Annotated in this window: 52 protein-coding genes (2 of these 52 cut by a window edge); 20 read left to right on the top strand and 32 right to left on the bottom strand. The window is 44.3% G+C overall.

All coding sequences use genetic code 11. From position 1 onward, the window contains the following. Both RTS10_RS08130 and RTS10_RS08135 read right to left on the bottom strand, forming a co-directional pair. On the bottom strand, positions 1-978 hold the 5' portion of the coding sequence (locus RTS10_RS08130; protein ID WP_312539914.1) for an HlyD family secretion protein. Its footprint begins 255 nt before the window's first position; 978 of the gene's 1,233 nt are visible here — the first part of the coding sequence; it begins with the start codon at positions 976-978; the stop codon falls past the left edge of the window. Between the two features lie 46 nt (positions 979-1,024). Continuing rightward, positions 1,025-2,998 carry a TolC family protein gene (locus tag RTS10_RS08135; protein WP_312539916.1) on the bottom strand — a complete coding sequence of 658 codons (1,974 nt, stop codon included), beginning with the start codon at positions 2,996-2,998 and terminating at the stop codon, positions 1,025-1,027. 650 nt (positions 2,999-3,648) lie between these two features. Between RTS10_RS08135 and RTS10_RS08140 the strand changes: the two genes are divergently transcribed. Together RTS10_RS08140 and RTS10_RS08145 are read left to right on the top strand one after the other, a co-directional pair. Further along, entirely contained in the window at positions 3,649-4,161 is a 513-nt protein-coding gene (locus RTS10_RS08140) for a hypothetical protein (protein WP_312539918.1), read from the top strand. 3 nt (positions 4,162-4,164) lie between these two features. Continuing rightward, the gene (locus RTS10_RS08145) at positions 4,165-5,448 is read left to right on the top strand and encodes a replication-associated recombination protein A (protein WP_312539920.1); all 1,284 of its coding nucleotides are present in this window, start codon (positions 4,165-4,167) and stop codon (positions 5,446-5,448) included. On the opposite strand, the gene RTS10_RS08150 is transcribed toward RTS10_RS08145, so the two are convergent. Next, on the bottom strand, positions 5,445-6,098 hold the full coding sequence (locus RTS10_RS08150) for a BLUF domain-containing protein (RefSeq protein WP_099833344.1): 654 nt from the start codon (positions 6,096-6,098) through the stop codon (positions 5,445-5,447). The two genes, RTS10_RS08145 and RTS10_RS08150, sit on opposite strands and share 4 nt — an antisense overlap. 458 nt (positions 6,099-6,556) lie before the next feature. Here RTS10_RS08150 and ribBA point away from each other — a divergent pair, with 458 nt between their 5' ends. Continuing rightward, entirely contained in the window at positions 6,557-7,669 is a 1,113-nt protein-coding gene (gene ribBA / locus RTS10_RS08155) for a bifunctional 3,4-dihydroxy-2-butanone-4-phosphate synthase/GTP cyclohydrolase II (RefSeq protein ID WP_312539921.1), read from the top strand. A gap of 86 nt (positions 7,670-7,755) precedes the next feature. Here ribBA and RTS10_RS08160 read toward each other — a convergent pair whose 3' ends face one another. Together RTS10_RS08160 and RTS10_RS08165 are read right to left on the bottom strand one after the other, a co-directional pair. Continuing rightward, the gene (locus RTS10_RS08160; RefSeq protein ID WP_312116146.1) at positions 7,756-8,229 is read right to left on the bottom strand and encodes an acyl-CoA thioesterase; all 474 of its coding nucleotides are present in this window, start codon (positions 8,227-8,229) and stop codon (positions 7,756-7,758) included. A 64-nt stretch (positions 8,230-8,293) separates the two neighbouring features. Next, on the bottom strand, positions 8,294-9,268 hold the full coding sequence (locus RTS10_RS08165; protein WP_312539922.1) for an acyl-CoA thioesterase: 975 nt from the start codon (positions 9,266-9,268) through the stop codon (positions 8,294-8,296). A 183-nt stretch (positions 9,269-9,451) separates the two neighbouring features. Between RTS10_RS08165 and plsB the strand changes: the two genes are divergently transcribed. Further along, positions 9,452-12,187 carry a glycerol-3-phosphate 1-O-acyltransferase PlsB gene (gene plsB, locus RTS10_RS08170; RefSeq protein WP_312539923.1) on the top strand — a complete coding sequence of 912 codons (2,736 nt, stop codon included), beginning with the start codon at positions 9,452-9,454 and terminating at the stop codon, positions 12,185-12,187. A gap of 61 nt (positions 12,188-12,248) precedes the next feature. On the opposite strand, the gene RTS10_RS08175 is transcribed toward plsB, so the two are convergent. Together RTS10_RS08175 and argS are read right to left on the bottom strand one after the other, a co-directional pair. Then, on the bottom strand, positions 12,249-12,971 hold the full coding sequence (locus RTS10_RS08175; RefSeq protein WP_203171307.1) for an SPOR domain-containing protein: 723 nt from the start codon (positions 12,969-12,971) through the stop codon (positions 12,249-12,251). Positions 12,972-13,033: 62 nt separating this feature from the next. Continuing rightward, positions 13,034-14,851 carry an arginine--tRNA ligase gene (argS, locus tag RTS10_RS08180; protein ID WP_312116155.1) on the bottom strand — a complete coding sequence of 606 codons (1,818 nt, stop codon included), beginning with the start codon at positions 14,849-14,851 and terminating at the stop codon, positions 13,034-13,036. Positions 14,852-15,117: 266 nt separating this feature from the next. On the opposite strand from argS, the gene RTS10_RS08185 reads away from it, so the two are divergent. Continuing rightward, a complete protein-coding gene (locus RTS10_RS08185; RefSeq protein ID WP_007117392.1) occupies positions 15,118-15,336 on the top strand; it encodes a DUF2788 domain-containing protein in 219 nt (72 codons plus the stop codon). Between the two features lie 80 nt (positions 15,337-15,416). Here the strand turns inward: RTS10_RS08185 and cmoB are convergent, their stop codons facing one another. Together cmoB and cmoA are read right to left on the bottom strand one after the other, a co-directional pair. Then, positions 15,417-16,469, bottom strand: coding sequence for a tRNA 5-methoxyuridine(34)/uridine 5-oxyacetic acid(34) synthase CmoB (gene cmoB, locus RTS10_RS08190; RefSeq protein ID WP_312539924.1), 1,053 nt, complete (start codon positions 16,467-16,469; stop codon positions 15,417-15,419). A gap of 48 nt (positions 16,470-16,517) precedes the next feature. Then, a complete protein-coding gene (gene cmoA / locus RTS10_RS08195) occupies positions 16,518-17,291 on the bottom strand; it encodes a carboxy-S-adenosyl-L-methionine synthase CmoA (RefSeq protein ID WP_312539925.1) in 774 nt (257 codons plus the stop codon). A 279-nt stretch (positions 17,292-17,570) separates the two neighbouring features. On the opposite strand from cmoA, the gene msrA reads away from it, so the two are divergent. Together msrA and RTS10_RS08205 are read left to right on the top strand one after the other, a co-directional pair. After that, the gene (gene msrA, locus RTS10_RS08200) at positions 17,571-18,101 is read left to right on the top strand and encodes a peptide-methionine (S)-S-oxide reductase MsrA (protein WP_050325183.1); all 531 of its coding nucleotides are present in this window, start codon (positions 17,571-17,573) and stop codon (positions 18,099-18,101) included. A gap of 255 nt (positions 18,102-18,356) precedes the next feature. Continuing rightward, positions 18,357-19,742 carry a lytic murein transglycosylase gene (locus RTS10_RS08205; protein WP_312539926.1) on the top strand — a complete coding sequence of 462 codons (1,386 nt, stop codon included), beginning with the start codon at positions 18,357-18,359 and terminating at the stop codon, positions 19,740-19,742. A gap of 161 nt (positions 19,743-19,903) precedes the next feature. On the opposite strand, the gene RTS10_RS08210 is transcribed toward RTS10_RS08205, so the two are convergent. The 4 genes from RTS10_RS08210 to RTS10_RS08225 all read right to left on the bottom strand — a co-directional run bounded on the left by RTS10_RS08210 (position 19,904) and on the right by RTS10_RS08225 (position 23,266). Then, positions 19,904-20,164, bottom strand: a complete 261-nt coding sequence (locus tag RTS10_RS08210) for a hypothetical protein (RefSeq protein ID WP_007115866.1) — start codon at positions 20,162-20,164, stop codon at positions 19,904-19,906. Between the two features lie 202 nt (positions 20,165-20,366). Next, positions 20,367-21,374, bottom strand: coding sequence for a DUF4062 domain-containing protein (locus tag RTS10_RS08215; protein WP_312539927.1), 1,008 nt, complete (start codon positions 21,372-21,374; stop codon positions 20,367-20,369). Positions 21,375-21,502: 128 nt separating this feature from the next. Further along, complete coding sequence (murI, locus tag RTS10_RS08220; RefSeq protein ID WP_312539928.1) at positions 21,503-22,372, bottom strand: glutamate racemase; 870 nt, start codon at positions 22,370-22,372, stop codon at positions 21,503-21,505. 186 nt (positions 22,373-22,558) lie between these two features. After that, positions 22,559-23,266: a DUF1285 domain-containing protein gene (locus RTS10_RS08225; protein ID WP_312539929.1), complete on the bottom strand. Its 708-nt coding sequence runs from the start codon at positions 23,264-23,266 to the stop codon at positions 22,559-22,561. A gap of 548 nt (positions 23,267-23,814) precedes the next feature. On the opposite strand from RTS10_RS08225, the gene RTS10_RS08230 reads away from it, so the two are divergent. Then, the gene (locus RTS10_RS08230; RefSeq protein ID WP_007115862.1) at positions 23,815-25,476 is read left to right on the top strand and encodes an electron transfer flavoprotein-ubiquinone oxidoreductase; all 1,662 of its coding nucleotides are present in this window, start codon (positions 23,815-23,817) and stop codon (positions 25,474-25,476) included. A gap of 61 nt (positions 25,477-25,537) precedes the next feature. Here RTS10_RS08230 and RTS10_RS08235 read toward each other — a convergent pair whose 3' ends face one another. The 3 genes from RTS10_RS08235 to recG form a co-directional block, all read right to left on the bottom strand. After that, the gene (locus RTS10_RS08235; protein ID WP_312539931.1) at positions 25,538-27,355 is read right to left on the bottom strand and encodes an alkaline phosphatase D family protein; all 1,818 of its coding nucleotides are present in this window, start codon (positions 27,353-27,355) and stop codon (positions 25,538-25,540) included. A gap of 265 nt (positions 27,356-27,620) precedes the next feature. Next, on the bottom strand, positions 27,621-27,800 hold the full coding sequence (locus tag RTS10_RS08240; RefSeq protein WP_101964595.1) for a hypothetical protein: 180 nt from the start codon (positions 27,798-27,800) through the stop codon (positions 27,621-27,623). Positions 27,801-28,020: 220 nt separating this feature from the next. Next, positions 28,021-30,174, bottom strand: coding sequence for an ATP-dependent DNA helicase RecG (gene recG / locus RTS10_RS08245; protein WP_312522201.1), 2,154 nt, complete (start codon positions 30,172-30,174; stop codon positions 28,021-28,023). Between the two features lie 97 nt (positions 30,175-30,271). Between recG and RTS10_RS08250 the strand changes: the two genes are divergently transcribed. Beyond that, positions 30,272-31,357: an NYN domain-containing protein gene (locus tag RTS10_RS08250; protein WP_312539932.1), complete on the top strand. Its 1,086-nt coding sequence runs from the start codon at positions 30,272-30,274 to the stop codon at positions 31,355-31,357. 7 nt (positions 31,358-31,364) lie between these two features. After that, the gene (locus RTS10_RS08255; protein WP_312539933.1) at positions 31,365-32,261 is read left to right on the top strand and encodes a patatin-like phospholipase family protein; all 897 of its coding nucleotides are present in this window, start codon (positions 31,365-31,367) and stop codon (positions 32,259-32,261) included. Between the two features lie 66 nt (positions 32,262-32,327). Here RTS10_RS08255 and RTS10_RS08260 read toward each other — a convergent pair whose 3' ends face one another. After that, a complete protein-coding gene (locus tag RTS10_RS08260) occupies positions 32,328-32,861 on the bottom strand; it encodes a hypothetical protein (RefSeq protein WP_312539934.1) in 534 nt (177 codons plus the stop codon). Between the two features lie 517 nt (positions 32,862-33,378). Here RTS10_RS08260 and argA point away from each other — a divergent pair. Next, complete coding sequence (gene argA, locus RTS10_RS08265) at positions 33,379-34,737, top strand: amino-acid N-acetyltransferase (RefSeq protein WP_309575910.1); 1,359 nt, start codon at positions 33,379-33,381, stop codon at positions 34,735-34,737. 114 nt (positions 34,738-34,851) lie between these two features. On the opposite strand, the gene RTS10_RS08270 is transcribed toward argA, so the two are convergent. From RTS10_RS08270 to RTS10_RS08295, 6 genes are all read right to left on the bottom strand, one after another. Further along, positions 34,852-35,646 carry a BamJ family beta-barrel-assembly machinery protein gene (locus RTS10_RS08270; RefSeq protein ID WP_312539936.1) on the bottom strand — a complete coding sequence of 265 codons (795 nt, stop codon included), beginning with the start codon at positions 35,644-35,646 and terminating at the stop codon, positions 34,852-34,854. Between the two features lie 101 nt (positions 35,647-35,747). After that, positions 35,748-36,593, bottom strand: a complete 846-nt coding sequence (locus tag RTS10_RS08275) for a BamJ family beta-barrel-assembly machinery protein (protein WP_312539937.1) — start codon at positions 36,591-36,593, stop codon at positions 35,748-35,750. Positions 36,594-36,955: 362 nt separating this feature from the next. Further along, positions 36,956-37,591, bottom strand: a complete 636-nt coding sequence (locus RTS10_RS08280; RefSeq protein ID WP_312539938.1) for a lysophospholipid acyltransferase family protein — start codon at positions 37,589-37,591, stop codon at positions 36,956-36,958. Between the two features lie 80 nt (positions 37,592-37,671). Next, positions 37,672-38,010 (bottom strand): YnfA family protein, encoded by a 339-nt coding sequence (locus tag RTS10_RS08285; protein ID WP_312539939.1) that lies wholly within the window; start codon positions 38,008-38,010, stop codon positions 37,672-37,674. A gap of 202 nt (positions 38,011-38,212) precedes the next feature. Beyond that, positions 38,213-40,102, bottom strand: coding sequence for a DNA topoisomerase IV subunit B (parE, locus tag RTS10_RS08290; RefSeq protein ID WP_312539941.1), 1,890 nt, complete (start codon positions 40,100-40,102; stop codon positions 38,213-38,215). Positions 40,103-40,222: 120 nt separating this feature from the next. Then, a complete protein-coding gene (locus tag RTS10_RS08295) occupies positions 40,223-40,852 on the bottom strand; it encodes a YqiA/YcfP family alpha/beta fold hydrolase (protein ID WP_312539942.1) in 630 nt (209 codons plus the stop codon). A gap of 261 nt (positions 40,853-41,113) precedes the next feature. On the opposite strand from RTS10_RS08295, the gene RTS10_RS08300 reads away from it, so the two are divergent. Further along, positions 41,114-41,398 (top strand): DUF1289 domain-containing protein, encoded by a 285-nt coding sequence (locus RTS10_RS08300; RefSeq protein ID WP_159373971.1) that lies wholly within the window; start codon positions 41,114-41,116, stop codon positions 41,396-41,398. A 47-nt stretch (positions 41,399-41,445) separates the two neighbouring features. Beyond that, the gene (locus RTS10_RS08305) at positions 41,446-42,432 is read left to right on the top strand and encodes a putative bifunctional lysylphosphatidylglycerol flippase/synthetase (RefSeq protein WP_312539943.1); all 987 of its coding nucleotides are present in this window, start codon (positions 41,446-41,448) and stop codon (positions 42,430-42,432) included. Positions 42,433-42,552: 120 nt separating this feature from the next. Here RTS10_RS08305 and RTS10_RS08310 read toward each other — a convergent pair whose 3' ends face one another. Continuing rightward, positions 42,553-42,708, bottom strand: a complete 156-nt coding sequence (locus RTS10_RS08310) for a DUF1328 domain-containing protein (protein WP_007115844.1) — start codon at positions 42,706-42,708, stop codon at positions 42,553-42,555. Positions 42,709-43,260: 552 nt separating this feature from the next. On the opposite strand from RTS10_RS08310, the gene RTS10_RS08315 reads away from it, so the two are divergent. Further along, entirely contained in the window at positions 43,261-43,614 is a 354-nt protein-coding gene (locus tag RTS10_RS08315; RefSeq protein WP_065253561.1) for a hypothetical protein, read from the top strand. Between the two features lie 282 nt (positions 43,615-43,896). On the opposite strand, the gene sstT is transcribed toward RTS10_RS08315, so the two are convergent. From sstT to RTS10_RS08330, 3 genes are all read right to left on the bottom strand, one after another. Beyond that, a complete protein-coding gene (sstT, locus tag RTS10_RS08320; protein ID WP_312539944.1) occupies positions 43,897-45,135 on the bottom strand; it encodes a serine/threonine transporter SstT in 1,239 nt (412 codons plus the stop codon). Positions 45,136-45,260: 125 nt separating this feature from the next. After that, positions 45,261-45,728, bottom strand: coding sequence for a DNA polymerase III subunit chi (locus RTS10_RS08325; RefSeq protein ID WP_062332918.1), 468 nt, complete (start codon positions 45,726-45,728; stop codon positions 45,261-45,263). Between the two features lie 21 nt (positions 45,729-45,749). Next, positions 45,750-47,264 (bottom strand): leucyl aminopeptidase, encoded by a 1,515-nt coding sequence (locus tag RTS10_RS08330; RefSeq protein ID WP_312539946.1) that lies wholly within the window; start codon positions 47,262-47,264, stop codon positions 45,750-45,752. 379 nt (positions 47,265-47,643) lie between these two features. Between RTS10_RS08330 and lptF the strand changes: the two genes are divergently transcribed. The 4 genes from lptF to RTS10_RS08350 all read left to right on the top strand — a co-directional run bounded on the left by lptF (position 47,644) and on the right by RTS10_RS08350 (position 51,511). Next, a complete protein-coding gene (lptF, locus tag RTS10_RS08335; protein ID WP_409455599.1) occupies positions 47,644-48,750 on the top strand; it encodes an LPS export ABC transporter permease LptF in 1,107 nt (368 codons plus the stop codon). Continuing rightward, on the top strand, positions 48,747-49,820 hold the full coding sequence (gene lptG, locus RTS10_RS08340) for an LPS export ABC transporter permease LptG (protein WP_312539949.1): 1,074 nt from the start codon (positions 48,747-48,749) through the stop codon (positions 49,818-49,820). The genes lptF and lptG overlap by 4 nt, the downstream gene beginning before the upstream one ends. A gap of 1 nt (position 49,821) precedes the next feature. Beyond that, on the top strand, positions 49,822-50,487 hold the full coding sequence (locus RTS10_RS08345) for a hypothetical protein (RefSeq protein WP_007115837.1): 666 nt from the start codon (positions 49,822-49,824) through the stop codon (positions 50,485-50,487). A 202-nt stretch (positions 50,488-50,689) separates the two neighbouring features. Beyond that, positions 50,690-51,511 (top strand): DUF305 domain-containing protein, encoded by an 822-nt coding sequence (locus RTS10_RS08350; protein ID WP_312522228.1) that lies wholly within the window; start codon positions 50,690-50,692, stop codon positions 51,509-51,511. A 101-nt stretch (positions 51,512-51,612) separates the two neighbouring features. On the opposite strand, the gene RTS10_RS08355 is transcribed toward RTS10_RS08350, so the two are convergent. Both RTS10_RS08355 and RTS10_RS08360 read right to left on the bottom strand, forming a co-directional pair. After that, complete coding sequence (locus tag RTS10_RS08355) at positions 51,613-51,939, bottom strand: chaperone modulator CbpM (RefSeq protein WP_312539950.1); 327 nt, start codon at positions 51,937-51,939, stop codon at positions 51,613-51,615. 112 nt (positions 51,940-52,051) lie between these two features. Continuing rightward, entirely contained in the window at positions 52,052-53,035 is a 984-nt protein-coding gene (locus RTS10_RS08360; protein WP_312539951.1) for a J domain-containing protein, read from the bottom strand. A gap of 175 nt (positions 53,036-53,210) precedes the next feature. Between RTS10_RS08360 and hisH the strand changes: the two genes are divergently transcribed. Continuing rightward, positions 53,211-53,846 (top strand): imidazole glycerol phosphate synthase subunit HisH, encoded by a 636-nt coding sequence (hisH, locus tag RTS10_RS08365; protein ID WP_282842148.1) that lies wholly within the window; start codon positions 53,211-53,213, stop codon positions 53,844-53,846. A 22-nt stretch (positions 53,847-53,868) separates the two neighbouring features. On the opposite strand, the gene RTS10_RS08370 is transcribed toward hisH, so the two are convergent. From RTS10_RS08370 to RTS10_RS08380, 3 genes are read right to left on the bottom strand one after another with little or no spacing between them, the layout of a single operon-like run. Next, positions 53,869-54,372 (bottom strand): hypothetical protein, encoded by a 504-nt coding sequence (locus tag RTS10_RS08370; RefSeq protein WP_282842149.1) that lies wholly within the window; start codon positions 54,370-54,372, stop codon positions 53,869-53,871. A gap of 6 nt (positions 54,373-54,378) precedes the next feature. Further along, positions 54,379-55,395 (bottom strand): AAA family ATPase, encoded by a 1,017-nt coding sequence (locus tag RTS10_RS08375; protein ID WP_203171275.1) that lies wholly within the window; start codon positions 55,393-55,395, stop codon positions 54,379-54,381. A 60-nt stretch (positions 55,396-55,455) separates the two neighbouring features. Further along, positions 55,456-56,790 carry a valine--pyruvate transaminase gene (locus tag RTS10_RS08380; protein ID WP_312539952.1) on the bottom strand — a complete coding sequence of 445 codons (1,335 nt, stop codon included), beginning with the start codon at positions 56,788-56,790 and terminating at the stop codon, positions 55,456-55,458. A 104-nt stretch (positions 56,791-56,894) separates the two neighbouring features. Here RTS10_RS08380 and RTS10_RS08385 point away from each other — a divergent pair, with 104 nt between their 5' ends. Further along, a protein-coding gene (locus RTS10_RS08385; RefSeq protein WP_312539953.1) for an ATP-binding protein crosses the window boundary here: on the top strand, positions 56,895-57,671 show its 5' portion. The gene runs 600 nt beyond the window's last position; the window shows 777 of its 1,377 coding nt (coding positions 1-777); its start codon is at positions 56,895-56,897; its stop codon lies beyond the right edge, outside the window.

Below are 57,671 nucleotides of genomic sequence, written 5' to 3' on the forward strand. Positions count from 1 at the left end.
TGCAAAATGGTTTAGGTTATTTTCGGTAACGTTAAGCACCACCCATTGGTCTTTGGGATCGACAATGGTCATCAGTGGTACGCCCTGTCCCACCACTTGACCTGGTTTGACAATCACGTTGTCCACGATACCGGCAATCGGGCTTTTAAGATTGGCTTCTTCTTTGGCCACCATTGCTTCTTTAAGCTTGGCTTCTACTTGGCTGACTTGCGCTTGGGCGGCGGTTTTATCTTCACTGCGCGCGCCTGTTTTGGCTAACTCATATTGGGCTTTGGCGATTTTGGCTTTATCGACACTGGCGACATAGTTGGTATAGGCTTCGTCACGTTTTTGCCGTGACATCAAGCCTTCTGCTGCGAGTCGGTTGATACGTTCGTAGGTGACTTTGGCAAGGTCAGCCGCGGATTGGGCAACATCGTACTGGTATTTTGCCATTTCAATCTCTTGCGGTCTTGCGCCATTGTTGGCTTTGTCCAGTTGACTTTGGGCTAACTCTTTGCCTGCTTGTGCTTGTTCGACCTTGGCATTGATTTCCGGGCTATCCATATCAATCAGGCGTGTGCCGACGCTAATTTCATCGCCTTCTTTGACATAAATATTGGCAATACGACCGGCAACTTTGGCAGCGACAGGCGTTTGCTCTACTTCCATATGCCCTTGGATGGTCACAGGCGCGCTGCGCGTTTCGCGCTTGTCTTTGATTAGTCCCCACGCGACCAGTCCAATCAGCCCAAGGATAATCAAAGCTATAATGATGGTGCGGATTTTACTGGGTTTTTTGGTAGGCGGCATGTAACGGCTATCCGTCGTAGCGGCTGCCAGGCTGTCCTCTGCGTGCGGCTCATCAGCAGCTTGGGCAGCTTGAGCGTTCATCGCTGCATTCGCATTATCCGCAGCGCTGTCCAAAGTGTTGTCTTTAGCGTTGTCTTTAGCGTTGTCCATCGCATTGTCTGGTGTTGGGTTTTGTGGATCAGCCATACGGTAAGCCTACTGGTGAAATAAAGACACGGGTTAAAATAATTGATTAGTTTTTACGATGTTCAAAATAAATCGCGGGTAGCTTGACGTCCGCTGCCTGCATATAACGGTTAAACTCTAGCGGCGTACCGCAGCTTTGCATCAAGTCTGCCATTGCCTGTACATAATCATTTGCCGCTTTGGCTTGCTCGGTTTTGGCTTTTTCCAAATTCGCTTCGGCTTGCATCACTTCTACGGCCGTGTTGACGCCTTCTTTAAAGCCGAGCTGACGAAAGCGTAGCATCTCACTGGCAAGTTCAATATTGGTATTTAAGGCAATAAAATTATCGCGTGCATTGTTGACTGTTTGCCAATTTTTTTCTACCAACAACATAATATTATCATTGACATCGACTTGGCTAAATTCGGCTTGGTGCAGCTTGGCAAGGCTAGATTGGGTACTAATGCGGCGATCTACCCCACCCCACAATTTCCAGTTGGCAGACACCCCAGCAATCCAATTTGGGTCAGCGTCGATTTCCGAGCGACCAAAGACGGTGACATTGGGTTTGTAGGCGGATTCACTAAATTCATGCAGCGCTTTGGCTTGGTTGTATTTGGCGGCAACCTTATCAAACCCTGGGTGATGCATTTTAGCCTGCTGCTGAAAATAACTCAGCGGCGGCAACGGCTTGGTGGATACAAATAAAGGCGATGTCGGTTTGATAAAATACGGCGTCCGCAGTAATCGCTGTAGCGCGGTCATGGCAAGCTCAGCATCGTTCAGCGCTTTGCTATTTTCGTATTCAGCATCGGCTAAGGCTTTTTTGGCTTCCAAACGCTCGACTTTTGAAATCAGCCCCACATCGAGTGCGCGCTGTGCGGCATGGTCGGTGGCACGAATCGCATTGAGTGCATCGGCGCGTAGATAAGCTGCCATGATGGCAAGCTGGGTTTGAAAATAGCGTTTGGTAAGCGTGGTGTATTGTTCATCCAGTGACAAATCAGCATCGGCACGGCTTTCATCGGTCATACCATTGAGCAAACTGGTCACTGCTTCGGTTTTGTGTCCGTTATAAGCAGACCATAGCACCGTAATATTGGCTGATGTGTTGTTCTTGCCGATATTGACAGGGATGCTATTGGGAATCGGGTCGGTGATTAAGCCACCGATATCTGCAGGCGTGGTAGGCAGTGGCAAGGTGATGGGCAAATTGCCACTATTGTTATTGACTGCATTGTCAATGGGATTGGCTAGGTTGTTTTTAATGCCCGTGGTATCTATATTGTCATCCACATGTACATGCGTGGCACTGGCACCCAGATACACAATCGGTTTGTTCAAGCCTTTGGTTGACTGAGCTCGCAGCTCATTACTCACGATTGCTGCATTGTCTGCCGCGACTTTGGGTGATACTTTGACTAGGTACTGCTGCGCTTGTGCCAGTGTCAAATTACTGGGCACATCTAGGCCATAACTTGGCGGATAAGGCACCCCATTATTGATAGTAGGATCGTAGCTGAGCCCAGCTGCTTTCCCCCCTTTGACTTCATTGGCGCGGGTCGCGGTTTTTTTCGATGACGTGTCGGCTGATGGTGCGTCCGTGGCAGGGCTAGCATTGAGCACAGGCTCAGGATTGGGCGGGGTATTGATTACCGGCGTAAACTCTGCGGTGTCGCCACTGGTACTGGGCTGCAATCTGCTAGTTGGTTTTGTGGTTGGCGCTACTGGCGTGGTTTTAGCCGATGTTTTAACAGAATTTTTAGCCGATGTTGTAGCTGATGTTTTAACAGGCGGCTTGTTAGCATTTTTGGTGGGGGTACTGGTCGTTTTGGTGGTGTTTGTTGTAGTTTTTGTCGGGGTGGTTTTGGTAGTGCTAGGTTTGGTGACCGTGGTCGCAGCCGTCGCATCCAAAGATAAGGACAAATTCAACGAAACCATTGCCACCGTAAACGCAGATAGGGTAAGCACGCGTGATAGTGGCTGCAGATGATGGCTTACTGGGTAAGTCGATGGCTTGATGGATTGATGTAATTTCATACGACTCGCTAATAACTTGCCTATGGCTTTGCCGCAACATAACAACCACGCAAGCCGTCAATTACCCTAGTAATTGATGCGGTCGCCGTTATGATGCCCGTATTACCAAAAAACTGTCTTATAAAAAACTGTCTTGTTAAAAAACTGTCTTATTAAATAATGCCTAATTAAATAATAATGAAATACCAAAGTGAGCACTAACTGTCAGTTTGAATATTAACTAAAGTATGAGATTGTAAAAAGAAAAAACTGACCCGTCAATCTAAACTTGTCATATTAACAATATTGTAGTTTTTTTAAAAATATGGCTCATTAAGCCTCACATCATTACTGTTTATTTTTATTTAACAAAGTAAAAATATTTCTCAATCCAAGTAGTCACACAAATCAAACAAGTTAGCTTACTGCCGTCGTCTAAGCATGCTAAAATTCTTAAAAAAAATCCTAGTTTGTACAAGGGATTTTAAACTTTGCCAAACCATATATAACAATCGCGTTGCGTTTTAACAAAAAAACACAACATCACTCCTTAACTCATTTAGCCGCCCACCTCCTTGTTTGCTACACTAGAATACTAGACGTTATTTAAAAAACTTGATTTAAAAACTTGATTTAAAAACTTGGTGCCATGCTAGATAAGGAAAGAAACAATGCTAAAAGCAACGATGCTAAAGTTTAGGCATTTATTGATGGTTGCCATGTTCGCCGTTACTTTATTAGCATGTTCAGTGCCTTCTATGCAGCAAAGTTCAAATCCAACTACTACATCTGAGTCAAAGCCTGCTGTTCCAACTTATACTACTACAAGCTATATTTTAGCCGAGCCTTTACCGAATAAAAAATTACGCATCTCGATTACAGCCAAAGAGAAAAGCTTGCGCATTAACAACTGTAATGAGTCTATTACGGTCGCTTTGTTTGAAAAAGATAAAAAAGATGTCGTTTGGGGTGGCGTGTCAGATGCTTGTCGTTCACTTGATATGATTATTCCACAGGGTGCAACGCTAAGTTTCATCACCAAAATTGACGATTCATCGCAGCCTTTGGATTTGAATAAAAATTATCAAGCCCAAATTTTTGGCTTAACCTATGATCCAAATATAACCACCAACCCTATAACATCTGCTGAAAACCTTAGCAACGAATTTAAGCTGATTCCTTAACCAATGAGCCAAACTAACCAAATCCCCCTTGCCCAACGTGTCCGCCCAAAGTCGCTTGACGAGGTAATCGGACAAACCCATTTGCTCGGTGCCAATGCACCGATTCGCCGTATTGTTGAGCAAGGTTACTTGCCATCGATTATTTTGCATGGCGAAGCAGGCATTGGCAAAACCACCTTAGCCATGCTCTTAGCCGATGCGGTGGGTCGTCCTTTTCGCCCGCTCTCGGCTATCAATGCAGGGGTCAAAGAGCTGCGTGAAGTACTGGCAAAAGATGACGGCTTGTTTGACGAGCCGCCGGTGGTATTTGTCGATGAGATTCATCGGTTTAACAAAGCCCAGCAAGACGCACTTCTCGGCGCGGTTGAGTCAGGGGATATTACTTTAATTGGTGCGACCACCGAAAACCCCTCGTTTAGTGTCAACAATGCGCTATTGTCTCGTTGCCAAGTATATCGGCTCAACCCCTTGAGCGAAGATGAAATTAGCCAAGTACTACAACGTGCCATTGACGATGATGCAGTTTTTAAACAATTTAAGATTGAAATACAATCAAGCCAAGCGATTTTTGCACTATCGCAAGGCGATGCGCGTAAGGCGTTAAATTTACTTGAACTCGCCATTCAATCGAGCCCCAATTTTAAGCAAGGCAGCCAGTTACCGATTGTGGTGACTGATGACAATGTCATCGCGGTCGCAGGTGCAAGCCTGGTACGCTACGACAAATCGGGTGATGGCCATTATGACCTAGTGTCAGCGATGATTAAATCAGTCCGCGGTAGCGACCCTGATGCGGCACTGTATTGGATGGCGCGGATGCTGACAGCGGGCGAAGACCCTGCCTTTATTGCGCGGCGGTTGGTGATTTTGGCAAGTGAGGATATCGGACTTGCCAATCCCAATGCGTTACTACTTGCCGATACCGCCCTGCGAAGTGTGCAGAGCATCGGTATGCCTGAAGCGCGGATTATTTTGGGGCAAGTGGTGGTGTATTTGGCGACCTCGCCGAAGTCCAATTCTAGTTATCAGGCCATTAATAAAGCGATGCGACTGGCAGAAAATGACCAATCGCCTGTACCGCTACATTTGCGTAATGGCGTCACCAAGCTGATGCGCGCCGAAGGTTATGGTGCCAATTATATCTATCCGCACGACTACCCCAACCATTACCACCCACAGCAGTATCTGCCTGATAATTTGCTGGGCACACGGTTGTTTGAATTTGCTGATAATGCCAAAGAACAGCAAACCTATGCCTTTATACAGTGGTTAAAGGGCAATCATTAAAGAGCGGCGGCTAAAAAACCTGTCAAAGCAGACAACGGATGATTTAGCGCAGCCAAATGAACCCTATTCTGTAATAACCAGTACACCATCAGCAATAAAAATACCAATAAAAACCCAAGCTGAATCCACAAAAAATAGCGATGCTTAACACCCAATCGGCGCAGCTTGGCATGGCTATAACTGCCCTTATCAAAGTTGGTATGTTGATGCCTTTGCCATTTGCCCGAACGATAATAGTTTTCTACATCCGCAAGCAACCTTGGCACACTGGCGCTATCAAATTGCGCAGTTTCAAAATAGTCTAGCAGGGGGCTGATATCATCGACATCATCCATATCATTGACGCTATCTAAATTGATGCAGTGCATTTTCCAGTGCCCAAACAGCGCATTGGGCGCTTGTCCCTGTTCAATAACGTGAATATTTTTGTGTCTTTTATCGGCTTTGATTTTGTCAAATAGTTGGGTGATAGTACGCTCACTACCTTCCATATATTGTAGAAAGTTGCCTTGCTTGAGAAATAGTACGCTATTGACATTTGCTTGGGTGTTGCGCGCGACTGACTGACGATAGATATCAGGCAACGTCATCGGATGCAAACTTGCTTGTAAGGTAATTTTGCTCGTGTAGATAAGATAAAAGACTGACATCACAGGATCCTTAGATAAATAAATCGGTTAGACGTCTATGACTTTTTAATAGCGTTTTCTTTAAACGTATTAAGAATGTAATTTTTATTAATTATTAAGTAATAATATACCAGTTTTTTTTAATTTTTGCTCAAAAATTATACAAAATCACCAATTTTTGTTAATTTTTTTAACTAATCTACCCTAGCCTTATGTCTGCGTGCGCTACCAGCGCGTATGGCTATCAATATTTCGCTGCTTAGACTCACTGAGTTAATGCTATAATAGCGCGCAAATAAGAAATGGGCGCCTATACTAGCTTCACCCAATTTGATGAGGTGATTGTTAAGGTTAATTTAGACAATAGTTTGAACAAACCTAGCTGACAGCGCTTATTTTCTGTCCCTATTTGTTAATCAGTTTTTCAATCAGTTTTTTAATCAATGTTATTTTAATAAATCGCTAACAAAGGCACTTTTATGGCATTTAATACAACGGCAGAAATTATCGATGACATCCGTGCAGGCAAAATGGTCGTTTTGATGGATGATGAAGACCGTGAAAACGAAGGCGACTTGGTGATGGCAGCCACCCATGTGCGCCCAGAAGATATTAATTTTATGATTACCCATGCGCGTGGCTTGGTGTGTTTGACCATCACTGCTGACCGCAGTGAACAGCTCAATTTACCGCTTATGTCGGATAAAAATGGCGCTAAATTTAGCACCAACTTCACAGTATCCATTGAAGCGGCAGAAGGGGTCACCACAGGTATCTCAGCAGCAGATCGCGCCAGAACCATCCAAACAGCGGTGTCATCGACTGCCAAACCCGAAGACATCGTACAACCGGGGCATGTATTCCCAATTGTGGCACAAAATGGCGGTGTGCTACACCGTGCCGGTCATACCGAAGCCGGCTGTGACCTAACACGCTTGGCAGGACTTGAACCTGCGGCAGTGATTTGTGAAATTATCAAAGAAGATGGCGAAATGGCGCGCCGTGATGACCTAGAGATTTTTGCCAAAGAACATGGCTTAAAAATCGGCACCATCGCTGATTTGATTAATTACCGTATTGCCAATGAGCAAACGGTAGAAGCCATCGCCAATTACCCCATGCAAACTGAGTTTGGTGAGTTTACTGCTTATCGTTTTAAAGAAAAAAATTCAGAGGATACCCATTTGGCACTGGTCAAGGGCAACCCACAAGAAGGCGTGAGCACTGTGCGGGTGCATAGCTTCCAGCCATTGCGCGATTTATTCACCGTGCAGCTACCCAACAGCGGTAAGAGTAACTGGGATATCCATGCCTCGCTTAAAGAAATTAGCCAATCAGAGCGTGGCGTGTTTGTCTGGATTGGGCATCAGCAAGCGATTGATATGGGCGAAGCGCTCGATAACTTTGTCGCTGACAAACCAAACTCACCGCTTAATCACCAACCCTACCGCAGCATTGGGGTTGGCTCACAGATTTTACGTTATCTGGGCGTGCGTGACATGCGTTTGCTGTCATCACCGCTCAAATTCAACGCGTTATCAGGGTTTGACCTAAACTTGGTCGAAACCGTTGCTAACCCAGACCACAAATAGCAATTCATCAGACAAAAAAAGCCACAAGCATTGCAGCTTGTGGCTTTTTTTTAACAATTTTAGTAACAGTTAAATTTTAGCAACAGTTAAACCGTATGACTTTCTAACTCGGCAAGTTGTTGGCGTTGACCCTCAGAAATCGGTTGTTTGTTTTTGCCATTTTGGTCAAAAAACACAATGACGGACGACACGGTAGCGACGACTTTTTGCTGGGCCGTGCTAAAGTAAACATAGTCATGGGTCAGACTGGTATTACCTATTTTTTTGGCACGAATGCCAATCCAAAGCACATCGGGGAAAGTGACCGAATTCAAATACTGGCAAGATGACGAAGCAATCACGGTATGGGTTTGTAAGTTAAACATATCGACTTGTTCAAGGTAGTGGATACGCGCGCGCTGGGCATAGTTGTAATACACCACGTTATTGACATGATTGAACGCATCCATATCGCCCCATTCCACTTTTTGCTCATAGATAACAGCAAAGCCTTTTAATGGGTGATTGTCTTGTTGGGCGATGTTCTGACGGGCAGCATCACTCATTGGGGGATTGGACATATTTTCCTCTCTCATACGGCTACTATTTAACACGAGTTAACACAAGATAAAAATTATTGAATCACTAGCGCAGTCGCATTAGCCCTTGCTGCTGGGTTGTGGCGACCAATTTGCCATTTTGCCAAAATTGACCGTGGTTTAGGCTTTTTGACTGTGACGTGGTATCGCACCACATGTTATAGAGTAACCAATCATTCATATCAAATGGGCGGTGAAAATGCATACTATGGTCGATACTTGCCGCTTGCAACCCTTTAGTCATAAAGCTAATCCCGTGTGGCATCAGCCCTGTACCAATCAAATAAAAATCAGAAGAAAATGCGAGCAGTGCTTGTTGCACTTGAATTGACTGTTTACCCAGCTGCGGAATACGTAGCCAGTTGGCTTGGCTAGGCTCCATGATTTTTGGATGAATCGGGTCACGCGGCTGTACTGGCTTGATTTCGATATGACGCTGGCGCATAAAGCGCGCTTTTAGGGCATCAGGGATTTTGCCTACCACTTGGTCTTTGAGCTGCTGCTCGGTCAGCAACACATCTGGCGCAGGATACGTTGGCATCGCTTGTTGATATTCAAGCCCTTCTTCAAACGGTGAAAAAGACGCCATCATGGTAAAAATAATGCTCGGTTGATTATCGTCATCATATTGGCGTGCTATCACTTGACGTGAGGCAAGGCTACGACCATCACGTAATTTCTCGACTTGGTAATATACAGGCTTATTGATATCGCCACCGCGCAAAAAATAGCCATGAAATGAGTGGCAAGGTTTTGCATGCTCCACAGTATGGCTGGCGGCCATCAATGCTTGCCCCAGTACTTGCCCACCAAAGATACGCGCACCGACATAGTCGTGGCTTTGCCCAATAAATACATTATCTTGATACGGCACGAGGGTTAAGGTTTCCAATACCTGCGTGACTAATTGTTGCCAAATCGCTTGCGGCTCAAACTGCTGCGTTACGGCTGTTACGGGCACCTGTGGTTGGTGAGTGATATCAATCGTATGGGTATGGTTTATATCTTGCTGGCTTGCCATAGACGCTCTTATGATTAACGTTATTTTTGGGTATGTGGGATGCATTAAAGTCACTCATTATACAAGAATTTTTGAGTGATAAGGTTTAGAAATTCATCAATCTATGGCATGATAAGACATTTTTTAGACCTTGTATTTATCTTTAAAAACTCACGAAAAAATCACGCAATCACTAGGCATACTATGAATCACGTAGGGAAAAATTCAGGCACTACCGAAGCGAACAACAAAGGTACCCATCCTGCTGCGACCCCGCTGTTAAAAAATCTATACCGACAAGTCTCTGGCAAATTATTGGGGCTCGCCGTCAAATCCAAACTTATCGGCGACATCCCCAATATTAGCGAAGCTAGCACCGATGTTAGCGATGATAATTTATCGCCAGCAAGCGATAGCGATCCCTCAAGCCAGCGACTCACCTTTTATGTGCTCAAAGAGTATTCTCGTAGCAACAGTATTTTAATTGACCTAGAAACCAAACAATATGACCTACCCCCTGCCTTAGCCAATGTCATCGATCGGGCGCATGGTATTGATGAAAATACCGCAATGATTTTTTTGCATCACCATAAAACAGAAAAACTGTCTCATGACAGCGCCGTATTTTCACCTCGCCTATTACGCTTGATTGAAGCCGTCGAGCAATACCCAACACTACACATTGATTTTATCCCTGTCACTATCTTGTGGGGACGCGCACCAGAAAAAGAAGATTCGCTGCTTAACCTCCTCACCGCTGATGAATGGCAAGTACCCACCATCAGTAAACAGCTATTTAATATCGGGGTCAAAGGGCGAGATACCTATGTGCAGTTTCACTCACCCAAAGACCTGCGTGGCATCATCGAAGATGAGATTAGCAAAAACCCTGCGCTGCAATCAGGTAGCCTAGCATCCACTGATGATGCTAGTGAAGACCGCCAGCATTTACACACCATTACTGCACGGGTACAGCAGCGTTTAGAAGGTTATCTGGATAAACAACAAGAAGCCATCTTGGGTCCTGACTTATCAGACCGTCGCAATGTGGTCGATAAAATTCTGTATACCCCTGCCATTCAGCATGCCGTGAATGTCGATAGCAAAGAAAACTCACGTGAACTCGCCAAAAGCCGCAAATTGGCGCGTGGCTATTTGAACGAGATTGCCAGTGACTACTCGTCTGCAACCGTGCGCTTTTTTGACCGCTTTTTGACCTGGCTGTGGACACAGTTGTATGACGGGGTTGAAGTGGCGCACTTTGAGCGGGTACGCAAACTGGCATCCGACCATGAAATCATCTATGTGCCTTGCCACCGCAGTCACATGGACTATCTGTTGCTGTCATACGTGATTTATAAACGTGGCTTACGGGTGCCCTACGTTGCCGCAGGCGAGAACCTAAACATCCCCGTGCTAGGTCAAATATTACGCAATGGCGGCGCTTTCTTTATGCGTCGCAGTTTTAAAGGCAATCCGCTGTACTCTGCGGTGTTTCGTGAATACGTGCATAGTATGTTGATGCGCAACACGCCGATTGAGTACTTCATCGAAGGCGGACGCTCGCGCTCAGGTCGCTTGTTACCGCCCAAAAAAGGAATGCTAGCGATGACGGTACAAAGCCATCTACGCCAAGCGGGCAAACCGATTGTCTTTATCCCGACCTACATCGGTTATGAACGCATTATGGAAGGCGGCACTTATGTGGGTGAGCTTAAAGGTAAACCCAAAGAATCTGAGTCGCTACTAGGTCTATTAAAAGCCAGCCGAAAAATCGAGCGTATCTTCGGTCATGTGCACGTCAGTTTTGGTCAGCCGCTTTATCTGGCTGATTTTATGAAAAAATTTGACGTTGCCCCAAATACCCTACCCAAAGACCGTACCGATAGTGATATGCCCGCCAATGTCACCCACATGATTGACAATTTGGGCATCAAAATCATGCAGCGTATCAACCGCTCTGCGGTGCTTAATCCAGTGACTTTGCTATCTTTGGTACTGCTCGATACACCGCATGGCGCACTCGATGAGCAAAGCTGTCGTGAACAGTTGGCGCTGTATCAACGTATCGCAGAAAAAATCCCGTATGATGATGATGTATCAATCACCCAGCAAAGCCCAGAAGCCATTATTAACTATGGTGTCAAGCTTAAACTCATCGAGCGCACCCCACATGTGCTCGGTGACTTGATTCGTATTGCGGACGGTCAAGCGCCGCTACTGAGCTATTTTCGCAACAATATTTTGCATATTTATATCATCGCGTCACTATGTGCCTCATTGATACAGCGTAATGGCACCATGAGCTTAAACACCATTGAGCGGGTGGTGGGTATCATGTATCCCTTCTTGCAAGCAGAGTTGTTTTTGAAATACCCACTGCGCACCTTAAATGACACTTTGCGTGAGCATATCGATACGTTGGTCGAAGAAAACATCATCGTGGACAAAGGAGTGAATGCGGATGGTCATCGCATCCTGACCACGCCAGAGCCGAATACCCGTAGCTATCAGCAGTTGACAGTACTTGCCAACTCAGTTGAGCAAAGTCTAGAGCGCTACTTTATGGTGCTTGCGCTGCTGAGTCAGCAAGGCTCAGGCAAACTCACCAAAGATCAAGTGATTGATTTGGGTCATCTGCTCGGTCAGCGTCTATCCGTGCTATATGAAGATGACATGCCAGATTTTTTTGACCGTGCCTTGTTTACTAGCTTTATGGATGCGCTAGAGCGTCTTGGTTATATTACGGTGTCGGCCAGCGGGGTGATTGAGTTTGATGCGCGCATTCATACCATGGCAAAAAGCGCGCGGTTTATCCTTAATATGGACGTGATGCATATCTTACAGCAAATTTCACAACTGACTGATGAGGAAATCAAACGCACCTTGACTGAACTGCAAAACAAAAAGCAACGCAAATTTAGTCGTAAAAAAGCTTAATTCTACCCAACAATAAAAAACCGTGTTGCGATAACACGGTTTTTTTTGCCTGCAAATCAGCCTAGCGACGCTGCTCGACAATCAGTGAATCAATGCGGCTATTTTGTAGTTGGCGCTGGGCTTGTGCCGCCATCTCTGGGCTACTCATGGCGCGAGAGATGACTTGATAGACGGTTTGGTCATTGCTTAAGCGTTTTTTGACGATTTGGGCATCCACCCCCGCCATTAGCACTTCAGCACGGCGTTTATCCGCATCATCGGCATTGTCAAAGCTATTGATTTGCAAGATATAAGTCCGCGTAGGCTCCTCGTTGCCAATCACAATGGCATCGGCACTGCTTGTGTCATCGGAAGCGGTGCTGGTGTCTATCGTGCTATTGTTGGCTGAAGCGCGTGGCTTGGTTCCGTTATCATCAGACAACAACGGATTATCGACCACGCTGACATTCGCTGATTTGGTCGCACTGGTGCTGTCAGCCTGGGTCAACACCACATCAGGCTGCGCCGAGACTGGCTGACTAGCAGCAGCCTCATCGGGGACTGCACTGACCTGCTGTTCTTTGAGTAAGTCATAGAACTCGTAGTTATTGGTTTTGGGTTTGTCTTGCACCTTTGGCTGCACCATCGGCGCTTCGTCGCTTGTGGTTTTGCCTTGGTTAAATGGATTCCACAAATAAACAAACAGACCAATCCCCACGGTCAATATCATGCCCACCAACATGGCAGCAAAAAACGACATCGTGCTTGGCGCTTTACGCGGGGTCGCTCCTTTGGGTCTTGCCATCTTCATCTCCTACGACATGGGATACGGTAATATTACAGCGTTTTTAGCGTATCTTAATCATATCACATACTGGTTGGTGCCGTTAATCCGAGCAAAATTAAGCCATTTTGAATCACTTGGCGTACTGACTTTGATAACCGCAGACGCGCCTGCATCAAGTCAAGCTCATCTTGGGTTGGGGTTTCGCCATCTTTGGGTAAGATACGGTTATCGTTGTACCAACCGTGGAACAAACTTGCCAAATCTTTGAGGTAATTGGTCAATAAATGCGGCTCATAGTTGACCGCAGCACGGCGTAGCACTTCAGGGTAAGAAGCCAGCAAGCTCAATAAATCCGTTTCGACAGATTGGGTCAACAGATGCTGGTGGGCTTTGCCGGCTTTGTCATCGACCTTGATACCGCGCTCTTCAGTACGCTCAAGCACACGGCAAATACGCGCATGCGCATATTGAATATAATATACCGCATTATCTTTGGTATGGGATTTGGCAAGTTCTAAGTCAAAGTCAATGTGCTGTTCTGGTTTACGCGCGACATAATAAAAGCGCGCGGCATCATTGCCGACTTCTTGACGCAGCTCACGTAAGGTCACAAACTGACCTGAGCGTGATGACATCTGGATTTGCTCTGTACCACGCCATAGGGTGACAAACTGCACCAAAATCACATCCATACGCTGGGCATCGTAGCCCATCGCCGTCAATGCCGCTTTCACGCGTTTGATGTAGCCGTGGTGGTCTGAGCCCCATACATCAATAATTTTGTCATAGCCGCGGTCAAGCTTGTCTTTGTGGTAGGCGATATCCGAGGCAAAATAAGTAAATTGACCATTGGCACGGCGGACGACACGGTCTTTTTCATCGCCAAATTCGGTGGATTTAAACCACAAGTTGCCGTCTTTTTGGTATAAAAACCCCCGCTGCTCTAATAATTCCAAAGCAGGCACAATGGCATCTTGGATTGATTTTTCGCTAAACCATTGGTCAAAATGGACATTAAAATCCGCCAAATCATCTTGGATATCTGCCAAGATGGTACTAAGTGCAGCTTCATGAAAAATCTGATAGTTATCGCCCAAATTGGCTTTGGCATTGGCAATCAGCCCGTCAATATGGGCTTCTTTATCACCTGACACACATACTTTTTCGCCGTTGGCATCGATTTGGTACTGGGCATCGGCAGGTACATTGAGTAGCATATGTTCCCAGGCGGTTTTTAGGCTATCGCCATGCTGTTTTTTGATGGGTTTGGCAATATCTTTGACATAATCGCCTTGGTACGCATTGGTGGGAAATACAATTGGCTCACCGCACAGCTCAAGGTAGCGCAAATAGGTACTGGTTGCCAAAATATCCATCTGACGACCCGCATCATTGACATAATATTCCCGCCCGACTTGGTAGCCAACCGCCTCTAGTAAATTGGCCACGCTCATGCCAAACGCAGCGCCTCGACCGTGACCCACGTGTAGGCTTGAGGTTGGGTTGGCAGAGACAAACTCAACTTGGATTTTTTGACCGGCAAATTCTTCGGATGTACCAAAGTCGCCTTTTTGCTCCATAATGGTGTCTAAGATAGCAAAACGCGCGTTATCATCTAAGAAAAAGTTAATAAACCCCGGTCCTGCAATCTCAACTTTGCTAATCATGTCCGAGGCAGGCAACATCGCCACGATGGTTTGCGCCAGTTCACGCGGGTTTTTCTTGGCAGTCTTGGCAGCTATCATGGCAAGGTTACTAGCAAAATCGCCGTGCGCTTGGTCTTTGGTGCGGCTGATGGTACTGTTATCAACCCAATCGATTGGCAAAATTTGCTGTTGTTTTAGTGATTCCACCACTAATGCTAAGGCTTGCGAAATGACGGGTTGTTGTTCTGACATGGAAATTCTCTTTGTTGGCTCACAGGTTTTGTTGCAGGATTGATAGCTAAAAAAGCACGATAAATCAATGAATCACCATCGATTTGACGCTATCACTCGCTCACAATCGAGGGAGATTGATTTTGGCGTTCAATATACCAATTTTTGATGGTTTTTTCATTATAATCCTGTCAAAAGATACATGCCATTACAAGGAAACGCGGTTTTTTGGCGTATAATATGTGCTAAAATTTTTTAATGTCTGATGACAATCATAGGATAATAACATGTTTGTTTTAGTCTCTAGTGAGTTAATCACCAAACTTGGCATGTATGTGCTGCTGCCTATCTTTATCGCGTTTTTATTTTTTATCATGTACGATATTTCCAAGAAAAACAATGCAGGCAAACAAGGCACATTTTGGATTTTTTTGGCATTGGGCGGCGGTTTTTTTGGCTTTCTCATCAAAATGGTCTTGGAGTGGTATTTTAGTAGGACGCTTTAAACTACCCTGCTCTAAACCTTACTAGCCTAAAACGCCATTACCCCAAACCGCATTACCCATGTTACTTGTTTATGTTACCGTTACGGTCGTTTGGCTATCATCACCGCACGGGTCGGGCGTTGATAGCCCTCGATGGTTTTGCTGCTATCATTGGGGTCAAGAAAATCGCTTAAAGATTGATAATCCATCCAGTCGGTTTTGCGTTGTTCATCCGTCGATGTCACATCCACATCGACACAGCGCACCGCCACAAAGCCTACTTTGTACAGCCATAGCGACAGTGCCGCAACCGATGGAATAAAATTCACGTTATTCATCTGTGCATAGCGCTCACTTGGCACTAGCACGGATGTTGCATCCCCTTCAATCACCAGGGTTTCTAGTACCAATTCTCCGCCTTTTGCTAGTTGATTGTATAATTGCTCAAGATGCTCAAACGGTGACGCGCGGTGATACAGCACGCCCATACTAAACACGGTATGAAACAGCCCTGCTTGCCCGCTAGTCAGGCTAGGATTGGGCAAGGCTTCAAGCGGTACGGGCACATAGTGCACTGTGTTGCGTCCGTAATCGTTACGGTCAGCGTCTCTGACGAAATGCCGAATCGCCATAAACTGGTGATAAAACAGACACGATGGGTCAATCACAATCACCGTGCTTGCCCCTGCGCCCGCCATACGCCAGCCGTGATAACCCGAACCACCACCCACATCTAGCACGCGTTTGCCGTGAAGTGGGCTGATATGCGGCAATACCCTATCCCATTTCCAGTCACTACGCCATTCGGTATCAATATGGATTTGCAGGTCATCTTGACCCAGTAAAAAACCGCCTTTGCGCCACGGCATCAAACGTTTGAGTAGCGCATGGGTTTGCTTGTATTCATTGTCTTGCCAATCAAATGCTGCGGTGATACAGGGTTGATTCAACTCTACTTGCGCGTTGTCAACCACGGGCAAGCGCTCAATAAGCGATTGATAAAATGGGGCATGGGCGTAGCGTGATTTGTCTTTGATGGTAGCGAGCCAGTTGGGCAACTTGGCAAGCCATTCATTGGCAACTGGGTATTTTTCCGCCAATTGCAGCAAGGTAAGATAGACGTCGGTTTCGGCAGTTTTGATGGTATGGTTCATGGTGGACTCTTTTAGGATTGACAGGTTTTCATCTTTTAAGGGCAATCATCACTTAAACGCAATAATCGACGCAAAGTTTAAAAACTGAAACCACGTCAAATGGCGGTCAAACCCTACTGTTGCTAAACGCTGATGATGAAAATTGAGGGTATCGGTGATAAGCACATTCTCGAGCGCATTGCGTTTACCACTGATTTCCATCTCACTATAGCCATTGGCGCGTTTAAAATCATAATACCGCTCAACACGCCAGGCATCGTCCGCTTCATCGAGCAAATGGGTTTTTTCGGTCAAAATCATAATACCGCCTTCAGCCAACGCATCATAACAGCGTTTGAGTAACTGCTCGCGCTTGTCAGGGGATAAAAACTGCAAGGTTAAATTGAGCACAATCATATCGCACCGCTCAAACTCCACCTCACACACATCAGCGCAAATCAGCTCGATATCATGCTCAGGATAATGCTGCATCAGTACACTTTGCGCTTTGGCGATCATCGGCTCTGAGATATCAATGGCTTTGATTTGCAAATCTTGCGGCGCAAACTCGCCTGCGAGCGCAAAACTCACCGCCCCGAGTGAACAGCCCAAATCATAGACGCGGCTGACTTTATTGCCGTCGCTATTGGTTTGGCGAAACTGGCAATGGCGTTTGGCAAAAATCGGCAACATGGCGAGCATCTGTCCGTACCCAGGCACACTACGGCGAATCATATCGGGAAAACAAGCCACCACTTGCTCATCAAAGCTAAACCGCGCATTGGCATCTAGCGGCGTGGTAAATAAGGTATCGAGGGGTGGTTTGGCTTGGGGCTGACTCATGCGGCTGACTCACTATGGCTGATTGAGCGTTACTAAGACTCAGTATCGCTGACTTAGTATCGCTGACAGTTTTATGCTCGCTTCAACAATAAAATGCTTAAGGAACGCTTAACAAACGCTTAAACTGTCAGGTTTTTAGATAGCGGAAACTTGGTTTACATTGCCTAACTTGAATGGCGAGTAAACTTTGCTATTCTAACATTTTCACCCGTTTTACTTTTAATAATTTATTTTAACCCTTATATCAAACCAATGAAATAACCATAAAAAGGTACTATTATGCAAACGATTATTTTAGGCGGTGGCTGTTTTTGGTGTACCGAATCCGTATTTAGTCATGTCAAAGGTGTGACCGATGTCACATCAGGCTATATGGGCGGTGATGAAGTAAGCGCCAACTACAAAGCCGTCTGTGGCGGCGATACCGGTCATGTCGAAGTGATTAAAGTCGATTTTGATGAGACCATTATTCCGCTTGAGACGGTATTGGATATTTTCTTTGCCACCCATGATCCAACAACACAAGACCGTCAAGGTAATGATGTCGGCAGACAATATGCCTCTGTGGTGTTTTACACCGATGAAGCGCAGCAAAAACCGACCATTGACCGTGTGATTGGTGAGCTTCGTGATGAGCAAGGCATCAAGGTGGTGACCGAAGTGCATCCTGCTGCGCAGTTTTTCGTTGCCGAGGACTATCACCAAGATTATTACGCCAACAACCCGACCCAAAGCTATTGCAATTTTGTGATTCCGCCCAAGCTTGCCAAGCTTAAACAATATTTTAGCGGTTTTATGATTGAACAATGACCCGTATCGATACCATGTTGATACTATATTAATGCTTTCAAAATTGGGCTTTACACCGTTAATGCCCAATTTTTTCGCGTTAAATAATTGGACTTACTATAACCGTGCAAAAATTAACGCTTTATCACCCAATGTGAAAAAATGTAATTAACTGCATTTACTCCTTTCACTGAACGGTCTTTTTTTATACCCTTGAATTAGTCAAAATTCATCCCGTTTGTTGATGTTTTTATCTGTCACTATTCAAGGTTTGTTATGCGTTTACTTCCGATTTTTATGGCGCTGGCAGGCGTGGCGATGATTAGCCAAGCCAATGCCGCACCGACACCGCCTAATCTTAGCAATGCCCAGTTTCAACAGTGTTTATCCAATCTCAAAAACAGCAGCACCTTTAGCGGTGTAGCCAGCACTTTAGAACAATATCGCCCAACTGAGCCTGACCCTAGTGTGATTGTCTCGCTCAACTATCAACCTGAGTTTCAAAAAGAAGTGTGGGACTATCTCTCTGGTCTGGTCGATGAAGAACGTGTGCAAGACGGTATCAATGCCAAAAACCAACTGCAAAGCACGCTAAACCGCATCGAGCAGCGCTATGGCGTGAAAGGAACGGATGTACTTGGCGTCTGGGGGGTAGAGTCGAACTTTGGTAAGCAGCTGGGTAAAAAAGACTTAATCCAGTCATTAGCGACCTTATCTTGCTTTGACCGTCGTCAGTCGTACTTTCGCACGGAATACGCCAATGCGCTGCGTATCTTGCAAAATGGTGATATCCGCCGTGATGATATGACTGGCTCATGGGCAGGCGCGTTTGGGCAAACCCAGTTTATGCCAAGTACCTTCTTACGCTTGGCGCAAGATTTTGATGGTGATGGACGTAAAGATTTGGTCAACAGCCAAGCTGATGCGCTCGCGTCAACGGCCAATTTCTTGGATAAAGCAGGTTATCGCACGGGCGAACCTTGGGGATTTGAGGTCAAGTTGCCTGCAGGGTTTTGGGCAGATAGCAACCGCAAGGCCAAAAAACCGATGAGCTACTGGCGCAGTCAAGGTCTGACTCTTGCCAATGGTCAGCCGCTACCTTCTAGCCTTGATAGTACAGGTTTGCTATTACCTGCGGGTATTAAAGGCCCGGCGTTCTTAGTGGGTAAAAATTTCGATGCGTTTTATAGTTACAATGCGTCAGAGAACTACGCGCTAGCGATTGCGCATTTATCCGATATGATTAGCCAAAACCGTACTAGCAATGTCGGCTTTGTCACACCTTGGCCAACGGATGATGCCGGTATTAGTCGCCGTCAAGCCCGTGAAATTCAGCAAGCACTACTTAATCGTGGGTATGATATTGGTCAAGCTGATGGCATGATTGGCGATAAAACGCGCTATGCAATTCAAGATTTTCAACGGCAGCAAGGTGTCAACCCGGATGGTCGTGCGGGTATGAAACTCTACCGTATGCTAATGACTCAGCCAACAGGCAATGCTCAGTATCCAACCCAATACCCGACCCAAACGCCCGTTCGATACCAGTCTGTACCGAATTCAACGGTTACTGCCACGCCCACTAAAATGATACGCGATGCCAATGGGCGCACGAGTTACTATCGTATCGATAATGGGCAAGGTGGGGTGACAACGCCTTAGTCATTGAAACCTTAAATGATTTAAACCTGAGGTATTTGGGACTTAGTCATCTACAATGTTTATCAATTTTTCATCCCCAAACAAAAAACCCTTAATGTCACCATTAAGGGTTTTTTGTTGATAGTGATAGGGTTTTGTTAATATCCGCGCATTGTACAACCTTATACAATAGGTGGCGGGGTGGGCTCTTCACCATCATCCATTTGTATCGGTTTGACTTCGCCTTTTGAATTGCTGCCCCAATTATCTTCTTCGTCTTCATCCCATTTTTTGAAGTTATCGCGTGGGTTGATACCACGGCGTTTCATATCTTCGACTTGCTCTTCAAGCGTGCGAAACTGCTGTGCTTCGTGCATGGTATCTTCAAGTTGGTTGATGTTGTTTTCAAGATCGTCCGCTTGTTGGGTCACATGATTGCTCATAATTTTATCCTCTTTTTATTCTCAGTGTTATCGTTATGTATGTTGTGGGATTATCATAACACAAACAAATGTGACGCTAGTTAGCAGGTCTGTATAACATTATCATGACATGAGTAAATCATGGCTTGGTGAAAGCTGATATAACATGCTTGGGTAAAATACTGAGATAAACCACTAAAAAAGGTGTGTTAAAAATGACGGATTAAGCTTGTACAATGATGTTAATCTGCCACAGCTCGCGGATACTTCGCTCTTCTTTGACCGAGACCAACCATTGTTTTTTCACCAGTTGGCTTTTTATCCATTGATAATCGATATTACTGATTTGACAGCGAGAGACGGCATGGATTTTGGGTGAGATTTTGAGCGCCTCTGCCATCGCAGCATCTTTGAGGGCATCATTAATTTGGGTCAACATCATATTACTGGTAAACGGCTGCGGTAGTGCTTGTAGCATTTGCACAATATTGCCCCAGCTAAATGTATAAGCCGCGCTGATTTCTCGCAAGTTGCCGCCTTCAAACGCGTGTGCGGTGTAATTGACCAATAACGCTTCATTGAGCGCTTTTGGCGTGACTTGGGTGGGTCTAACTTCAAGTTCAGGCGGCTTTTGATCGCGCTCTAGACTACTGGCAGTTAAGCCGGGTTGCACGCTATTACGGATATGAAATCTATCCGAGACAAAAACCGACTTCAAATCGCCACTAGCGCCTGTCGGTAACGCCCTTAATGGAAGGGTGTCTTTGACCCAACCTGATCGCGGAAACTTGTCTTTGATTTCCCCAAGCATACGCACGCATTCTGACACACCATCCTGGGTCTGATCGAAATGAATGGCCCGCGAACCTTGTTCTTTAATCACCAAATTAAACAGATCCAACCGTTGACGTAATAGCTCATGTTGGCTCGGCTGGGTATTGACTAACGCAATCATCGGCACACGTTTTGAAGACGCATAGATATAAGATAAGTGCAGATAACTGACACCTGATAGGCTTAAATGACCGTAATCATTGCCCAAAATAAAAATCATATAATCACATTGGTCAATTTGTTGGCGGCTGTATTCAACAAAATTGGTATGGGTCGCAAGCAAATCCCAAGTCAAAAAATAATCCGTCGATAGCGCATACTCTAGGGCATTCTCTAAGTTGACATTTTCATTTCTCACCAAAGAGATATGAATATGATAACGTTTCTTTTGAGACATGCTATCTTCTCCATAACGCTCTAATGAACGCAATTAATTAAAAAAGTAAAGGGTTAAAAGCTGAATCGTTAGAAGTTAAATCGTTAAAACTTAAAAGGGTAAAAAGCCATGCTGACTAACCAACAAGCTCAATTCACTGCACCATGTTGAGTCACACACAAGGTAAAAAAATCAATCCCTAACTCTGGCAAAAACCGCTGCAACAAACGCGTTGCCGCCTGCTCAGCGGCAGGTAAGTTGGCGGTGGCATAAAACTGTAACCGTGGTCGCTCTTTATGAGAGGCAAGCTGATTGGCTTGCTCAAGCAAATCATGCACGCGTTTGGCAATGGCATCGCCTGAATCAATCAATGCCACTTGCCCCATAGCTTGGTGAGTCATCAGCTCGTCGATACGCTGTGCCAAATAGGCTTTAAAAAAAGGAAAATGGGTACAGCCCAGTACCAATTGGTCTACTTTTTTAGCCTGTAACTCACCTAGCAAATGATCTAAATCAGTCACGGCTGGGTGATGGCTTGGCATACCCAATTCTACCCAAGGCACTAGGCTGTTAAAGCTATATTTGTGGACAGTCACTTGCTGCGGTTTGGCGACTTGTTCAATAACTTCATTGAGTAAATACCCGTGCAAGGTCGCTGGGGTTGCCAACACCGCGACTTGCTTGGTCGCCGACTGCATCACCGCAGGTTTTAATGCAGGGACTAAGCCGACAATCGGTACTTGAGGATACTGCCGCCTTGCCGCCTGTAATCCATGCGCAGAGGCACTATTGCAAGCTATCACAATAAGCTTACAGCCTTGCGAATGTAGCCAGTCAACAGCCTGCAAGGTAAGTTCACGAATCTCTGCTTCACTGCGTGAGCCATAGGGTACATGCAGGGTATCGGCAAGATAGATATAACGTTCAAATGGCAAGCGTCGCTGCAAATGGGTCAATACCGACAATCCGCCCAACCCAGAATCAAATACGCCTATCGGCGCGCTTGCCAACTCTACCATAGCCTAATCAGTCCAACTCGCAGGGTGTTGCTATTTTAAACCGCAAAATAACTGTACCCATAAAATAGACCACTATCTTATACCAATTTTTAGACGCTCACTACAAAAAAATGCAGTTGCTGAATTTGATAGCAAATTCGTCACTTCGCTGGTTCACAACTACCAAAATTTGACTAAAGCGGTTACTTAGGCGGTCATCGTCAAGGTAAAAGTGCTATCACCACTGTGCAAAATCAATGACGTACCCTCTTCGCCCTCTACCAACTCACCCAGTTCAATCAAATGGTAAAACACATTGCGATGAATGAGTCCGTATAATGCTGAATCACCATTTTGCCGCACCAACAGATAAGGCTGGCTGGCTTGTTTTTGCTGTAAGGACGCATCATGCTGGGTAGCATGGGTAAATGGCAGACCCAAACGAATCGGATGCTGCTCGTCAGCAATCACCACATCGCCTTGCGTGGTGGTGAACTGCAACACCGGTTTGCTAGTAGCGCCAAATTGCTTGTTAATGACGTCCACTTGATTCACTAGCAGTGGCACGTCTTCTACTTGGATTTGCCATTTTTCAACAGGGGTTTTTAAAAAATACTCAATGTGGTGGTTGTCATCAACCTCTGACCACAACACTTTGGCAAACAGATCAATGAGTAGTGGACGGGTGATTTGACTGCCTTCATGCCACCACTCGCCATTGGCTTTGACCACCATATCCATCGCACCGCTGAGTTTGGGTTGCCATTTTTCAAGCGGTGGAATTTGGCGTGTCGGATGATTTGCGGCTGCTACGGCTTGCGAAGTAACCGATTGCTCGATTTGTTGGCTTAGCTCGCTTATATCAAAGCTAGTATTAAAACTGGGTTTAGATGCCACATTATTAGTATTAGTCATTTTATAGCTCATATTATGGTAGTTTTTATTTAGATTAGGATTTAGAGTATTGTATGGGTTTATAAATGCCATGATGCGCTGTGTTGACATCACTTTGTGGTACATAGTAGTCAATTCAACGCTGGGTTTCAAATAGTCGCTGTTAGTACCTGTGTCGATTTATTGTATATAAAGGTGACAGATAGCATAAGACAAGTCAGATTGGATGCGATAAATTAAGCCCAGCAGTCATTTTCTCCTGCAAAAATATTAGGTGGTTAAAGGGTTAATCTATTATACTAAGTAGTATTTTTTCTGAATTCATATAACGATTCATTATATGTTAAAATCAAGAAAACCATTGATAACATTGCCAGCCTGCGCCAGCAATTATTTGATGAACTGATAATCAAAGGCTAACCTTCCCAATCACTAGCCTTGCAAAAATCATCGTGATGCAACTTATGATAGGCTGTCAGATGTAAGCTGAAGAACCGCATTGTTTAACCCAATGCGCACAAGTTTAAGTAAGTTGTCATCACTGAATTTTATTTTTCTAAGGAGTTTGTATGCAAGACATCGAACGCGAGCAAATGGAGTTTGACGTAGTTATCGTGGGTGGCGGACCTTCAGGTCTATCTGCGGCAATTCGTCTACGTCAACTTGCCATTGCTGCTGGCAATCCTGATTTTAGCGTGTGTATCGTTGAAAAAGGCTCAGAATTTGGTGCCCATATCTTATCAGGTGCGGTCATGGAGCCTAATGCACTGACTGAACTGATTCCTGATTGGAAAGAAAAAGGTGCGCCCGTTCGCGTGCAAACCAAAGGTGACCGCGTCTACATGCTCAAAAATGAGACCAAATACCGCGAATTGCCAGAAAAAATCGTCCCAAGCTTGATGCACAACCATGGCAACTACATTATCTCATTGGGTAACCTTGTACGTTGGTTAGCCACCCAAGCCGAAGAGCTTGAAGTGATGATGTTCCCAGGTTTTTCTGCCGCTGAAATTCTGTACAACGAAGATGGTTCTGTCCGTGGCGTATTGACGGGTGACATGGGCGTCAATGCCGAAGGTCAACCAAAATCAGGCTATGAGCCAGGCTATGAGCTACTGGCAAAATACACCATTTTTGCTGAAGGGTGCCGTGGTCACTTAGGTAAACGCTTAATCAGCCGTTTTAACCTATCAGAAGGCAAAGACCCGCAGCATTACGGTATTGGCTTAAAAGAGCTTTGGGAAATTGACCCTGCCAAACACCAAGAAGGCATGGTGCTGCACGGTTCAGGTTGGCCACTTAGCGAGACGCATAGTAACGGTGGTTGGTGGTTATATTTTGACGAAAACAACCAAGTGTCATTTGGTATGGTGATTGACTTGTCTTATCACAACCCTTACCTATCGCCATTTGATGAGTTACAACGTCTAAAAACCCACCCGCTCATTCGCAATATTTTAGAAGGCGGTAAACGCTTATCTTACGGTGCGCGTGCCTTGACCAAAGGCGGTTTAAACTCATTACCAAAACTATATTTTGCCGGTGGTGTGTTAGTGGGGGACGATGCAGGTTTCCTAAACCCAGCAAAAATCAAAGGTACTCATACCGCCATTAAGTCAGGTATGTTAGCCGCGGAAGCCGTGTATGAAGCGATTGCTGCCGGTCGTCAACATGACGAAGTGCCAACCTATGAGCAAAAATTCAAAGCATCATGGCTCTACAACGACATGTACCAAGCGCGTAACTTCGCAAATGCGATGCACCGCATGGGTATCTGGATGGGCGGTGCGTTCAACTTCCTAGAGCAAAATATATTTAAGGGTAAAATGCCACTGACTATTCGTGATAGAATGCCAGACTACGATGTGCTTGAGCGCGCAGACCACGCTTATATCCCTGAATATCCAAAGCCCGATGGTAAGCTGACCTTTGATAAATTATCTTCCGTTTTTATCTCCAATACCAACCACGCTGAAGATCAACCTTGTCACCTAAAATTAACCGATCCAGAGGTGCCAATTAAGCGTAACCTCAAAATCTTTGCTGAGCCTGCACAGCGTTACTGTCCAGCAGGGGTATATGAAGTGGTGCAAAGTGACAGCGGCGCAAAATTTGTGATCAACTCACAAAACTGTGTGCACTGTAAAACTTGTGATATCAAAGACCCCTCACAAAACATCACTTGGGTCACGCCAGAAGGCGGTGGTGGCCCAAACTACCCAAATATGTAATGATGTATCAAAAAAAGCCGCTAACGTTAGCGGCTTTTTTATTGGGTTTTGTCAAAGTTGTCTAAACCAAATAAGGCTCACCCACTTTGACACGCATGGTTTTACCAACATTGCTTGTATAGGTGGGCTTGGTGATATCGCTGACAAACACCCACTCGCTGGTGCATTGCTCAGGGGTCGCTGTCACAATCATATAACCGCGCTGAGAGCTATCACACCATTTTAACGTACCGCCTTTGACTAGCATGGGTAGCCCCAGTGCTAGCTGTTTTGGGTCAACTGTTGCTAAGTATTCTTCAAAACCTGGCGATGTCACTGACTGTACCGCAAACTCCACCCCAACGGGTTCGCCTTTGACATTGACTAAATTATTCGCCCAAGCGTTATGGGTATCGCCTGCCAATACCACTAAGTTTTTTTGCATCGCGTTGGCAATACCATAAATCATCTCGCGTGCCACCGCATAACCATCCCACGCATCCAGGTTATAAGGAATGAATGGCGCTTGCTGCAACTGTTGTACCATAGCTTGCTCTTGGGGCGTCAAAGTTGTTGGTGCAGTCTGCGCTTTTTGCATTAGGGTCAGATAAGTGACGGCATCTACGCCCAAAGCAGGATTCATAAAGTTGAGCAGTACGGGTGCAGGAATAAACATCTGCCCCATCACCACTTGCTGGCCTAGAATTTGCCAAGTCGACTTTGACGCTTGCAATTGACCTGCTAGCCAGTTTTGTTGTGACAAACCAATCATTTGGCGGCTGGTATCTTGCATTGCTGCGGTGAATTTTGCGGCATCTAAAGTGAGCTGACCATTGGCGTCTTTAACTAAAAAATTATTGTAATCTAGCTGTTTGTCACGGGCAATGACACGGGTGTCTAGCATATGTAGACTGAGTAAATTACCAAAATCAAAACTGCGATAAATTTGCGTCATCACACTATTACGCGTGGGCATCCATTCATGATAGGCTTTCATCGCGTCCATTTTGCGCTGATTCCAATCGCCTTCATTGGGTTGGTGGTTTTCAGCACCCGCTTTATAAGTATCATTACTAATCTCGTGGTCGTCCCATACCGCAATCATTGGCATGGCGGCATGTACAGCTTGCAAATCTTTATCGGTACGGTATTGAGCATAGCGCAAGCGATAGCCAGTAATGGTGAGCAATTCTTCCACTGGGATGACTTCGCGCTTGAGCTGTGCGGCCTGGCTTGAAGCATAGGCAGGTACCGTTTTACCTTGGTCATCGATGGTATGACGACCATATTCGTAGATATAATCGCCTAAATGCAGCAGCACATCAACGTCGCTGCGCTTGGCAATATCGGCATACGCGTGAAAATACCCTGCAGGATAGTTTGAACAGCTCACCACCGCAAGTTTCACTTGATTGACATTCGTGACAGGTAGGGTTTTGGTTTTGCCAATCGGACTGGTGACACCACCACATATAAATCGATAAAAGTAAGGGGTGTTTGGCTGTAAACCCGTGGCATCCACTTTAACCGTATAATCCTGCCCACCGTTTGTTTTGCTCGTGCCTTTATTGATGATAGTGTTAAACGTATTATCACTGGCAATTTGCCATTCGACATCAAGGCTGCTGCCACTGTTCGTCGGTGTCACACGAGTCCATAAAATCACTTTGTCAGCAAGCGGGTCGCCACTGGCTACGCCATGTAAAAAGCTAACTTGCGCTGTGTTATCATTATCATCATTGTCATTATTACAGCCGGCTAGCAACATCGATGCACCTGCGGCAGTCGCAAGCGATGTTGATTGTAAAAAACGGCGACGGTTGATAGCTGGGGTTGATGGCTGAGTGTCTTTAAGCAAATTGTGGATAGGAGAAGTTTGCTCAGCAGGCGGTTTGGTCATGGGGTTTCCTCTAGATAAGGCAAAGCAACAATATGAAAAGTCAAATTGTGATAAGTCAAATTGTAATAAAAAGATACGCTATCGCTAGGAAACATTAGCTGACTAAGGTGACAACCGTATGACGATTGAATGAACAATTAACGGCAAATTTTAGCCAATAAAAAAGCTGACCGAAGTCAGCTTTTGCGCAGTCAAAAATCTATGTCATAAAACATACAGGCAATAAAACTAGGCATAATACCTAGTCGCTTATCAATACTAGTAGCTAAATACCTGCAGCCGCTTTAAATGCAGCTTCATCAAAGTCGTCACCATGGGTCACAACGATGGTACCATTAGGGTTAATGTTGACAAATTTGACCCCTTTGATGTCTTCGGTTTTTTTGATGATTTCATCAGCAGTGGCTTGGTCTGCGATAGGTAAATCGTATTTAGTTTGTGGCATAACAGGTATCCTTCATATTGATAATTCTATATTAATAAATAACAGTAATATTGCGCAATGGATAAAAAATTAATTAAAACCAATAGTTACGATAGTTAAGTCAGTGTTAATTAATCAATAAGTACATAGGGTATAACATAACAAAAAATTGCAGGTGTGAATAGTCGCTTTATCCGTAAAAACAACGCTCTATCAGAATTCAAGCGCCTACTATGCGCTATCACGCGTTAATGTATTTGATGGCATCGGGTGTCCAATGGCTGATATATTGCTGCACTTGTGATTTGCGATTTTCATCAGCAATTAGGTACTTAGCAATCGCTTGCGCCACGATTAGCAAGCTTTCATCTCTGGCTAGGTCACTGACATAGTAGCTATCAAATCCTGTCTGCCGTTTACCCAAAAGCTCGCCTGCACCGCGTAGTTCCAAATCTTTTTGCGCAATCACAAAGCCATCATTGCTATCTCGCAACACATTGAGCCGCTCGATACCCGTTTCTGACAATGGCGTTTGATAAAGCAATACGCAAAAGCTTTTTTGGGTGCCACGCCCCACGCGTCCGCGTAGTTGGTGCAATTGCGATAACCCTAATCGCTCAGCATTTTCAATCACCATCAGCGAGGCATTGGGCACATCGACCCCGACTTCAATCACGGTGGTAGCCACCAGCAAAGCGGTTTTACCCGCTTTAAAATCCGCCATGACTGCTTGTTTGTCATTCGGTTTCATTTTGCCATGCACCAAACCAATGTTCAGATTGAGCCTGTCATTCAAATCGGCATAAGTCGCTTCAGCGGCTTGCGCATCAAGCATGGTTGACTCTTCGACCAGTGGGCACACCCAGTAAGCTTGTTTGCCTTGCTCGCAGTTGGCAGCAATACGTTCAATCACTTCATCACGTCGGTCACGGCTTATGGTGACGGTGGTGATGGGGGTGCGGTTGGGCGGCAGCTCATCAATGATGGACGTATCCATATCACCAAATGCACTCATGGCAAGGGTACGCGGTATGGGTGTGGCTGTCATAATCAGCTGATGCGGTGTGGTATGCGCCAAGCCTTTATCTACTAGCGCCATTCGCTGCTCCACCCCAAAACGGTGCTGCTCATCGATAATCACCAAGCCCAACTTGGCAAAATTGACATGTTCTTGAAATAGCGCATGCGTACCGACCACGATTTGTACCTCGTTGTCTTGTACTTGTTGCAAGGCTTTTTCACGCGCTTTGGCTGTTTGCTTGCCCACCAGCCAACCCACACCGATGCCAAGCGGTTCAAACCAGCTTTTAAAGTTATTAAGATGTTGCTCCGCCAAAATCTCTGTCGGTGCCATCACCGCCACTTGCCAGCCGCTATCAAGCGCATAGCACGCCGCCAAAGCTGCTACCAAGGTTTTGCCTGCGCCAACATCGCCTTGCACGAGTCGCAGCATGGGCACTGACGTTGACAAATCTTTGACGATTTCCGCTACTACCCGATTTTGGGCATGGGTAGGGGTAAAAGGTAAATTAGCTAACAACTGATTAGCAAGCTCGCTTGTGGCATCGCAGCGCGGTGCTTTATGCTGATAAAGTTGTTGTTTGCGGTACAGTAGACTCAGCTGGTGCGCGAGCATTTCTTCTATAATGAGCCGCTGACACGTCGGATGGCTGCGATTTTTTAACGCCGCTAATACCAACATTTGCTTGTTCAAATCGGTATAAATGGGTGGCTGATGGATAAAGCTAATGGCTTCTAGCAAGCTAAATTCGCCAAATGGGTTGTGGCTACCTGCCAGTAACGGAAACTGCTTACTCAGCGCACTTTGTACGATTTGCCACTCAGCATCACTGATAGTAGCCATCACAGGATTGGATTGTTTGACCGTTTGCAGCGCAAGTCGAATCAAGCTGCGCAGTTTATTTTGATGTAGGTACTTGACCGTTGGATAAATAGGTATGAGCCCTGTATTGGTCAAGGGTTGATGTCCAGTAATAATTTCATATTCAGGGTGGCTGATTTGGGTGCCATACTTACTGATACTGATTTCACCAAACACACGCAAGGTATTGCCCACCGCCATGGTTTCGGTCAATCCACGATAGACTTTGAAAAAGCGTAATGTTGTTTGCGCTGTCCTATCTTGTAATGTCACGCTCAGACCCATCTTTTTGTTGTCGACGCGGACAACGGTACCTTGTAGCAATGCCGATTGTCCATCGACGACATCACACATGTTGACCAGTCGGCTGCGATCTTCATAATCACGCGGCAAATGTAGCAACAAATCAAACACGCGCTCAATACCAAGTTGGTCAAGCTGTTCAGCGATTTTGCTACCTACGCCAGCAAGCGCGGTGACGGGGAGATTAAAGATGTCAGGTTTTAGCGTCATATCATAAGCTTAGATGCGCTGTCCATGATAAAAATAGCATGAAAAAACACCAAATTAAGTTAGAATACATAGCGACACAATTTACGCTTTATAACCGATGAACTCAACAAATTTATCATTTAATAATATTGCTGTTTTGATTGATGGCGATAATATCAATGCAAAAAATATTGAAAGTATTCTAGCTAAAGTCAGTACCCTTGGCACAATCGCCTGCAAGCGAATTTATGGCGACTTTAAACAAGGCAAACTAACAACTTGGGATGATATATCACTGAAGTTATTACTTGAACAAATGCATATTCCCGCCTACGTTAAAGGTAAAAATGCGACTGATATCGCTTTAGCTATTGATGCCGTTGACTTATCTTATCTTGATTACGACTGTTTTTGTATCATCTCATCAGACAGTGACTTTAGCATATTAGCCAAAAACTTACGTACCAAAGGCAAGAAAGTTTTTGGCTTTGGCAAATCGACTACTGTAGAATCGTTTAAAGTCGCTTGCGATGATTATTTTGTAATGGATGATACAATACCGCCAGAGCCAAGCAATAGCGCGACCAAACCAACCCCAAGTCAACAGTTAACTGATACATCTTTTACTCAAAAGTTGGCTATGAATGAAAGCGTATCTGAGCCGCCTATCGCTCGCGTAATGCCGCAGCAACTAAAACAAGACACAGCTTTATTAAATGCCTGTCGGCAAAGTATCCAACATCATCGACAAAATAATAGTTGGTCAAATTTTTCCAAAGTTATCAGCCACTTAAATAGCAATTACCCGAAAATTTCGCCAAAAAATTACGGTTATAGTAAGTGGCGCAGCTTGTTTAATCAGATAGATTTATTTGAAACCCAAATGCAAAACAATCTGTTAATGATTCGACAAAAACCGAGTAAAAATAAGACAAAAAATCTGCTAACCGATGCGACTACGCTCATTCAAGAGCAAAAATTGCTCGATGATATTTATGAGATTTTCGCCAAACCCATAATCAAAAAATTGTTGACTAAAAACCAAGGTTGGCTACATATTGGACAGTTTGGCAGTGAGCTTAAGAACAAAGGCTATAACCCCACCCAATTTGGGGTTAAAAATTTTACCAAATTGGCAGAAAATATTGCTATTTTAAAAGTTAAAAGACAACCCAGTGTCATTATGATTGCTCTACGTACTTAGGCTTGCTATGAAACCGCTTTCTTTTTTTGCCCTGATAACTACTAGCATTTTTTTTACGGTTACCGCTTGCACTAAAACGCCAGTGATACCCACCCAACCTATTAAATCACCCATTCAACCATCAGTAAAGCCCAAAATCGCCCTTGTATTAGGCGGTGGCGGTGCCAAAGGTTTTGCCCATGTCGGCGTCATCAAGGTGCTGGAAAAAAACGGCATCACCCCCGACTTAATCGTCGGTACCAGTAGCGGCAGTCTAGTCGGTAGTTTATACGCCAGTGGCAAGTCCGCTAGCGAACTTGAAGACATCGCGACCCATGTTAGCAATAATGAATTGCTCGATTATAGCTGGAGCAAACAAGGCTTTATCGAAGGCATCAAACTACAAAACTGGGTAAATACCCAAGTCGATAATCGACCGATTGAAAAACTCCCCATCCGTTTTGCCAGTGTCGCCACCGATTTAACCACCAAGCAAAAAGCCGTCTTTGATAAAGGCAATACCGGTCTTGCGGTGCGTGCATCCAGTAGCGTGTACGGTGTTTTTGTACCGCCACGTATCAACAATAAACGCTATGGCGATGGCGGTTTGACAAGCCTTGTGCCTGTGCAAACTGCCAAACAAATGGGCGCAGATATTATCATCGCGGTAGATGTCTCAAGCCCGCCAAAAAATAGTCATCCGCAGGATTTTTGGGCGCTACTGGATAAGACATTTGCCGTCATCCCCCATCAAGCAAATGCTGCTGAAATCAAATGGGCGGACGTGGTGATACGCCCGGCCGTTGGTGATATTGGCACGACCAATACCATAGCTAGAGAAGCGACGATAAAAGCAGGGGAAATTGCAACCTTAGCAAAGCTCAGCGATATCGAGCAAAAAATCGGCAAGTTTCAAAAATTGTAAATAAAAAAACCGCTCATTCAATTGAGCGGTTTTATGCGTTGAGCCCTTCTAGGCATTGAGCGCTTATTATTTTACTTTTAAACGATACTTTACCATCGCCACTTCATTAAGACCCAAACCTGGTACATCCCACTGTATGGCTTTATAGTAGGCCATCGGTAGGTTCTGTCGCACGCCATTCATGTTGGTCTTTAGTGGCATATATTGAAAATTGGCACCGTCCATACTGCCGAACGCGCGGGTTGGCTCTACATCGCTCGTGCTCACTAATTCCATATTGGCGGGAATGTTCATGGTCACTTTCATGTTGCGGATACGGTCGGGGCTGTTATTGGTTAAGTAGCCGCGATACTCTACGATGTTGCCAGATGCAAGGCGCGTTTGTGCATTGACGGGGCTTAACACTTCTTGACCTTGTGGATCCTGACCAACCACAGAGGCTAAAATGCGGGTTTGAACTTGACTCGCAACTGGCGCTGAGATAGGTGCAGCTTGATTATTATCAACAGGGTCTAATGCCACCGTTGGTAGCACAGCCATTGCGGTGGCTGATGCCCCAAGTGAGGCGGTCATTAGCGCGAATACTGAAAGCTTTTGCATGAATATTCTCCATTAAATCATGATTTTCAAATGTTCAAAATTGTTGTGTCAGCGGCTGCTAGCGTATTCTGTTTTTTTGGCAGGTTGGCATACACCGCTGATTGGGTGGTCAAATAGGTTAAGGCTCGACTATAGATTAGCATAACAAACTTTACAATTTAACTCACTAGCAAGTTGAAAGTTGCGGGATGAATTTACTAAATACAAACAGCGCAGCCAAAATCAGTAAGATTAGCTATTGTATTTTGTAAGGTTTATTGATAGCCTTATCGTTAGTCTCTGAGCGATGCGTCGCAATCACGCTGTTAAACTTACATGTATGTTTAATTACATGTATGTTTAATTAAAAGAGACAAAAACTTTATCGTATGCTGTTTGTACGTCTACTTTTTTTATCATGTCTACTGTTATCATGCCAACTTCAACCGATACTTCAGCAAGTTTTAACCATGGCAATGCACCGCTTGCCGATGGCGAAACGATGACTGATAATAACCCTATACTTGCCTATCACGCTATGATTGATTTACCCAATACTGCCCAACAAAATGCCGCTGCCACAACCCCTGCTTATGTTACCCCGCCTTATGTATTATGGTTTCGTAACTTTGCGCCCTATATCAACACCCATCGTGGCAAGACCTTTGTCATTATGTTCAATGGCGAAGCGGTCAATCACGACAATTTTAGCCATTTGATTCATGATTTTGCGCTGCTGCATAGTCTTGGCATTAAGCTCGTACTCGTCCACGGTGCGCGTCCGCAAATTGATGCCAATCTTGCCGAGAACCATATCGAAACACCGATGGCAGATGATGTGCGTATCACTACAAAAGAAGCCATGCCATACATCCTAAAAGCTGTTGGCTCAATTCGCCTGCAAATTGAAGCACAGCTATCGATGGGACTTGCCAACTCGCCGATGTATGGCTCTCGTATTGATGCCATCTCAGGCAACTTTGTTACCGCCCGTCCTTACGGTATCCGTAATGGCATCGATTATCAGTTTACTGGGGAAGTACGTGCGATTGATGCCGAAGCCATCCACAACAATTTAATCCATGACCATGTGGTGATTTTGGGTAGTATGGGCTATTCTGCGACAGGCGAAGTATTTAACCTGCTGGCTGAAGATGTGGCGCTACAAGCGGCGATTAGCCTAAAAGCGGATAAATTAATTTTCTTGGGTGAGCAAACAGGTATCTATAAAGATGGCACTCACCTGCTTAAAGAAATGATTCCGCATGAAGTAACACGCTTCTTACGTGATGTTCCTGAAAGCTCAGAAATCGCGCGTTTCTTACGGGCAGCCAGCGATGCTTGTCAATACGGTATCCACCGTACCCATATCATCTCCTATGCCAAAGATGGCGCACTGCTTGAAGAGTTATTTACCCGTGATGGTTCAGGGACACTAATTTCCCATGACCCGTATGAAGAAATTCGCCGTGCCGATATCGACGATGTGGTAGGTTTGATTGAGCTACTAGAGCCACTTGAAGAACAAGGTATTTTGGTCCGTCGTTCGCGTGAGCGTTTAGAGAGCGATATCGAAAACTTTAGTGTGATTGAGCGTGATGGTATGGTATTAGGCTGCGCGGCTTTATACCCACTCAACGACCAAGCCGCGGAAGTGGCTTGTGTGGCTGTCCATCCCGATTATCGCAATGGTAGCCGTGGCGCAGATTTGATAGCATTCTTAGAGCAACAAGCGCGTAGCCGCGGCCTCCATGAACTCTATGTATTGACTACTCGCACCGCACATTGGTTTGTCGAGCATGGGTTTATGGAAGTCCCTGCTGAATCGCTACCGGCTGACCGCTATGCCTTTTATGACAATACTCGCAACTCTAAAGTATTAAAAAAGGTACTTTAAAGGTATCGTCTTTCAAGCCACTATAAAAAAACGCTCAATAGGAATATGAGCGTTTTTTTATAGCCAACTGGGGAAAACTTTAAGCTGGGACAAAACTTTAAGATAGGAGAAAACTTAAAGTTTAACGGGTTGGGTCACAGGTGGGTTGACTTGTAACAGCTCAATATCAAAAATCAACACGCTGTTGGGTTCAATATCGGCATTACCTGCTTCGCCATACCCCAAATTAGCGGGGACAAATAGACGGTATTTACCCCCTTCTTTCATCAACTGTAGCCCTTCTGTCCAACCTTTAATCACTTGATTGAGTGGGAAAGTCACAGGCTCGCCACGTTTATAAGAGCTGTCAAAAATGGTACCGTCAATCAAGCGCCCTTCGTAGTGGACTTTGACTTTGTCCGTCGCTTTAGGCGATTTGCCTCTTCCTTGTGTTAGCACTTGGTATTGTAGACCCGACGCGGTAGTCATCACGCCTGATTTTTTGCCGTTTTCTAGCAAGAACTGTTTGCCTTTTGCCGCATTGCTCGCTGCTAACGCTTGTACTTCTTTGGCATAGGCAATTTCTTTGTTTTTTTGATAGTCGAGCAATACTTTTTGCATTTGTTTTTTGTCAAGATTGGGCGACTGCGCTGAGTATGCATCTCGAAATCCCTGAAAAAACGCATCAAGATTTAAGTCATCAATACTGTCTTTATTGCTCTCACCCATCAGATAGCCAAAGCTATAGCCGACTTGTGCCAATGCTGGGCTAGTTGCCGTCACTGTGGACTTTGGTACATAAACAGAGGACGCAACTTTGTTTGTGCCAGTGCTTGCCGGTGCGGCATTTGCACTGATTGACGTAACTGCTAACAGCATGCCAGTAGCGATGCCAGTCACTAAACTTACTTTTTTATATCCTAAAATCATTGGGAAGTTCCTTTGCCATAGTGCAGATAGGTAGGGCGAGCGAATTCGATAGTTGCGCTTGCCCAGCTGATTGATATCAACCTAGCTGATGCCAACCCCATCTATTGGGCAGGTTGAGAAGCTGATTGCATGGATTCAATTTGTTGTTGTAGTTGGGCTTGGATATCTGCTGCGGCAGGCTGTGCAGCATCAGCGGGTGGATTGACTTTTAGCAAATCAACATCAAAAATGAGCACACTATTTGGCTCAATACCACCTTGAGGGGCACCTTGCTCACCGTAAGCAAGTTTTGATGGAATGTAGAAGCGATATTTGCCGCCTTCTTTCATCAATTGTAAGCCTTCAGTCCAACCCGGGATAACTTGGTTAAGCGGGAATACCGCAGGTTGACCGCCATGCTGTGCGGTGCTATCAAATACTTTACCGTCTAACAATTTACCTTCATATTGTACTGCTACGATATCTGTGGCTTTTGGCTGCGCGCCGGTACCTTCTTTGAGCACTTCATACTGCAAGCCAGACGCGGTAGTTTTGACCCCTGCTTTTTTAGCGTTTTGCGCTAGGAAAGCCTCGCCTTTAGCTTGGTTGTCTTGTAGGCGTTTTTGCATTTGGGTTTGCTCATAGGTTTGTACCGCTTTAATCATTTCTTCACGGGTCATGGTCGATGTTTTACCATTAAAACCGTCATTGATACCTTGATTGATATCAGCAGGATTGAGGTCTTTGGCGTCTTTTTTGACGTTTTGACCCATCATATAACCTAGGCTATAACCTACCTTTGCCACTTCACTGCTTTGGGCATTGATAGCGGCTGAATTACCCGCCAACTGACGGCTACCGATGGCTGCTACTTGTGGGTCATTGCCAAAACTTTTGATAAAAACGGGTGATAATGCCAAAGCACCTAACACAACTGCTGCCAATACGGGAACTGTATTATTGCTCATAAAATTTCCTATCTGATATGTCCAATTAAGGTCTAATAACTATTAAAAAATCGTCTCAAAATTGTATCTATCATAGCAGAAATAGTTTGTAAAACCTATGGCATCGTCAGGTTTAGGTTTTTTTGTAGGCAAATAGTGGCGATAGCAAAACGCTCTTTATGTTTATACGCTTTTGTTGACCGTATCGGCAGCAAAAGGACTTTCATGGCGCATTTTTATCCTTTTTTTACCCTATCAGCCCACTAATGATAAATGGGATGAATGTGACAGCAGACTTGTTAAGCCCTTGACATAAAGTTACCTTAACTAAAAACAGCTCAATGTAGAAACAGCATAAGAGATTTATGAGGTAGCTAAGACAGTTAGCTATGCAAATCTTGCAACGGCTGTGACATTTTTTCAAAATGCTTACCCAAAACGCCGCGATAGTTTTCTAAAATTTTGGGTAAATCGGCGTCATAGTCGCCTGTTGGGTAAAACAAGGGCATAAAGCGCATTTGTTTGGTGTTATAGTCCATCGCAATCGGTAAAATGGGTACGCCTGCCCCTACGGCAATATGATAAAACCCTGTTTTCCATTTTTCGGTATAACTTCGTGTCCCTTCAGGTGCCAACCCTAACCAAAGCTGCTCTTGTTGGTTAAATTGTTCAATGGCCGCCTGCAAAGTCGAACCTTTTTTCTGACGATCAATCGAAATCATCCCGCCCCATTTTAAGAAAGACCCGATGAGCGGGAGACGAAACAGCTCTTTTTTACCCATCAATTTAAAATCAATGCCAACCGATAAAATGCCCATGACCGCATTCCAGCCATCTTCATTGGAGGTGTGAGGGGCAGCGAGCATCACTAGTTGTTTGACATCAGGTACGTCACCGACCACTTGCCAACCTGTTATTTTTAAGTATTTTGCGGCGAGCTTGGCGATGTTTGGGTCATCACGGCAGGGCACATTTGAGCCAAATTGGCTGGGATCTAATGGCGTTTGGTTGATATCCATGTGGGATCTCTTTGATTTAGTAATTTAATTTGAGTTTACATTAGTGCACTAAAATTAGCAAATTTGTTGATTGGAGACATTTATAACAGACTTTTGGGCTGAAGGATAATGATAGTTGCGCCCAACAGTATCACCAAACCGCCAATGCTGTCCCAGTGCGTCAGAGAAACGCCATCGACAAATTTTAGCCATACCAAAGCCGTCGCGATATATATGCCACCATATGCGGCATACACTCGCCCTGTCGCTGTGGGATGAAGGGTCAGTAGCCATACGAACAGGGCGAGCGTGATGGTCATAGGGACAATGAGCCAAAGCGGTTTATGCTGTTTGAGCATCAGATAGCCAAGATAGCAACTGACAATCTCGGCAATCGCGGTGATAAAGAATAACAGCAGGGTAATAAACAATTTAGTCATATTCGCGGATTTGCCCCATGTTAGATGTTAGGCAGAAGGGGAAAGTTGATAAATCGCATCACGAGCGTCATTTTCTTTTGAAAAGTCTAAAGCGTCATAGGATTTATCTACTTGATAATGTTTAAATGTATCAGATAGCCATGCACTTTCAAAAGTACACGCTATCAGTGTAGGCTTAACGTCAATCATTTTTGCCTAGCCATTAAACCCCAATTTCCGCCAAATCGCCTTTTTGCTCAAGCCATACTTTACGGTCGCTGGCGCGTTTTTTGGCAAGCAGCATATCCATCACGCTATCGGTTGCCGTTGGGTCATCAAGGTCTAGCTGCACCAAACGTCGTGTATCAGGATTCATCGTGGTTTCACGTAGCTGTTCGGCACTCATCTCGCCCAACCCTTTAAAACGGGTAATTTGCGGCTTTTTATTTTTTGCCACTTTTTTCAAGATTTGCTCAAGCTCGTCATTATCAAGGGCGTACTCCACATCTTTGCCAATATCAATGCGGTATAGCGGTGGCATAGCGACATACAAATGCCCTGCATCGACGACTGCTTTAAAGTGTTTGACAAACAACGCACACAGCAGCGTGGCAATATGCAGTCCATCTGAATCGGCATCCGCCAAAATACAGATTTTATCATAACGCAGTTCGCTCAAATCGTCTGAATCAGGATCAACACCAATGGCAATGGCGATGTTGTGGATTTCTTCACTGGCAAGCACCGTATCGGGCGACACTTCCCACGTGTTCAAAATCTTGCCTCGCAAGGGCATAATCGCTTGAAAATGGCGGTCACGTGCCTGTTTTGCTGAGCCACCTGCCGAGTCCCCTTCCACCAAAAACAGCTCTGCGCCATCTCGCAAATCACCGCGACAATCCGCCAATTTGCCTGGCAGTGCCGGTCCTTGGGTGATTTTTTTACGCTCAACTTTTTTGGCAGATTTTAGCCGTTTGCCCGCTTTGTTAATCGCCAATTCAGCGATTTGTTTGGCAATCTCTGAGTTTTGATTGAGCCACAAGCTAAAGCCATCTTTAGCAAAGGCTTGCACCACGCCCGCTGCTTCTCGGCTCGATAAGCGCTCTTTGGTCTGTCCGCTAAATTGCGGTTCGGAGAATTTTAGCGATAAAATATAATTAACCCCATCCCACACGTCTTCGGGAGCGAGTTTGACGTTGCGCGGCAGTAGATTGTGCAGTTCACAAAATTCTTTTAACGCGTCAGTAATACCTGTGCGTAGTCCATTGACGTGGGTGCCACCTTGAGCCGTAGGAATCAAGTTAACGTAGCTTTCTTGCACAGGCGTACCTCCCTCGCTAAGCCAACAAATGGCAAAGCTTAACCCTGCTCGTTCGCCTTTTTTGGCGTCGTAATTAAACACGAATGGCTGTTCTGGGAGGGTGATTTCTTCGACCAGTTGCTCGGTGAGATATTGCGATAGCCCATCGGTAAATTGCCAAACGTCTTTGTCACCGTCAATTTCATTGATAAAAGTAATGGTCAGCCCTGCCGATAACACGGCTTTGGCTTTAAGATGGTGTTTGAGTTGTTTGATGTTGAATTTTGGTGAATCAAAGTATGTTTCATTGACCCAAAACCGCACGAGTGTGCCACGTTTTTTCTTGTTGCTAGCTTGAGCAATGGCAAGCGGAGCAACCGCATTACCATCAACAAATTGCATGGTGAATGCTTCGCCATTTCGCCACACCGTGACATCGACTTTGTGCGATAAGGCATTGACGACTGAAATCCCCACGCCATGCAGACCGCCTGAGACTTGGTAGTTGTCGGTAGAAAATTTACCGCCTGCGTGTAGGCGTGTCAGAATCAATTCAATGCCCGATTGCTTAAATTCGGGGTGAATGTCGGTGGGCATGCCGCGTCCGTCATCTTCGACTGACAACGAACCGTCGGTGTGTAGAATGACAGTAATATTTTTGGCGTGACCTGCAAGGGCTTCGTCCACCGAGTTGTCGATGACTTCTTGGGCCAGGTGGTTGGGGCGGGTGGTGTCAGTGTACATACCAGGACGACGGCGTACCGGGTCAAGACCTTCTAATACTTCAAGTGATGTGGATGTGTAACTACTCATAACAACCTTAATTTTTTAAAATTTTAAATGATTCATAACAAATACAAATAGTAGATATAGCTAGTGATATGACGCAAACCCATTTTCTAGGTTAATGCTTGAACTTTTGACCAACATTTTTTATTTAATCAACGGCAAGCCAAACAAGAACAGTATAATTTGCGGTAATTTGGTTTCAAAATCACTCATCACATGGTCGCCACCCTCTTCCACGATGATATGGCTTTGGGCATTGCTTTTTTCTAAAGCGCTTTGACTAAAATAATTGACCGCATCTTGGAAATTAAGCAACTCATCGCCTTTTTTCAAAATTACCAATAAATTTTGCGGATTGAGCGATTGTTCGGGGCGATTTGCTACCAGCCACTCAATATCTTTTTTACTAATATGCCAACCATCGGGGGTCACGTGACCGATATAATCATCGGGCAAACCGTCAAAATCTTCCCCAAAAAAACGCTTGAGACTTGTGCCACTGTGCACACTTGGATTGAGCAATACCGTTTTTTTACCTGTCAAATTTGCCAAAATATTGCCATAAAATCCACCGAGCGAACTACCGACCAAACCTGTATTGGGGTCTTTGGCAATAATTTCTTGGATTAAAGCAATCGACTCATTGGGTGAACGATTCAAATCGGGCGCAACAACTTTGATTTGTGGGAAATATTTGGCACAAAAATCTTTGAGTTTTTGCGCTTTTTCGGCGTTTGGATTGCTATCAAGTCCGTGAATATACACAATTTGCATGGTTTTCTCGCTATTTTTTAATTATAGTAAATTATCATATCGACTGTTGTTGGTTTGGCTAACATTTAATCTTAGCATTGCTTGGCTAAAATAGCCATGATGCGAGGTTTCAACACGTTAAAATTTGTCGTGTTAGTTAGATAGCCGTGTTTGGTGGTACTTTTTTGTCTGTGTTATTTGATTTTCAGCCCAGTTAACCCTATCTCTGCATAGGTGGATTACTCGTCCATTGGCATGGCGTAGTCAGGAGTTATCACCGCGATGGAGCAGCAAGAGTTATTTGAGATTGCCAGTCCTTGTATTCAAGTCTGCGAGCTTGATAAACAGGGGTATTGTAAAGGCTGTTTGCGCAATCGTACCGAGCGTGACCTTTGGCTTATGATGAATGACTCACAAAAGCGGCAAGTACTTAAGTTATTGACTATCCGACGACTCAAACGACTGCGTGCCGAGCGTTTGGCGCACCAAACCCCCACTCAAACTGCGCAAGATGATGAGATAAATTTGACATTGTTTGAGGATAATGAAAATAATGTTGGCGACTAATTGATTAATTGATCGTAATGTCTACTAAAAAATATTAGGTTGAATGCATGAATAGTTCTTGGTTTAAGCAGGTTTGGCGACTTGCATTAACAGCGATTACGGTATTAATTTTTTTTATGGCAATTCGTGCGCTTTATGGTTTGACCAAAACTGTGCACTATCAAGACGTTCTAGACGCTATCGCGCATATTCCTACTTTCCATCTTATTATCGCCGCCATCGTGGTGGCTTTTGGTTATTTAGTACTCACCATTTATGATTTTATTGCGCTCCGCCAACTTGGCAAAAAACTTGATTACCGCCATGTCGCCCTCACCTCTTTTACCGCTTATGCCATTAGCCACACCATTGGGCTCAATCTTGTCACCGCGAGTGGTATCCGTTATCGTAACTATCGCCGTTTTAATCTGAGTCATAATGAAATTGCCAACATCGTCTGGATGGTGTCAATGGCATTTACCTTTGGTATTACCACGTTGATTGGGGCGTCTTTGACTAGCCATCCTGATATTACCATTCAACTATTATCTGAACTGGATAAATCGCTTGGCATCTTTGAGCATACTTTCTATGTACGGATGCTTGGCATCATCATGTTAATCGTTATTGCAGCGATTATTGTGTACGCTGGCAGGCAAGGCAAACATGTGGTGATTCGGGGTTGGCGTTTTGACTTACCGCCCGCTAAAATTGTGCTGCAACAGATTGCGATTGCCATTTTAGATTTAAGTACCGTGGCGTTGGTACTGTACTTACTATTGCCGCCTTCTGAGCATATCAGCTATTGGGCGACCTTTTCTGCGTTTATTCAATCAATGGCAATCGGCATCTTAAGTCACGTCCCTGGCGGTCTGGGCGTATTTGAAGTGGTTATGATTACGGCTTTGCCCAAAGTCGATCGGACGCAGATGCTGGCGGTGTTATTGATTTTTAGATTACTGTATTACATCATGCCATTTTTGGTTGCCTTACTGGCATTGTTGGCATATGAGGCAAAGCTATATTTGAGTGAAAATTCTGACAAAAAAAAATAACCTTTTACATTTTTAACACTTTGCATCAAACAAACGTGTTTTCGTATTGTAAAAGGTTATTTTAAGCGTATTTAGTACGATCATACCAAATTAAATAGACCTATCTTATTACTTTAGTATTTAAACTTTTCGGCTAATAAAGGCGATAATAAATAAAATCACCGCTACTGCCAAGAACACATATGCCAAGTTTGCCGATAAACCTGCGACACCACCAAAACCTAAGAAACTCGCAATCAATGCGATTACCGCAAAAATAATAGCCCAACGAAACATGATAACTCTCCTTTTTTATTGTTTTAAATGTCCTGTTTTTGCACTTAGAAATTTTGCATTAGACACTTTGCATTTTAGTTGTTAAAGCCTGTTAACCTATGCTTTATCGCATGAGTACATATTAAAATAATTCTATAGCGTTGTAACGAGCACTTTTGTAAGGTTTGTGGCTTTCTCATAGCCTGTGTATAAAAAAGTGCAAAAAAAACCATGCATGGTTAATGATGTTCATGCTTCTGGTAAGCATTAGTAAGTATTGCAATGCTATGTTAATGTAGCTGTAGCTTGCATTGACAAGCTCACTGATTGTTAACGCTACCGAATAACTTCCTTAATGGCATTAGGATTTGTTTACGTATTCTCAACATTTTGTCCCTAATCCTTACATTGTTGCGGCCGATGATTGTTTTATAATGGCATCTAGGCTTTTAGTATTCCCTTAACAGTGATTCTCTTTATAATACTGTCATATTTGGGAATTATACTAACTACCTATATAACTATAGAATAACTATAGACACAAGTATAGCAATCAACAATGAGGAAAAAATTATGAAAAAGTTAGCCACAACACTTACTGCATTAGTCATAGCAACAGGTCTTACCGTGAGTGCCCAAGCAGCGACTAAAGTAACAACTACGACCAAATCGACTACCACACACAAAAACGTAGCAACGGCAAAAGCAAAACCCCAAAAAGCTACCCAAAAATCCACAAAAGCATCAAAAAATACTCACAGCACCAAAGCTTCAGCCAAGGCTAAAAAAGGCAGCAAAGTAGCTCCAAGAACCAGTGAAGTAAACATTGATATCCCAGCTGACCTAAAAATCGACGAAAGCAGCAACAAATCTGTTGCGCCAGTCGCGCCTAGAAATGCCCAATCAAATCCTGGGTGGTACCAGTAGCGCAAGTTACCCAAACAGGTCCTGCGGTTTAATCAGTCACCGTGCAACCGGTTGATGATAACACAGCGATTGCCTCAACAACGACAACCGTACCTGTTGACGTACAAACTGTACCCGTTGTAGTAAACCCATAATCGCTAATTGTTAAACGATTTTTATAAAAAAAGATGCCTGCGTGGCATCTTTTTTTGTGGCTAATTAGTGGATTGATTATTTGGTCAATAAAAAAGACACTCTGAATACCTTTTTTATTGTTATATGACTCAAAATCTTTAGCAACTTTTAGCGGTGATAAGCAGCATATTTGGGATCTGCTGCCGCGGTGAATAACACGTCCGTTGATGAGTTGAGTGCTGTCTCAACCGAGTCTTGTACTACCCCAATAATAAAGCCAATCGCGACTACCTGCATGGCAATGGTGTCAGGAATATTAAAGAAACTACAGGCCAATGGTATCAATAGCAATGACCCCCCTGCAACACCCGATGCCCCCGCCGCAGCTAAGGTAGACACCACCGCTAACAACAGCGCAGACCCGAAGTCCACATGAATACCTAACGTATGTGCCGCTGCCAATGTCATGACATTGATGGTAATCGCCGCCCCTGCCATATTAATGGTGGCACCTAACGGAATAGTGATTGAATAGGTATCTTCATGCAAACCCAACTTATGCGCAAGGTTTAGATTCACAGGAATATTGGCGGCTGAACTGCGAGTAAAGAAGGCGGTAATGCCACTTTCTTTAAGGCAGGTAAACACCAGTGGATAAGGATTTTTGCGGGTTTTGACAAATACAATTAATGGGTTTACAACTAAAGCGATAAACACCATAGAGCCGACCAACACCGCTAACAAACGGGCATAACTTAATAACACCGACAGACCCGTTTCAGCGATGGTTTGTGTCACCAAGCCAAAAACGCCCAATGGCGCAAACCAAATTACCCATTTGACCACGCTTGAGACCGCTTCTGCCAAATCGTTAATCATTTGCTTGGTATGGTCTGAGGCATGGCGCAAGGCAAGACCCAAAATCGCCGCCCAAGAAAGCACGCCCATGTAGTTGGCATTGACGATCGATTTGACAGGATTTTCCACCATGTTGGTCAATAGTGCTTTTATCACTTCTGCTAAAGATGACGGTGGCGTCTGACCAACTTCACCGGCTTTTAAAATCAATTCGGTTGGGAATAAAAAGCTTGCTACTACCGCCGTCAAAGCTGCCAAGAACGTACCTGCCATATACAGTACCAAGGTTGAGCGGACATTGACCTGAGTGCCTGATTTATGCTGACTGATAGCGGCAATGATTAAGATAAACACCAACAACGGTGCAATCGCTTTTAACGCACCGACAAACAACGCACCCAAAATTGAGATGGTTTGCGCCACACTCATGGATAAACCGCCGATGATAGTCGGATTGGCTAATGAACCGACTAAGATACCGAGTATCAGCCCTATCACAATCAAAGGCACCAACCCCACGCGCTGATACGCTTGGATAAGCTTTAACATAATAACCTCTTAATATTTCACCGCAAAAATGGCTGATATATTAACATTTTTTAACAATTTGCATAATTTATTTTTAAAATCGTCAACTTGTCAATTTAAAGCTATCAAAGTGTTGGGTAGAGAGGTTATCGGATTTGAAAAACTTGGATGGCAGGTGCGCTGTTGGTTGCTAGTGATTGTAATTGTGCTTGATAAACGCGGTATTTTTGACGACCACTTTCAACCTGTTCGGGGGCAGCGTCGATAACTTCTAGCAGGCGGCTAGCTTGGGTATCTACAATTGCTTCGTTGGTGAGATTGATGACGACGCCATCAAATAAGGTGACAAGTTCGATATTATCGGTAAGTACCACACTGGCAGGGAGTTTTTGGTGATAAAAGGCATCAAGTTGCTGGATAATTTGGTGGGGAATAAACGCCACATCACTCAATGACCATAGTCGGTCATCAAGTGGGGGTAATAGCTCGGATGCTGCTACTACGATAATGCTATCATCGCTTTTGGCTAGCACGGTTGAAATCAGCTGGCAGACAAACGCCAGCTGTTTTTTTTGCGGGGATAAAATATAAAAACTAATTTGCGAGGCCATCATTAGGGGTCAGCGTCCTATCAGCTAGACTGCATCTTGGGTAGCTTGGCGATAAAGATAATGCATCAATAACGGTACTGGACGACCTGTTGCGGTTGGCTCTTTACCCGACTGCCATGCCGTCCCTGCGATATCCAAGTGCGCCCAAGGGATATCTTCAACAAACTTCGATAAAAAACACGCCGCTGTGACTGACCCTGCCGGCATACCGCCAATGTTTTGCATATCTGCCATGTTGGATTTAAGCTGCTCTTGGTAGTCATCATCCAGTGGCATGTGCCAAACACGGTCATACGCTGATTCGCTAGCTTGTTCAAGCTCAAAAATCACATCTTCATTGTTACTGTATAAACCTGAGCGCACATAACCCAGCGCCACGATACACGCCCCCGTCAAGGTTGCCATGTCAATAATCACTTTTGGCTGATAGCGCTGCACATATACCAAGGTGTCGCATAGTACCAAACGACCTTCGGCATCCGTATTGAGGATTTCCACGGTTTTACCATTCATGGCGGTGACGATATCGCCAGGGCGAGTCGCTGTTCCTGATGGCATATTCTCCGCACAAGCGAGTGCGCCAACGACTTGTAGCGGTAGACGCGCTTCACATAGCGCTTTAATCATGCCCATGACTGCCGCTGCACCGCCCATGTCGTATTTCATCTCACCCATACCGAGACCTGGTTTGAGTGAAATACCACCACTGTCAAAGGTAATGCCTTTACCCACGAGTACAATCGGTTGCTCTAGGCTTGATTTTTTGCCTTTGGTTTTGCTGTTTTTGTCTTTTTTGGCGGCTTTGCCATTATACTCAAGTAATACTAGCTTAGCTTCATGGGCGGAGCCTCGAGCCACTGCCAAAAAGCAGTTCATCCCTAATTGCTGCATGTCTTTTTCACCCAATACCTTGACCGTCAATAGCTCTGGGTATTGATTTGCCAAGTTTTGCGCTTGCTCTGCAAGATAGGCAGGGAAACATACATTCGGTGGCTGATTTGCCAAATCTTTGGTGAGTGATTGACCTTGGGCAGTTGCCTGTTGCAGCTGTAGCAGGGCGTCAAACGCGGCTTGGTTGTCTGCGCTGACCAATAAGGTCACGTCTTTTAGCGTCGGTTTATCCGCTTTTTGCGATTTATAAATATCAAAGGTATAGCTTTGATTTAACAGGGCTAATGCCAACTGACCAAAACTCACTTCATCCATACTATCGCCTAAACTAATCACCGCAGATTTGGTAAGACGACTCAAACTTGCATAAATTGCTTTGGCAATTTTTTGCAAGCTACCGCCGTTTAATTTATCTTGACTGCCCACGCCAACCAACAATAAACCCACATTGTTGTCAGTACCATAATTGATTGCGGTATCGGCAAGCTTACCCTTAAAACGACTCGCTTCAATCAAGCGACTGACAGCGGTTTGTAGCTCACTCGTTAGTTGCCCCATAGTTTGGCTATTGTCATCTACCAATACCACGTGATAGCTGTTCTTGACCGTTTTTTTAAGCGCGGTCGCTAGTGTCAATGTCAAATTCATTCAAGCTCCTTAATTATTGTTATCAAGAAATAACTATTATCATAGCATACCTATTATGGTATTTGGGTTATAGCATTGGGTTATCACTGCGTGATGGAATAGCAGGCGTCATTGTGTAGGGTAAAATGCGGTTGTAAAAAGTCTTTGTAAAAATTGGCTTTGATAAAGCGGCTGTAAAAAGTGGTGGTGAAAAGTCATTGTGAAATGTTACCTTACAGTATTCATATTCATAATCTCTCGGCAACGCGCTAAAATAGCCGATTAACAGATGCGCCGAATGGTATGATGTCGTACAATATTGGCATTTACTTCCCTAGCTGTTTGAATTGATTAATTTTTGAGTAATATTAGGTGGTTACTTGTGATATTACGACGCTATATGACGCAACAAGTCGCCGCCAATACTGCGATTGTGCTGTTATTTCTGATGGCGCTGATGCTTGGCGGTCGCTTAATACGCTATTTTGGTATCGCTGCAGAAGGCAGGCTGGATGTGGGTTTGCTATTTGCCATTATTGGCTATAACATTCCAACCTTTCTTGAGCTAATTTTACCGCTGTCATTTTTTATCGCACTGATGCTCGTGCTCGGTCGTATGTACGTGGATCAGGAGATGAGCGTCCTGTTTGCCAGTGGTATCAGTCGCGGTCGTCTGACGCGTTTGATGATTCCGCTGATTACTGGGTTATTTATATTTCAAATGGGAATTAGTCTTTTGGCAAAACCATGGGGACTGTCTAACAGTAAGCAGATTTGGCAAACCCAGTCGCTCGGTAGTTTGCTTGATTTAGTGCGTCCAAAAACCTTTATCAGCAGTGGCAACTATCACCTGTATGTCGATGAGTTTAATAAAGAAAAACGTGAACTCAAAAACCTATACGTGGTGCAACAGCAAACCGGCAAAATCGCCAAAAACGATGTTATCATCACCGCCACGCGCGCCTATCAAGTACCCAGTAAAGACACGGATAGCTCAATGCAGCTGGATTTGTTTCAGGGTCGTCGCTATGAGCTTGGCACCAACAACGCCAAATACAACCAAGCCAGTTTTGAAAAATATCGCATTACCCTAGAAAAACCTGCCAGCGAAACAATTACCGAAACCAATGTTGAAACCCAAACCACTGCCAAACTGCTCGCCCATACCCAAAAACCCGAAGTCAAAGCCGAGCTTGGCTATCGCTTTACCATGCCGTGGCTGATTATCATTGCGGCGATGCTTGCTACCCCGCTTGCACAAGTACGCCCCCGTCAAGGACGCTGGCTTCGTCTGTTACCTTCAGTGCTCATATTTGCTAGCTGTGCGATTAGTATCATTTCGCTACGCACTGCCATTGGTAAAGAGCGCATTAGTGAGTACGCGTATATTTGGCTAATCGTTGGTTTTATCGCATTTGCATTGTTGTTAAATTGGCAAAGCCGCGTGGTACATCGTGTCCGCTATCGTCGCCAAAGTCGTCAGTTGTCCGCAGGCGGTCAGCCATGATTTTATCTCGTTACGTTAAAAAACAAGCGCTTTTTGCCATGACAGGGGCTATCATTGGTCTTTGGCTACTTAAAGTCGTCTTTGATTATCTGGCAGAGTTGCAGGATCTCAATGACCATTACAATTATTTAGATGCCTTGCGTTTTATTGCCTATAGTGCACCCCGTGATTTACTCGACTATATGCCATTTGGCACACTATTAGGCGCAGTGGTAGGGCTAGGCTTGCTTGCCAACACCAGTGAGTTGACGGTGATTCAAGCAGCAGGCATCAGCCGCTTTAAAATAGTCGGTTGGGTGATGCAACCAGCGATTATTTTTGTCATTATCCGTTTGTTGCTTGGGCAGTATGTAGTGCCAACTAGCAATCAGTTAGCGCACCAAGTCAAGCATGACAAACCTTTGCTATCAAGTGCCATCAACGGTTATTGGGACAAACAAGCCAACCGCATCATCAATATTGACCATGCCAATACCAAAGGCGAGCTCAAAAATATCAAAGTTTGGCAGCTAGACGACAACGCCCATATCCAACAAGTGCTGCAGGCCGATACCGGCAGCTTTGTCAGTCAAAATACCGCTGATAAGACATCGGGCTGGCAGCTGCAACAAATCAAACAATTAACCATCGCCGCCGATGGGCACAGTCAATTGACTACCATACCGACTATGACGCTGCAATTACCCATTGAGCCGTCAGCGATTTATCTGTTAACACGCAGCCCTGATAACATGTCAGTGACCGAATTATGGCAACACCAACAGCTCTTAGCCAAAGACAAACGCCGCTCACTGGAGCATGAAGTTGCCTTTTGGAAAAAGCTATTGGCGCCTCTTGCCATGCTATCGCTAGTGTTGGTTGCTTGTTCATTTGTATTTGGCTCCTTGCGTAACCAAAGCTTGGGCTATCGTATTGTGATCGCTCTTTTATTTGGCTTGGTATTTAGTTATCTGCAAGATTTGGTCGGGTTTGTCAGTCTAAGCACGGGATTTTCACCTTTTTTTATGGTGTTATTACCGATTATTGCCAGTGCCGCGCTTGGCGTGTATTTAATTAGAAATAAAAACTGATATGTCTGCTGATTTATTGACTGACCCGCGTGTCGAAGCCCATCCGTTTGGTAACTTCTTTTTTGCTGATACCAAAGTCTTGATGATGGGTACAATGCCGCCCACACCTGATAAATGGTGCATGGCATTTCATTATCCCAATTTTTATAATGATATGTGGCGTATCATGGGTAAGGTGTTTTTTGATGATATTGATTATTTTCGAGTCGGTGATGAAAAACGCTTTGATGCCGAAAAAATCAAAGCATTTTTACAGGCTTATAACATCGGTGAATGTCCTTCAGTCACTCACGTCATCCGCGAAAAAGGCAATGCGGCTGACGAACATTTGACCGTGGTTGCGACGGTTGATTTGGGTAAAGTTTTGGCACAGCTTGAGCAGGTCAAGTGGATTTACACCACCGGTGGCAAAGCCACAGAAGTGCTGATAGCGCTGGTGAACCAAAGTATCAGTGACCCCGCGTCACCCTATTTTAATCCCAGCCAAACACCCTATAAACTGCCAAAAACCAATCAGTTTCTTGAAGTTAACGCTTTTGGGCGAGTATTTGGTATTTATCGGTTGCCATCGACCTCGCGCGCTTACCCGCAAAGCTTGGAGAAAAAAGTAGCCGCTTATCGCGCGTTTTTTACTTTGGCGGGGATATTGCTCGCAAGCGGCAGTTAGCACAATCGCCAGTTAGCACAATCAGCAGTTAGCAAATGATAAGCAAGCTGCCATGACACAATTGATATAGTCACTGTGATGACCCTACTTTATACTCTTGCCTAAGACTGATAATCAATGCTGACAGTCAACGCTTACCGTTAATGCTTACAATCATCATTTCAAAACACACCGTATAAAATCAAGGCATGGGAGCCGATGCATGTCCAACCTCACACCATCAATCTTGCTTGTCATCGCAGTTATCAGCATGATTGGTTGTGAGCAATCTGATTCTCAGCAGCCAGCACCCCCTACCGCTGCCGCCGTGAGCGCGCCCCAAGAATTCGATGATAAACCATTGCCCCAAGTATTAGACACACAGGCAATCAATAAAAACATGCTTACCGTCAGTCAACTGGCACAAGGTTATGTGATGCCTGACTCAATTACCATCAATGACTATCAAGAAGCGTATTTTACTGTCATCAAGCAGCCAAGTATCGATGCGGCTGCAGCCAGTGAACCAACCGCCCTTAATCAATTTGACTATATACCCATCTCGCCTGATATGATTTTTGTCAAAGCTATGCTGAGTCATTTTGATGAAACCATCGCGCTTGCCAGTATTGAGCAGCGATACGGCAAAAATCCTGAACTGCTAGGTTTAGCCCGAGACATTATTAGCTCACGCCAAAATGAATCACAAATATTACAGAATTGGCTTGCCATGCAACTGATTCAAAACACCGCGGACCCTAATCAGCCGATGGCAGATAGTGTAGCAGCCCAGCAAGAAATCGATAGTATTATCGATGATATGCAGCAAGAAATGGTGGACACGGTCATGACTAAAAACGCCGACCAAGCGTTTGCCCAAACCGTGCTGATTCATCATAAAGGCGCGATTGCGTTCTCACAAGTGGTTGCCAAATATGGTAACGATGACAAAGTGCGTAGCCTTACCAATACCCTAATCGATACCCAACAAGCCGAAATTCAACTTCTACAAAATTGGCTCCGTAACCATGGGTACGCCCAATAATCGTTTGCTGTAGCAAATAAAAAGGGCGGATTATAGCGCGATAACCCACCCTTTTTTAGGATTAAATTCACCCAAATTGATGTTGGCTAACTTGATGTTTGCTAGCTGTCATCCACATCATGAACCATTCGCGTGAGCGTGATTTGCCGCTGTAACTGCCGAAGCGGTCTCAGCTCGTCAAGCAGCGATAGTATTAAGCCAATCGCTTGTGGACTGGCATCAAAATCACGGCGTAGGCGTGAGGCAAGGCGCACCGTTGTCAGTTGTGCGCTATTAAAATAGGGCTGGCTGTCGATAGCAGGCGTTTCAGCATAAATAATATCTTCATCCATTAGCGCTAATACCCAGCTTTTATCCCAACTACTTGCCATAATCAAATCATCTAAGGTTAACCGTAATGCTAAATCCGTATTGGTGGTTTGAGCCATGTTGCACTCCTGTTGTGTCTCTATAGTTATGTTTGGTGCTGTTTTGTCATTTTTTTTATTGTACTGCCTGTTTTTTTTGCTTAGTTATTAATAGAGCTTAATTATCAATAGATTAGCGCGTTGGCGCAAACGAGGCAAATGCCGATTTGAACACTTCAAACGCTTGGATATCTGCATCTGTATCGATTTTTGGCAACACGATATTTAAGCTTAAATACAAATCACCGGCTTCTTTGGCTGGGATACCTTTACCTTTAAGGCGAAGATTGGTACCAGTACGGCTATTTTTTGGGACATTGACATTGACCTTGCCAGCAGGCGTGTTGACCGTGATTTGACCGCCCATGGCTGCTTCCCAAGGCGCAACGTCTACCGTTTGAAAAACGTCTTTGCCTTCTACGCGGATATTGTCTGGGTGATTAAATTTAATTTTTAGGTACAAATCGCCATTATCACCGCCATACGGGCTTGGATTGCCTTGTTTTGCCAAGCGAATTTGTTGCCCTTCAGCAATACCTTTGGGGATTTTGACTTCAATGGTCTTGGTTTGATAATCCAGACCTGTCGCGGTTTGTACGGGTAAATTTAGGCTAATTTTACGGGTATCGCCTTCATAAGTGGCTTTCAAATCAATTGACAACTCGGCGTGCTGATCGTCGCCTTTGGTCGAGCGTTGCGACTGTCTGCCACCAAATCCGTCTGAAAACCCGCCTGCCCCGCCCCCAAATGTCGAGAAAATATCATCAAATCTAAAGCCACCCGTACTTTGCGATTGACGACCGCCAGCCCCACCGCCGAACTGGCGAAGGATTTCATCCAAATCCGCTTGGCTCATATTGGCATTAAAGCCCTGACCGCCGCCAAAGCCTTGACCCATATAAGGATTGTCGAGCATCATGTCGTATTGGGCGCGTTTTTCAGCGTCCTTGAGCGTTTCATAGGCGTTATTGATTTCACCCATTTTGGCGTCGGCATCGGGTGAGTCGTTGATATCAGGGTGATATTGTCGCACCAGTTTGCGATAGGCTTTTTTAATATCTGCTTCATTGGCTTTTTTATCGACGCCTAAAATGTCATAATAGTTTTTTTCTGCCATTATTATTGTCCTTACGATTTTGCGAATAGTGCTATTCGCGCAGCAATGTGATGATATTAATATAATGGCTATTTTGGTATTTTTCAAAACTTCTTTGGTAATTGACGATGATGAGCGCCAAGTGATATCAGCGCTTAATCGCAGTTTTGGGCTTTTTTTGACAACAGGATAACAGATGACAAAGGTTGCATTGCTAGATTATGGCATGGGTAATTTACATTCGGCGGGTAAAGCCTTGACGGCAGTGGGCGCTGATGTGTCGATCACGCGTGACCCTGCAGTCATTGCGGCGGCAGACAAAATGGTCTTCCCTGGTGTAGGGGCAATGCGCGACTGCATGGCAGAGATGCAGGCAGCGGGTATCGCTGATGCTGTCAAAACGGCTGTATTTAATAAGCCTGTAATGGCGATTTGTGTGGGGATGCAGGCGTTGTTTGAGCGCTCAGAAGAAAATGATGGGGTAAACTGTCTAGGGGTACTGGGTGGTGACGTCAAACGCTTTGATGATCATTGGCTAGATGATAAAAACGAACGCATTAAAGTACCGCATATGGGCTGGAATACTATCACCCATATGGATTTGGCGCATCCGCTATGGCAAGGGATTGAAGATAATACCCATTTTTATTTTGTGCATAGTTTTTATTGTGTGCCGTCTGATACTTCGATTGTGGCGGCAACCTGTGATTATGGCGTTGAGTTTTGTGCCAGCGTGATTAAAGATAATTTGTTTGCGACCCAGTTCCACCCCGAAAAAAGCCATACCGCAGGGTTGCAACTATTGAAGAATTTTGTGGAGTGGAACGTTTAAAAAAGGGACATGTATCCCTTTTTTAAATCGCAAGCTTTTCTTGAATTGCTAATTCTTCATTAATTACGAAAAGATTATTGGGATTTATAGCCCATAGTTTTAACACTTTCTTAAATCTTGCTCTAAATTTATCGGTAATAGGTGGTAAATGTTTTTTTGGAACAGGTTTTATGACGAGTCTAAGATGAATATCTATAGTTTCCCAATCAATATTTTTATGATTGTCGGCTAATTCATTATAGACTTGCTGATTCCTTCGCAAACATCCCATTAACTCCAATAGTAACGCATTTTCAAATTTCTCTAAAATTTCTTGCCAAAAAGCTTCATAATCTGAAGTTGATTCTGGTTTTGGTATAGATGACTTTGCTTCAATAAAAAATAATACATTACTTCTTAAATAAGTAAATTCAACAATTTTAAAACCATCACCCAATCCTTGATGTCCTGCGGAATTCTCTATTTTATAAATATCTTTTTCATCAAAATGTCCAAATGTCACGCCAGATTCTTTTATTGTAATCATTCTAACTTAAATTCCTTGAAACTCTTGCTCAAATAACCGAATAGACTCATTGATAATTTCAGTCTCTGGTAATCCATCTTCAAGAAGACAAGTTTGCTCCCATTCACCATTTTCATTGGCCATTAGTGTGGGAATATGCATTTGATTTTTATTAGCAATTAACAATAGCTTTTTAATGACATAATAAGAATGAGTCGCTAAAAAAAACTGAATCCCTGCTTGAGACAGTACATAAATAATATCAAGCAACTCAACAATAGCAGTAGGATGCAAAGCAGATTCAGGCTCATCAATAAATACGATTGAATCTTTATCTAAATATCTATTTCCCAAAAGTGTATCAAGAATAGCAACCTTTTTAATACCTTCTGCAGTTGTCATTATGGAAAACTTACTATTTCCTTTTTTATAAATCCAACTTTGACCTTTAGCATCAAACTCTACCTTCCCTGAAAACATTTTTTCCAGTTGCTTACGAGAGCTTGCAAAAGCATCTAAATTCCGCCCTTTTTGAGTTGGTATTTTTAGTGCTTTAACTAAATCAACATAGGTAGCATCAAAACCAAAAAGTTTATCAATAACAGCAGATTTGTAAATTACATCTATCAATGACAAAACTTCTTTAGGTGGTAAAAAAATAGAATTAGATTCCCTTTTGGTAAGATTATTCTCTATATTAGCTACTTTTACACTAGTATCTTTGCCAAAACTGAAAAATAGCGAGCTTTCATCCTCTAAAGTAATGGTTGTTGACAGTTTCTTACCATCACCTTTTGTGACGATATCACCAATTTTTTCAGTTTGAAAAGTCCAATATAGTTTATCACTTAAAACTTCAGAAAAATCTTGATTAGAATTACCTCTGTTAGATTCTTCATGGCTACGAAGTACACTATATAATGCCTTGAGTAAAAAAGTCTTACCTGTACTATTTTTGCCAAGAATTAGATTAATTTTTCCTAGTCTTTTTCCATGAACTTCATTAATTGGTCCATAATTTTTTAATTCAAAATCCTTAAGCATTCTGATCTCACATCATTAAATTTTATGAAATTGATAAACTAATATAACTTAATAAATCAATCAATTAAATCGATTTTGTACTTTATAAACTTCCCTCACCACTTCCCCAATCGTAGCAATCCCTTTTTTCAGCGTCTCATCATCTTGCGCGATGCTTAAGCGAATGCACTCATGGGCGTGTTTAAAGTTTTCAGTATCCACGCCAACAAAGAAATGCTCGCTAGGGATAATCAATGTGCCTTTGGCTTTTAATCGCTCATATAGCTCAACCGTGGTTATCGGCAAATCTTTGAACCACACCCACAAGAAAATCGCGCCTTCAGGCTTGTGGATTTTCATCGCATTGTTATAGGGGCTTGGCAAGTCGCCCAACTCTTGTTTTAGCAGCTGCACCGCTAATTTGGCTTGTCCTTGATAAAACGGACGAATATGATTGTCTGACAAATCTTTTAGCCGGTCATCTTGTAGTAGTGGCGTCGCAATCGCCGCACCAAAACGGGTCGGTGCTAGATTGACAATGGCGTTTAGGCTGCTAATCGCTTTGACCACCTGCGGATTGGCGACCACAATCCCTGTACGCACCCCAGGCAAACCGATTTTTGATAGGCTAAAGCACAAAATAATTTGCTCATTCCAATTGAGTGTGGCTTGGCTATAGATGATATTGGGAAACGGCATCCCATACGCATTGTCGATAATCAGGGGGATATCAAAGCGCTTGGCAATCGCTTCAAGGCGTGCCATTTCGTCATCGGTCAGCACGTTGCCTGTTGGGTTGGTCGGGCGTGAGCAGCAAATTGCCCCGATTTCGCCGTTGTGCAATTCAGCCAAATTTTCTAGCGTGTCAAAATCGACTCGGTATTTAAAAAAGCCGTCTTCACCTTGATGTTGCACAAATTCGATGCTGGGTGGCACTGCGATAAAATGCTGCCCATCCACATGGGCATCGGCATAACCCACATATTCTGGAGCAAGTGGTAATAGAATTTTTTTATCAATGCTGCCTTGTGCTTGATCGTCAAACTGCCCACCAAACAAGTTAAATAAATAAAAAAATGCGTTTTGTGAGCCATTGGTCAGGGCGATATTGTCTGTGGTAAGTCCCCAATCATAATGGCGATTAAAAAAATCTACCAATGCGGCAATAAACTTGGCATCGCCCTGCGGCGTTGAATAGTTTCCGATATTTTCGATGGCCATTGAGCCCATATCACCTTTAGCTAAGGTTTTAAACACCGACCAATAGGTTTGGTTAACTTTATCAATACGTGCTGGATTGCCACCGCCGAGCATATTAATCGGTTGCTGACTGTTAAGCGCATTGCCCAAATCATCCATTAACTGCAAAATACCGCTATTTTTGGTAAACTTTTCACCAAACTTTGAAAACTGCATGATTGCCCCTTTAATTTTGCCAAGCTATCTGCGTATTATAACAGGATGCAAGTGCCGTTGCCCGTTTTGACTCAGCTGTACAGCCACCATCAGGATACCCCAGCATGAAACCGCATTTACCCAAACTCAAAGGCTATAGCCACACTTGGCAAACCACCTTAATGGTGATGTTGATGGTACTGGTGAGCGTGGCGTTGTCGCTGTGGTTTTTTTGGCGCAGTCTGTATTTACCAGAGCTACAAAACCATGCGACTTATCTTGCCAATCAGCTGTTGATGATTGATAAAGCGGATAAAGATTTTAAAAACAATCCCGAGCTTAAAAATTGGATTATTGACGCCTCACATATTAACGTGATTACTGACCCACAACAGATACCCTCTTTTCAAGAAAAAACCTTGGTGGATTACTTTACCCAGCGAATGGCAACACAGATGGAAAGCGTGATGCAGCGTCCTGTATCGGTCAATTTTAAATTCAAACCCGTACCGATTTTGTATATTCAAGACAGCGCGCATCCGGATGTTTGGCTGCAAGAGCCTGTCAAGTTTTATGCCAAATATAGCCCAACGTCGATTTATTTTTTCTTATTGGGGATTCCGCTTGCCACGTTGCTGACTATTTTGTTTTTGGTCAGACAATTAAATCGCCCGCTCAAACGCTTACAAAAAGTGGCGATTGATTACATCACCCTTGGGCACGCCAACAATTTGGCAACCAATGAAGGCTCAACAGAGATTCGTCAGGTGAATTTGGCATTTAACCGACTGTTTCATAACCTGACCCAAACCCAAAAAGAACGCAATATTATGCTCGCTGGTATTTCCCATGATTTGCGCACGCCACTGACGCGGATGCGACTCACAGCTGAGATGCTACCC

Origin of the sequence: Moraxella sp. CTOTU47616, assembly GCF_032017465.1 — a bacterium.
GTDB classification, from domain to species: domain Bacteria; phylum Pseudomonadota; class Gammaproteobacteria; order Pseudomonadales; family Moraxellaceae; genus Faucicola; species Faucicola tetraodonis.

Bases quoted from the DNA above. Each gene is read 5' to 3' on its own strand.
- RTS10_RS08135 (WP_312539916.1), bottom strand. From the start codon at position 2,998: ATGAAATTACATCAATCCATCAAGCCATCGACTTACCCAGTAAGCCAT.
- RTS10_RS08140 (WP_312539918.1), top strand. From the start codon at position 3,649: ATGCTAAAAGCAACGATGCTAAAGTTTAGGCATTTATTGATGGTTGCC.
- RTS10_RS08145 (WP_312539920.1), top strand. From the start codon at position 4,165: ATGAGCCAAACTAACCAAATCCCCCTTGCCCAACGTGTCCGCCCAAAG.
- RTS10_RS08150 (WP_099833344.1), bottom strand. From the start codon at position 6,098: ATGTCAGTCTTTTATCTTATCTACACGAGCAAAATTACCTTACAAGCA.
- ribBA (WP_312539921.1), top strand. From the start codon at position 6,557: ATGGCATTTAATACAACGGCAGAAATTATCGATGACATCCGTGCAGGC.
- RTS10_RS08160 (WP_312116146.1), bottom strand. From the start codon at position 8,229: ATGTCCAATCCCCCAATGAGTGATGCTGCCCGTCAGAACATCGCCCAA.
- RTS10_RS08165 (WP_312539922.1), bottom strand. From the start codon at position 9,268: ATGGCAAGCCAGCAAGATATAAACCATACCCATACGATTGATATCACT.
- plsB (WP_312539923.1), top strand. From the start codon at position 9,452: ATGAATCACGTAGGGAAAAATTCAGGCACTACCGAAGCGAACAACAAA.
- RTS10_RS08175 (WP_203171307.1), bottom strand. From the start codon at position 12,971: ATGGCAAGACCCAAAGGAGCGACCCCGCGTAAAGCGCCAAGCACGATG.
- argS (WP_312116155.1), bottom strand. From the start codon at position 14,851: ATGTCAGAACAACAACCCGTCATTTCGCAAGCCTTAGCATTAGTGGTG.
- RTS10_RS08185 (WP_007117392.1), top strand. From the start codon at position 15,118: ATGTTTGTTTTAGTCTCTAGTGAGTTAATCACCAAACTTGGCATGTAT.
- cmoB (WP_312539924.1), bottom strand. From the start codon at position 16,469: ATGAACCATACCATCAAAACTGCCGAAACCGACGTCTATCTTACCTTG.
- cmoA (WP_312539925.1), bottom strand. From the start codon at position 17,291: ATGAGTCAGCCCCAAGCCAAACCACCCCTCGATACCTTATTTACCACG.
- msrA (WP_050325183.1), top strand. From the start codon at position 17,571: ATGCAAACGATTATTTTAGGCGGTGGCTGTTTTTGGTGTACCGAATCC.
- RTS10_RS08205 (WP_312539926.1), top strand. From the start codon at position 18,357: ATGCGTTTACTTCCGATTTTTATGGCGCTGGCAGGCGTGGCGATGATT.
- RTS10_RS08210 (WP_007115866.1), bottom strand. From the start codon at position 20,164: ATGAGCAATCATGTGACCCAACAAGCGGACGATCTTGAAAACAACATC.
- RTS10_RS08215 (WP_312539927.1), bottom strand. From the start codon at position 21,374: ATGTCTCAAAAGAAACGTTATCATATTCATATCTCTTTGGTGAGAAAT.
- murI (WP_312539928.1), bottom strand. From the start codon at position 22,372: ATGGTAGAGTTGGCAAGCGCGCCGATAGGCGTATTTGATTCTGGGTTG.
- RTS10_RS08225 (WP_312539929.1), bottom strand. From the start codon at position 23,266: ATGACTAATACTAATAATGTGGCATCTAAACCCAGTTTTAATACTAGC.
- RTS10_RS08230 (WP_007115862.1), top strand. From the start codon at position 23,815: ATGCAAGACATCGAACGCGAGCAAATGGAGTTTGACGTAGTTATCGTG.
- RTS10_RS08235 (WP_312539931.1), bottom strand. From the start codon at position 27,355: ATGACCAAACCGCCTGCTGAGCAAACTTCTCCTATCCACAATTTGCTT.
- RTS10_RS08240 (WP_101964595.1), bottom strand. From the start codon at position 27,800: ATGCCACAAACTAAATACGATTTACCTATCGCAGACCAAGCCACTGCT.
- recG (WP_312522201.1), bottom strand. From the start codon at position 30,174: ATGACGCTAAAACCTGACATCTTTAATCTCCCCGTCACCGCGCTTGCT.
- RTS10_RS08250 (WP_312539932.1), top strand. From the start codon at position 30,272: ATGAACTCAACAAATTTATCATTTAATAATATTGCTGTTTTGATTGAT.
- RTS10_RS08255 (WP_312539933.1), top strand. From the start codon at position 31,365: ATGAAACCGCTTTCTTTTTTTGCCCTGATAACTACTAGCATTTTTTTT.
- RTS10_RS08260 (WP_312539934.1), bottom strand. From the start codon at position 32,861: ATGCAAAAGCTTTCAGTATTCGCGCTAATGACCGCCTCACTTGGGGCA.
- argA (WP_309575910.1), top strand. From the start codon at position 33,379: ATGATTGATTTACCCAATACTGCCCAACAAAATGCCGCTGCCACAACC.
- RTS10_RS08270 (WP_312539936.1), bottom strand. From the start codon at position 35,646: ATGATTTTAGGATATAAAAAAGTAAGTTTAGTGACTGGCATCGCTACT.
- RTS10_RS08275 (WP_312539937.1), bottom strand. From the start codon at position 36,593: ATGAGCAATAATACAGTTCCCGTATTGGCAGCAGTTGTGTTAGGTGCT.
- RTS10_RS08280 (WP_312539938.1), bottom strand. From the start codon at position 37,591: ATGGATATCAACCAAACGCCATTAGATCCCAGCCAATTTGGCTCAAAT.
- RTS10_RS08285 (WP_312539939.1), bottom strand. From the start codon at position 38,010: ATGACTAAATTGTTTATTACCCTGCTGTTATTCTTTATCACCGCGATT.
- parE (WP_312539941.1), bottom strand. From the start codon at position 40,102: ATGAGTAGTTACACATCCACATCACTTGAAGTATTAGAAGGTCTTGAC.
- RTS10_RS08295 (WP_312539942.1), bottom strand. From the start codon at position 40,852: ATGCAAATTGTGTATATTCACGGACTTGATAGCAATCCAAACGCCGAA.
- RTS10_RS08300 (WP_159373971.1), top strand. From the start codon at position 41,114: ATGGAGCAGCAAGAGTTATTTGAGATTGCCAGTCCTTGTATTCAAGTC.
- RTS10_RS08305 (WP_312539943.1), top strand. From the start codon at position 41,446: ATGAATAGTTCTTGGTTTAAGCAGGTTTGGCGACTTGCATTAACAGCG.
- RTS10_RS08310 (WP_007115844.1), bottom strand. From the start codon at position 42,708: ATGTTTCGTTGGGCTATTATTTTTGCGGTAATCGCATTGATTGCGAGT.
- RTS10_RS08315 (WP_065253561.1), top strand. From the start codon at position 43,261: ATGAAAAAGTTAGCCACAACACTTACTGCATTAGTCATAGCAACAGGT.
- sstT (WP_312539944.1), bottom strand. From the start codon at position 45,135: ATGTTAAAGCTTATCCAAGCGTATCAGCGCGTGGGGTTGGTGCCTTTG.
- RTS10_RS08325 (WP_062332918.1), bottom strand. From the start codon at position 45,728: ATGATGGCCTCGCAAATTAGTTTTTATATTTTATCCCCGCAAAAAAAA.
- RTS10_RS08330 (WP_312539946.1), bottom strand. From the start codon at position 47,264: ATGAATTTGACATTGACACTAGCGACCGCGCTTAAAAAAACGGTCAAG.
- lptF (WP_409455599.1), top strand. From the start codon at position 47,644: ATGACGCAACAAGTCGCCGCCAATACTGCGATTGTGCTGTTATTTCTG.
- lptG (WP_312539949.1), top strand. From the start codon at position 48,747: ATGATTTTATCTCGTTACGTTAAAAAACAAGCGCTTTTTGCCATGACA.
- RTS10_RS08345 (WP_007115837.1), top strand. From the start codon at position 49,822: ATGTCTGCTGATTTATTGACTGACCCGCGTGTCGAAGCCCATCCGTTT.
- RTS10_RS08350 (WP_312522228.1), top strand. From the start codon at position 50,690: ATGTCCAACCTCACACCATCAATCTTGCTTGTCATCGCAGTTATCAGC.
- RTS10_RS08355 (WP_312539950.1), bottom strand. From the start codon at position 51,939: ATGGCTCAAACCACCAATACGGATTTAGCATTACGGTTAACCTTAGAT.
- RTS10_RS08360 (WP_312539951.1), bottom strand. From the start codon at position 53,035: ATGGCAGAAAAAAACTATTATGACATTTTAGGCGTCGATAAAAAAGCC.
- hisH (WP_282842148.1), top strand. From the start codon at position 53,211: ATGACAAAGGTTGCATTGCTAGATTATGGCATGGGTAATTTACATTCG.
- RTS10_RS08370 (WP_282842149.1), bottom strand. From the start codon at position 54,372: ATGATTACAATAAAAGAATCTGGCGTGACATTTGGACATTTTGATGAA.
- RTS10_RS08375 (WP_203171275.1), bottom strand. From the start codon at position 55,395: ATGCTTAAGGATTTTGAATTAAAAAATTATGGACCAATTAATGAAGTT.
- RTS10_RS08380 (WP_312539952.1), bottom strand. From the start codon at position 56,790: ATGCAGTTTTCAAAGTTTGGTGAAAAGTTTACCAAAAATAGCGGTATT.